The sequence below is a fragment of the Microcoleus sp. B7-D4 genome (assembly GCF_036705125.1).
In the GTDB taxonomy this organism is placed as follows: Bacteria; Cyanobacteriota; Cyanobacteriia; order Cyanobacteriales; family Microcoleaceae; genus Microcoleus.
The window spans coordinates 1-48,344 of sequence record NZ_JAUBTT010000070.1; the positions used below are offsets into that span (position 1 = coordinate 1).

A 48,344-nucleotide genomic window follows, 5' to 3' on the forward strand; every position below is an offset into this window, starting at 1 on the left:
AAAAGGACGGGCGGGACGCCCATCCCACAATAACAATTAAAATTGTAAGTTATTTAATTCGCGATCCTAACTTTGGGCGTTTTGATTTTGAAACCAAGGTCCCCCAAGCAGTTTTTATTGCTTTAAGTTTGAAAATCCGAACGTGAAATAGCCGTTTTCGGCTTTTTATCGGGCTCAGATTTAACACACCTTGACAGCGCTAGCGCTCAGCACCCTATGGTTAGACTTTTTGGATGACATTGTGTAAGCTGTTACGCACTTAATTTTTTTGCCCAAATGCTCGCTACAAGGACTCTAGGCTGCAAAATATTAATTAAATTTAGAGGGGTGTCAGCTTATCTTTAATAGGGCAGTGCTGGGTAATATATACTTGGATGCGGACCTGCTAACCTGAAATTTTTAATTTTAGATATCAAAGAACTGACTGATGGATTTAGACCAACAGATTCAAGCATTGATCGAAAAAGCTCCGCCCGACGGTTCGACGCCACAAATCTTAAAGGCGATCGCCCCGGCCCTGGTGTTAATTGCCCAACAGCTACAGCACCTCGAATACTCGATCCTGCAAGCGGTAGACCAAAGTTGGGCGATCGTGGTTTTGAGCAATCTCAAGCAACCGGGACGGGAGAAGAGGGTGATTTATGCTTGGAGCAGTATTAAAGATGCGTCGCAGGCTGCGGCTGCTGGGGGCGATCGCCTCAGACCGGTGGTTTTGCCTGTCACTCACCTTTTATTTCAGATGATAGCTCTTGAAGGTCTTGACAGCATTGTTTTTTTTGAAAGTCCCGGAAATCAGGAAGTCGGGACGGAAATCCCTCGCGAGCAAGTACAGAGTTTAATTAACGTTTACTTGCAACAGTATCGATCGGCTCCCCCGTCGGATATTGCCTAAAAACTCAATTTTCTATTATTAATTGGTAACAGGGCATTAGGCATTGGGAATTTCCCATTACCAATTCCCCATTACCAATAAAGTGTAACTTTTTCACCTCTAATAAAGTCTACTCAAAACGTATTCAGCCAAATCAATCAAAGCTTGACGGGACTCTGAATGGGGCAGCGCAGCTAAGTATTCGACGGCTTTCTGTGCGTGATTTGTGGCTAGTTCTCGCGATCGCTCTATGCCTCTAGAATCTTCTACCAGTGCCAGGGCCTGCTCTATATCTCCTTCTTGGGCAAATTCGCGTTCTATGAGAACTTCCAAGTAAGGTTTTTCTTCTAGGGCGAATAGTGCGGGTGCTGTCAGATTACCGCTTCTGAGATCCGAGCCTGCAGGTTTCCCCAAAGTTTCCGTGGAAGCGGTGAAATCTAATATATCATCTACTATTTGGAATGCCAAACCAATGTGCCGACCGTAGTTGTACAAATCGTCTGCTATTTCCGCTGAAACCTCGCTCAAACAGCCCGCTGCTTTGGAACTGTTGGCAATTAAAGACGCTGTTTTGTAATAACTTTTTTCGAGGTACGCTTCGATCGATAAACTGGTGTCAAATCCATTTAGTCCCTGTTGAATTTCCCCCTCAGCTAAATCCATAATCACTTCTGAAAGCAGTTTGACTACTGGCAGGTTGTCGAGATTTGCCAAATGCCAGGAGGATTGAGCAAACAGAAAGTCTCCCGCCAATACTGCCACTCGGTTGTTAAACCGACTGTGAACCGTCGGCACTCCCCGCCGCAGATCCGACTCGTCCACCACGTCGTCGTGCACGAGACTAGCTGTGTGGATCATTTCCGTGATTTCAGCGAGGCGGCGGTGTTTTTCCGTGATTTCGCGATCGGGCATAGTCGCCTTGGCCATCAACAGAACGATTGCGGGTCTCACTCGTTTTCCCTTTGTGCCGAATAAGTATTCTGCAGCCGCGTACAAGATGGGATGACGGGCACCCACTAACTGTTTTAAGTTTTCTGTCAACAGTCGCAGGTCTTCTTCAACCGAGGAAAATAGGAGAGTGCTAGAGATCATGGATACGCCGACTCAAGCCGTAAAGTAACAAAATTTTACAAATCATATCTTTATTTTAAGGTAATTCTCTGCAATAGAAAAGAAAAATCTAGGCGATCGGCAGTTATTTGTCATCTGCCACCCGATGGGAGTCACCCGCCTGCCAGAGGCGAGTAGCCGGCTGCCAGAGGGGTTGCCCCTATTGTATCGAATTGTTAAGGACACTGCCAAAAAATCTCTAAATCCCAGAAACCCTGTGTTATTATGGGTATTAAGGATTTAAACAATTCTATACATTAAGTACAGCCAGACTGGCAGGTAGCTTTTAGGTGCCTGTAAAAGTTTCGTAGAGCCAGCCTTGTTAGTCGATCGCAGCCAAAATTTCTGGGACAGATTTTTAGTTCCTCGCGACTAAAAGTTTTCAGAAGTTAAGAGTAGCGCATCTTATGTGCACGGTAGCTCAAAGCAGCTAAAGTGGATGGTTTTAGGCTGTTTAAGCATCTGTAAAGCAGTAAATCATTATTGATGACCGGGAACGGCTAAATGTTCCCGCAGGCTTGATATGGAAAAACAGCCTTCAGAACCAAGGCATGGTCTTGCGTGCTGACTTAATGTAGTAGGTCTTGAACTTGTCCTGCTCCTCCTCGTCCTTGACTTTTGGTTCTAATTATGATTTATCGCGATATTCCTCTAATTATTCCCATTCTGGCCGCCGGCTATGTAATGACTATTTATGTAGTGCTGATGTTGGCCGAACGCAGCACTAAAATAACTCGATTAGGCGAGTAGTGCACTGCTGGGCAGCCGAAGTCGGCAGCAGCGCCCTCGCTTCACCGTTGAGAATTCGGAATCCTCAATAATAACCCTGCCTTGAATGCTTGCGCGCAAAGGCAGGGTTATTTATTTACAATTGCGGGCACCGTGATTTTCTGGGCAGCTAGTTACTGCAACACGTAGCTACAGTTATCGATGTTCAATGCCAACAGCCTCTGAGGCAGAATATTATATTTAGTAGCAGCTTGTATCGCTCACAGCAAGTTTCATGTCAGGAAAACCCTGCCAATGTTCCGATAAAGCTATTAAATTACTCTCAAAAACGCTGAGTTTGAAGGTGTCGGTTATTGTGCCAAAAATCTCAATATTCCTATTTGGTAGGTCAAGAAATTACAGAAATAAAACGCGAAATTTCTGAATCTAGCAACCTGCTTGAGCAACTGAAGGAATCCATAAACTTGCACTGCAATCAAATATTTCATCAAAGGGTGCTTAGGAATGAGAATTAAATAACTTGCATTTTTTGTAGGTTGGGTTGAGGAACGAAACCCAACGCCACGCTTGATTGTTGGGTTTCGTTCCTCAACCCAACCTACGGAAGTTATTTCATCAAAGGGTGCTTAACTTGCTGAGTCAATCGATTTTAGATTTTAGATTTTAGATTAAAGAATTGAAGCCTTGACCCCACGGATAAATTCGGGGGGCAAGTTTCATGGGATACAGGTTTTTTATTTCACCGGTCCTGAGTCTGCTTTCGGAATGAATCCGGGGGCTTGTATCCTGGATGCTTTCGGTCAGGCAGATAGTCTCTGCCATTTATTCACAGCTTGCCAAAAAGAGCATCTGCTACACATAGAGCCGCAAAAGTTATTTTTGATGAAAAATAAATATTTTCGCTCTAACTGTAGGGAAGAAAAGTAATTGCCAATATTACTGACAGCCTTAAAACTATATTAAGTTTTGATTAAAAAAACTAAAACACAGAGTAGAAATTGTCAGAAATTATCAAGCTCCACTGCCTAAATTGTTGTCTGAGGCAGACGAACTCAAACAAGTTTCGATAAATCTGATGCACAATGCTTTACAAGCGATAGAGAATTGCCGAGTTTTAAAAGTAGAGGTGAGAGCAGAAAATCAGAGCCTGCTCGTCAGTGGCAACTGAATTACCCGGAAATTTGGCCCCGAATATTCGATCCGTTCTTTACCAGAAAACCCGCCGACGAAGGCAGCGGATTGGGACGGGAGATTGTTAAAAAAAGTGTGGAAAAACATTCGGGTAAAATAGAAGTAACATCAGTTATCGGTCAAAGGACGTGTATTGTGTCAATTTCGATCGCCATCAAGGGCGATCGCACTAAAAATCATACCAATGCGCGACTAAATAAAAATGCAACTCTAGACCGATGTCAAATCTCGATTGCGGTTAGCGTGTCGCGACTGTAAAATCGGAAATCTAAAATGGTATTAAGTCCCGGTTCCGCCTGCATCTATCCCCCTTGATTGGCCCATGTCAACAACAGTTTCTGATACCCAAAGCTTGCTAGAACAGGCGATCGACCCCAAACTACCTGTGCTGCCTCCAGACACACCCTTGAAAGTCGCAATTGCTGCCATGACTGAGGCGAGTGCCAGTTGCATTTTAATCGCGTTTGAGCAGCAATTGCTCGGAATTTTTACAGAAGGCGATGTTGTGAAAATAACTGCTAGCGGTATTTCGCTAGCAGGGGTGGCAATTTCTGAGGTGATGACTGAAAACCCGATCGCCCTGAACCTCGATCAAGCGGGGAATATCTTGAAGGTATTGAGCATATTGCGATCGAAAAGAATCCGTCATTTACCCCTCCTAGACGAAGGTGGCAACTTGCTAGGCGCTATCACCTGCGAAAGCATCCGTCAAATCCTCAAACCGGCAGATGTGCTGAAAATGTGGCGCGTCCAAGAAATTATGACTACACAATTAATAGTTACCTCAAGCAGCGCCTCAGTTTTAGAAGTCGCAAAACAGATGAGAACCCACCGGAAAAGCTGCATAGTCATTTGCACGGACAGCGACAACCAAAATCAGAAACCTGTGGGCATAATTACAGAACGCGACATTGTTAAATTCCAAGCTTTGGGACTAGATTTCGCAGATACTCCCGTCACCGCCGCGATGAGTTTTCCGCTGATACCGTTGCAGGTAAAAGCCACCTTGTGGCAGGCTCACCAGTTAATGCAGCAGCACGGCATCCGGCGCTTGGTGGTGGTGGACGAGGAAGGATATTTAGCCGGAATTGTGACTGAAAGTAGCCTGCAGCAGGTCTTAGATCCGGTAGAAATGCACGCAAATGTCGAGCTTTTGCAGGAAACACTTGCCGACAAAATTCAGGAGTTGAACAAAATGAACGAACAATTGCAAAAAGAAGCGTTGCGGAGAAGAGAAGTAGAGGAAAGATTGCTGATTTTAAATGATAACTTGGAAGAACAAATTAAACAGCGAACTTTAGAATTAATTAATGCCAACAGTCAGTTAAAAAAGGAAATACAAGACCGCACCACCGCTGAAGATGAAGTTCGCCGCCTCAACACCGAACTCGAACAGCGAGTTCTAGATCGCACGGTTCAACTAGCAGCCAGTAACGAAGAATTGCAGCAACAAATTAGCAGTCGCAAATTGCTCGAAGAAAAATTGCATTTTTCTGAGAAGAAAGTCCGCGCCGTTTTTGAAGCGATGACCGACATCGTTCTAGTGCTAGATATTCAGCAGAATATAGAAGTTTTACCAACCAATGTTGCAGCGGTTTCTGAACCTGATTGCGATATAGTCAGCTTGACCATCGAACATTTTTTTGACGACGACAACCAGGATAATTGGTGGGTGTTAGTTCAGCAAGTGTTAGAAACACAACAAACTCTGAATTTTGACTACAGCTTAACAGTTGGTGGTCGCGAAATTTGGTTTTCCGCCTGCATTTCTCTGTTTTCAAAAGATGCAGTCATTTGGGTTGCCCGCAACATCAACTCCCGCAAAATAGCCGAGTCAGCGCTGTGCAAAAAAAATGCAGAATTATCTCATACCTTAGAAGAACTGAAGCGGACTCAAAAAGAACTCATTCAATCAGAAAAAATGGCAGCCCTCGGACAGTTAATTGCCGGAGTTGCTCATGAAATCAATTCTCCTTTAGGGGCGATTCGCTCTTCTGTGCAGAACATCGCCGACTTCTGGACCGAGCAATTGCAGCAGTTGCCGATATTTTTTCAACAACTATCCCCGGAGCAGCGGCAGGATTTCTTTGCTTTGCTACACCAGTCCAGCCAAGAAACAGATACCTTATCTAGTAAAGAAAAACGTCAGTTAAAAAAACTTTTGCAGGGGCAATTAGAATCAGAAGAAATTGACGACGCCGCCAGTCTTGCCTGTACTTTATTAGATATCGGCATCGGTAATAATGTAGAACCTTTTTTACCTTTGTTGAAAGATAGCCAAAGTAGAAATATTGTAGAAACAGCCTACCAATTTGCTACGGTACAAAAAAGCACTAAAAATATTGCTACTGCCACAGATAGGGCAGCCAAAATCGTTTTTGCTTTGAAAAGCTACTCTCGTTACGACCAGTGGGGTTCCAAAGTAATCGCTAATATTACCGACGGTATTGATACTGTTTTAACGCTTTACAACTACCAAATCAAACACGGTGTGGAAGTCGTCAGAAACTATGGTACTAATTTGCCACCGGTGCTATGCTATCCTGATGAACTCAATCAAGTTTGGACAAATTTGGTTCACAATGCTTTACAAGCGATGGGCAACAAAGGAGTGTTACAAATTGATGTCAAATGCCAAGCGAACGCAATATCAGTCAGTATTACCGACAGTGGCCCCGGCATTCCTCCAGAGATTATGCCGAGAATTTTTGATCCCTTTTTCACAACTAAACCTCCAGGGGAAGGCAGCGGTTTGGGATTAGATATAGTTCAAAAAATTCTGGACAAACACCAAGGTGAGATGCAAGTAGAAAGCGTGCCTGGTCAAACAACATTTACTATATCCTTGCCCATCGAAATTCCTTGATAGCAATAAAAAAAATAGGTAAATGCACCCATTTTTAAAATTTAATAGAAGTAAAATTTTATGCCGAAACCAGTAATTTTGTGCGTTGACGATGAAGTTGTGGTCTTAAATAGTTTAAAAATTCAGCTTAAAAAAGAATTTGGGGATGCTTACCTCTATGAAGTAGCAGAAAACGCAGATGAAGCTATGGAAATTCTGGAGGAAATTCAAAAAGAAGATGAAAGTGATATTTTGGTCATAGTATCTGACTGGTTAATGCCAGGGATTAAAGGAGATGAATTTTTGATTATGGTTCACCAAAAATATCCTAAAATTGTGAAAGTCATGCTGAGCGGGCAAGCAGACGAGGTAGCAATAGCACGGGTGAAAGAGCAAGCAAACTTGCACTGTTGTTTGTACAAGCCGTGGGAGCGCAAAGAATTAGTAGAAACGATAAAATCTGGGTTAAAAAAAATATGAACCATAAACCTGTGATTATTTGCGTGGATGACGAACCGATAATTCTTGAAAGTTTGAAAATTGAGTTAAAAAAAACCCTGGGGGAAGAACATTTATTAGAAACCGCTGAAGGCGGCGAAGATGCTTTAGAGTTAATCGAGGAATTACTGGCTGATGGCTGCGAAATCGTAGCAGTAATTTGCGACTATCTGATGCCGAATATCAAAGGGGACGAATTGCTGAAGCAAATTCACAGAATTTCCCCAAAAACTATCAAAATTATGCTGACGGGGCAAGCAGACCTCGAAGCAGTGGCGAATACGATTAAATATGCTAAATTGTACCGATATATATCGAAGCCTTGGCAGTCAGAAGACTTGAAGTTGACGGTACAAGAAGCCATAAATAGCTATTTTATGGAGAAGCAATTAGCGGAACAAAATGCTCAACTCCAAAAGCTAAATCAAGAATTGGAAACTTTAGTCGAGGAGCGGACTGCACAACTGCGCTTGTCTGAGGAAAAGTTTGCTAAAGCTTTTCGTTCGTCTCCCAACCCGATTAGTATTACCAGATTTAATGACGGTCGTTATTTAGAAATTAATGAGGCTTTTTGCGAGACAATCGGTTATTCTGCCGCAGAAATTCTCGATCGCACGGCGATTGATTTGAATCTTTGGGAAAATATACAAGCCCGCGCTGAGTTGTGTAAAAGGTTAGATGAAAAACAAATTATTCTCAACTACGAATTTGATTTTCGCACTAAAATAGGGGAACTCAGAACCGGGCTACTGTCAGCAGAAATCATTGACATTCATGGCGAAACCTGCGTGATTTCTGTGATTCAAGATATTAGCGATCGCAAATTAGCCGAAGAAAAACTCCGATCTGTAGCGGCTTCTTTAGCAGCAGCGCAAAGAATCGCCCATGTCGGTAATTGGGAATGCGATTTATCGACCAACACAACTACTTGGTCGGAAGAGTTATCTCGGATTTTTGGGCTCGATCCAACCCAGCCTGCGCCAACACTAACTGAGTTTTCGCAATACGTGCATCCCGACGATCGACAAAAGTGGCAAACAACGATCGACGCTGCTATTGCTAGCGGGCAATCTTACACTTTGGAATATCGAATTCTGCGGCCGGAACCGAAAATTGCTGCCGATAATTCCCCGTCACAAATAAGTGAAGGCGGCTTCATCCGCTACATCGAAGCCAGAGGAGAAGTAGTTGTCAACCAACAAGGGCAAGTGACAAAACTATTCACAACTTTGATGGACATTACCCCACGCAAGCTGGCAGAACTAGCCCTAGCAGAGAGCGAAGAAAAATACCGTCATTTAGTTGAAACTTCCCAAGATATTATTTGGTCTTGCAATGATCAAGGCCACATTACTTTTGTGAACCAAGCAGTTAAACAAATATACGGTTACGAGCCTGAAGAAATGCTTGGCTGTTCTTTTAGCGATTTTTTAGCTCCAGGAGAGATAGACTGGAAATGGGAACTTCAGCAGCGCTTACTGACAGGAAAAACTGTGTTTCAGTACGAAAATATAGTATTAGGAAAAGACGGCAGAAAGATTGATGTAACTACCAAGGCGATCGCGCGCATGGACGCTGAAGGAAATATCATCGGCACAACAGGCACTGCTAGCGATATTACCGAACGCAAACAAGCTGAAATAGTCCTGCAAAAAGCCAAAGAAGAAGCCGACAGAGCGAACAGGGCAAAAAGCGAATTTCTCTCGAATATGAGCCACGAATTGCGAACTCCCCTCAACGCAATTCTCGGTTTCAGCCAACTGCTAGCCCGCGACCCAGACCTCGGTGCCGACCAACAGCAATACTTAGGAATTATTACCCAGAGCGGGGAACATTTGCTCGTTCTGATCAACAATATTTTGCAAATGTCAAAAATTGAAGTCGGGCTGGTGACACTTAATAACAGCACCTTCGACTTGCACAAACTGCTAAAAAATACTGAAAATATGCTGAAGCTGCAAGCCGAAAAAAAAGGGTTGCAGTTAATTTTTGATTGCCCAGCCGACCTACCTCAATATATAGAAAGTGACGAAAGCAAGTTGCGACAAGTATTGATCAATGTAGTGGGAAATGCTATTAAGTTTACGACCGAAGGTGGTGTTAATTTGAGAATCAAACATGAGTTGTTGAAAACTAAAACTCATGGAGAGATGCCGCCAATTGACTGTTGCTGTTTGCTATTTGAAGTGGAAGACACTGGTTCAGGAATTTCTGCGGCAGAAATGGACAATTTATTTAAACCTTTCGCGCAAACTGAAAGCGGAAAAAAAGCTCAAGAAGGAACAGGTTTGGGCTTGCCAATCAGCAAGCAGTTCGTTAAGTTAATGGGAGGGAAGATGACGGTAACAAGCACCCCCGGTCGCGGCAGCATTTTTAGATTTGATGTTAAAGTTTCGCTCCCTAATGAAATGGAAATTCAGGTGGCTCAAACAGCTAGCCGAGTGGTCGGTCTCGAACCAGGACAGCCAGAATACCGGATTTTAGTTGTTGACGATCGCCTGGAAAGCCGCTTGCTGTTGGTCAGAATGCTGACATCGCTAGGCTTTGCGGTGCAGGAAGCTGAAAATGGCGTTCAAGCTGTGGAAATGTGGTCGAGTTGGGAACCTCATTTGATTTGGATGGATATGCGGATGCCGGTGATGGACGGTTACGAAGCTACTAAACAGATTAAAGCGCATTTGAAAGGTCAAGTAACGGTGATTATTGCTCTGACTGCAAGTGCTTTTGATGAAGAGCGATCGGTGATTTTGTCTGCTGGTTGCGATGATTTTGTAGCGAAGCCTTTTCGGGAGCAAGTGATTCTGGAAAAGATGGCTAAGTATCTGGGAGTCCGCTATGTTTACGATCGAGAAGCTTCGCTAAGTTATGATGCTGCGGTGTCCGCCGAGGTTTCCACGGCAACTGAAACGGCTGATTTGCCTTTTACGCTCAATACTTCATTTTTGGAAGCGATGCCTGCTGAATGGGTTGATCAATTGTATTCTGCGGCCGATGCGGTTGATAACGAGGAGATTTTTCGGCTGTTGTTGTCGATCCCTCCTATTAATGCTAGTTTCGGCAGCGCGATCGCTGATTTGGCGAATAACTTCCGGTGCGATCGGATTATCGATTTGATTGAGGAGTTTAGAAATTGTTGAAGGATGAAAGAAGAAGGGATAATAGGGGCAGGTTCAGGATTATTGATGATGTAGGGCGATCGTCTAGGGAGCATCTCATATTTGTAAAAATACTTCTTCTGGCTCCTTCCTTCTGCCTCTTTCCTCCTGCCTCCTGCCCCGCAGCTTCGGGCCTCAAAACTCCAATTTCTAGCTTAGCTGCCAAAATGAGATGAGCCCCTTTAATCTCCCATCTCAAATCTTAACTAGGATAAGTTGTGTAAATATAAAATGAGTTGATTGAGGATGGAGTGCTATAATGACTTTTTAACCAGTTTTCAGCATTTCAACACTTCTTAAATTAACAAAAAATAACCAGCGATGACCAACAATCACAGAGAAGAAAATAAAGGCAACATATTAATTGTTGACGATACTCCCGAAAATTTGCAAGTTTTATCAGCAACGCTGTGCGATCGGGGCTACAAAGTCCGCGGCGTAATTAGCGGCAAAATGGCAATCAGAGCCGCGCGATCTGGTTCTCCAGATTTGATTTTGCTGGACATCAAAATGCCGGAAATGGACGGCTACGAAGTCTGCACGCAGCTCCAGGCAGATCCGAAGACATCAGAAATTCCCGTGATTTTTATCAGCGCTTTAGATGAGGTATTGGACAAATTAACCGCATTTCAAGTGGGAGCGGTAGATTATGTCACAAAACCGTTTCATGTAGCCGAAGTTTTAGCGCGAATCGAACACCAACTGACTATCCAAAGACTGAAAAAACAATTAATCGATCGCAATAAAGAACTGCAAGAAGAAATAATAGAACGCAAAAAAGCCGAAGAAGCAGCGGCCGCTGCATCCCTCGCAAAAAGTCAATTCGTTGCCAACATGAGCCACGAATTGCGGACTCCCCTGAACGCCATCCTGGGTTTTACCCAAGTCATGAGCCGCGACTCTTTGCTCAGCCACGAAAATCTCGAAAATCTCCGAATTATTAACCGCAGCGGTCAACATTTGCTGGAACTAATTAACGATGTTTTAGACTTATCGAAAATAGAAGCAGGGATAATTGCCTTAGATGAACGCAGCTTTGACCTTTATCTACTCCTCGACACTCTAGAAGAAATGTTTCAAATCAAAGCTGAAACAAAAAAAATGCAACTGAGATTTTCCGTCGAGGCTAATGTTCCCCAATATATAAAAACTGACGAAAAAAAGCTGCGCGTCTGCTTAATTAACCTGCTGGGAAATGCCATGAAATTCACTCCCGAGGGGGGCAGTATTTGGCTGCGCGTGAGCGTGGAAAGCAACCAGCCGCAGTCGGTAGAATCGGGAAGTTATCCTAACTATACGTCGCTCGAACCATTGTTAATTTTGTTTGAAGTTGAAGACACGGGAATTGGCATTGCAACAGCAGAATTTGATACTTTATTTGAGGCTTTCGTGCAAACACAAGCCGGGAGAAAAGCGGCTGATGGTACGGGATTGGGTTTGACAATTACTAAAAAATACGTGCAGATAATGGGCGGGGATATTAGGGCCAAAAGTGTTGTAGGTGAGGGAAGCAGTTTTAAATTTAATATCCGAGTATTTGCCGCTATTTCGTCTGAAATAACAGTGGCGACATTGCAGCGGGTGATCGGACTAGAAGCAGATCAACCAATTTATCGGATTTTAGCAGTAGACGACAATCCAGACAATCGGCTGCTGCTGCTTAAAATGTTACAACCAATTGGTTTTGAAGTCCGAGAAGCGGAAAATGGCTACCAAGCTGTTGAACTTTGGGAAAGTTGGCAGCCTCATTTAATTTGGCTGGATACGCGAATGCCAGTAATGGACGGTTTTGAAGCTGTCCAACGAATTAGATATAAAGAGAAACAAACTCAGTGGAAAACTGTAATTATTGCTCTGACTGCTAGCACTTTTGAGGAAAGAAAAGACGAAATTATCGCCGCAGGTTGCGACGATTTTGTGCGAAAACCTTTTCAAGAACAAATCCTCTTTGATAAGATGGCTTGCTATTTGGGAGTGCGCTATCTTTATCAAGAGTTGCCCCAGCTCCCAGTCGGGGCTTTACGGCGTTATTGTGTGAAGGAAAAACCCGATTCATTTTTCGGAGGGCTGCTGGCTCAGATGCCTCAAAGCTGGGTGCAGGAACTCTACGACGCCGCTAATGATGTTAATGAAGAGCTAGCGATTCAACTTGTCGATCGCATCTGGGAAAGTCATCCAATTTTAGCTGAGGCTTTAAAAGATTTGCTTGCCGATTACCGACTCGACAAGATAATGGATTTAACTCAATCGAGTTTAAAATAAATGGATAATAGCGAAATTAAAGTATTGGTGGTTGATGACCAACCAAGCAATCTGCGGTTCTTATCCAAACTGCTAACATCCCAGGGGTATCAAGTTTACCGAGCTATTTGCGGGCCACTGGCGTTGCATGTTGCGATCGCCCATTGCCCGGATTTAATTTTGCTCGACATTAGAATGCCGGAAATGAACGGTTATGAAGTTTGTCGGAGACTGAAAGCGACACCAGAAACCGAACAAATTCCGGTAATTTTTTTAAGCGTCTTAGATGAAATGAATGATAAATTACAAGCTTTTCGAGTAGGAGGCGCCGACTATATTACTAAACCATTTCAAGTAGAAGAAGTTTTAGCGCGCATCGACAAGCAAGTCCGCTTGCAAAAACTGCAACAGCAATTAAAAGAGCAAAATTATCAACTGCAACAGTCACAGTCGCTGCTTGCTAGCATATTAAATAGTTCCTTAGACTGTGTGGTGGCTTATTCGGCTGTCCGCGACAGTGAGGGAAATATTGTAGATTTCCAGTGGCTCTTGATCAACCCTGCCGCCGAAAAATTTTATGGGCTGCTATTCAATGACATAGTTGGCAAGAATTTGTTATCCCAAGTTTCCCAAGTTAGCAATAACGGGTTATTTGATTTGTATGTTTCTGTAGTAGAAACAGGAGAAACTGTAGACCAAGAAATTTATTACGAACAGGAGCGAGATACAATTGTTTGGCTGCACATTGTGGCGGTAAAATTAAACGATGGTCTGGCAGTAACATTTCGTAACATCACCGAGCGCAAACGAGCAGAAATTGCCCTACGAGACAGCGAAGAACGCTTCCGCGCGATATTCGAGCAAGCAGCAGTCGGCATAGCTAAAACCGCACTTTGTGGTAAATTTATACGGGTAAATCCCGGCTTTTGTCAAATAGTCCGCTATGCAGAATCGGAATTGTTACAGCAAAATTGGCAGGCAATTACTCACCCGGATGACAGAGAAGCGGACAGAGAATACCTGCGCTCGCTGTTATCCGGGAAGATTCAAACTTTTTCTGTGGAAAAGCGTTTGGTATGCAAAGATGACGCAGTGCGCTGGGCAAATGTTACTGTTTCGGCAATGCGCGATGTCAAGGGGACGCTGCAGTATTTGATTTGTGCGATCGAGGATATTTCCGAACGCAAGCTGGCACAAGAATTGCTGCAAGAGAGTTTAGACACTCAAACCCGCTACGCTCAAGAATTAACTCGTTCTAATGCCGAACTAGAACAGTTTGCTTACGTGGCTTCTCACGATTTGCAAGCGCCTTTGAGTACGATTGTCGGCTACGCTCAACTATTAGAAAAGCGCTGTCACAACCAACTTGATGCCCAAGGGAATAAATTTATCCGCAATATTGTTAACTCTTGCGGGCGGATGCAGGGGCTGATTGATGACTTGCTGGAGTATTCGCGGGTAGGTCGCAGTGAGAAACCTTTTGATGTGATAGATTGCAATCGGGTTTTTGAGGATGCTTGCGCTAATTTGCAGTTGGCCATCCGCGAGAATCAAGCTTCTGTTACTAGGGGGGATTTGCCCAGGGTAAAAGGTGACAGTTTTCAACTGCTGCAACTGTTTCAAAATTTAATTGGTAACGCCATTAAGTACCGCAGCAGTGAGGCGCCGGTGGTGCAGGTGGACGCTTCGTGTCAGGAGGATAGCTGGGTGTTTTCAGTGCAGGATAATGGTATTGGGATTGCCTCACAGTACCATCCGCGAATTTTTCAGATTTTTCAGCGCTTGCACACCCAAAAACAGTATTCGGGAACTGGTATCGGTTTAGCGATTTGTCAAAGAATTATCGATCGGCACGGCGGCAGCCTTTGGGTAGAATCAGAACCCAATCGAGGCTCGACTTTTTATTTTTCTATTCCTATATCAAAGTAAAGTCAATCGATTTTAGATTTTAGATTTTAGATTTTAGAATTGAAGAAAGCGACCCCACTGATAAATCCGGGGGCTGGTGATATCGATTTGAGATTTGAGATTTGAGATTTGAGATTTGAGATTTGAAGAAAGCGACCCCACTGATAAATCCGGGGGCTTGCGATCAGGATTCGGAGCTTGTTTCTCGCTCCACGGATGAATCCGGGGGCTTGTCAGCAAATTGCTTGATTGTCACCCGTCCTTTACTTAAGCTTTAAATATCTTTATCTGTTCTTTACAAAAATGCTTATAAAGTGTAGCATATTCACTGATGACATCGAGCTAAAAATCTATCAACATAAATCTATTAGCTCTATCCTTATACAACTTATAAATCAGCGGTGCGCGCAAGACTTGTTAATTTTTTTCAACTGTATCCAGAGCATCTTGCTTTGGGATGCAATAGTTTCCCTAGTAGTTCGCGGAGAAGGATTTGTGATGTGTTTGCAGTTTGCCGGTTCTGGGACAGACTGCCAAGTGAAACAAGCATGATTCGCAAACCTTTGCAAATGGAGAAAAACGGTAAATGGCTGCAACACAATTTCAGTGTCCTCAGCCCAATTTACCGGATGATGGCAAGAGATTCTTTGCAGGTAATCAGACACGGCTCAAAGTCCCGCAACCTCATAAAAGACGTTCCTAGTGAGGCAAAGCCGTGAATTATCAAAAGAAAAAATTTACTCTTTTAATAGCAAACGATGACGAGGACACGCGCTTTTTGGTGGAGGAAGCACTGCGAGAAGTTCGATTAGCAATTACGAGCGAATTTGTGGAAAATGGAGAACAAGTCCTAGACTACTTATACCGTCGCGGTCAATATCTTGGTAGCAGCAATTGGCATCAGCCAGACTTGATCCTTTTGGATCTGAATATGCCGAGGCTGGACGGGCGAGAAACACTAACTTCGATCAGATCTGACCCCCATTTGCAACAAATTCCGGTTGTAATGCTCACAACTTCCCACTGCAGAGGAGATATCTTGCTTTGCTACCGCTTGGGAGCCAATTCTTTCATATCCAAACCAGTAACTTTTGAAGGCTTGCTTGAAGTAATGAAGACTTTATGTGAATATTGGTTTGAGATCGTTTCACTCCCGCCGGATATGTAAGCATTAATGGAGCGCTAAATGCCTAGTTTGAGTGTATAGTGAATTTGATCGGCCGAAATATTGGCCGATCGCAAGTATCGCTATCAAAACAAAAAAGTTGCTTTCGACGCGCTCCGAAGGCTATAGTTGTGTTAACACGTCACCAATGTCTGAAAATTTTGTTGGTTGAGGATGACCTCGGAGCTCCGACAATGATCGAAGACCTTCTAGGGTCATTCAGCGAGTCTCTATTTCTGCTCCAAACTGTTAAGTCTCTGGAGATAGGAGTTGGGCGTCTGGAAGTAGACAAGTTTGACGCCGTACTATTAGATTTGTCAGTGTCAGACAGCTTGAGGGGAAGCGAGGATCTCGCAGTTTTGAAAGGGCGATGGCCCACATTGCCAATTGTGGTGCTGACAGATATCAGCGATGAAAATATGGCCCGGTCAGTATTGCGCTGGGGCGCTCAAGATTGTTTGGTAAAGGGAAGATTTCACAGAACTCTGCTGGTGCGGGCAATCCATTACGCGATCGAACGCCAGCAAATCGAAGAACAATTGCGGCAGCAGGCTCTCCGACAGCGCCTGTTGGGGAAAATGATCGAACATATTCGATCGTCAATAGATCCGGCAAGCATTCTCCAAAATACCGTTGCAGATGTGCGACAATTTCTCCAAACAGACCGCGTTTTAATTTATCGCTGTCAGGATTGGGTGTCTCAATTGGACGGGGAAGAGCACAAAGGTGCGATCGTCGCAGGTGACGGTTTGCCAGAAGGTGATATTGAAAACCAAAATATTAGTGCTGCTTTGGCGGTATCCTGCTTTATTTTAGTCGAATCCCAGTCGGTACAAGCAATAGCAGATGTCAGCACTGCCCCCTTGGCTGGCAGTTGCAAAGAATTGTTGACAGATTGTGAAATTGCAGCAGTTATAAGCGTACCAATTTGGCAATCAGGCGACTGGGAAACGGCAAAAGAAACACAAGAAGCCACGGTTTGGGAAGTCGAGAACAATCAAGATGCAGCGGAAAATTATATCGGGAACCAGGCGAGTGGCAAACCGCAGGCGCACAGTAAAAATTTGCCGGATTCGATCGCAGAAAATGGCCATAGTTTGTGGGGAATGCTGACAGCATACAATTGCTACGGTGTCAGGGAATGGCAGCAGTGGGAAATAGATTTTTTAGAGCACTTGGCAAATCAAGTGGCGATCGCGATCGAACAATCTCAACTTTACCGCAAGCTAGCAATAGCCAATCAAAAATTGCAGCAACTGGCAACTACTGACGGACTGACTGGCATTGCCAATCGCCGCCAGTTCGATCGCATTTTGAGCTTAGAGTGGCGCAGATTGGCAAGAGAGGAACTGCCACTGTCTTTAATTATGTTTGACATCGACTTTTTTAAACTTTACAACGAGTTTTATGGGCATCTCGGCGGGGACGATTGTTTGCGCCAAGTTGCCGGGGCGATCGCCAGCGCCACCAACCGGGCTGGGGATTTGACTGCCCGCTACGGTGGCGAAGAATTTGCCCTAGTGCTGCCCAACACCAGCGCCCAAGGGGCAAACGCTGTCGCCCGGAAAATTTGCGACGGCATCGCCTGCTTGAAACTGCCCCACGCGCGATCGTCGATCGGCCCCTACGTTACCCTCAGTTGTGGCATTGCGACAGCGATTCCTTCTGCCCAGGAATCTCCCACCACCCTAATTCACAGCGCTGACAGCGCCCTTTTTCAAGCCAAAAGCGAAGGCAAAAATCGCATTTGTCACGCCAGGAGTAACTCGGAATCTGCCCCGATTTTTATGTAAAAGTTGAAGGTAATATCATTTCCGGTAACACCAGAATGATGTTGACTGTTGACTGTTGACTGTTGACTGTTGACTGTTGACTGTTGACTGTTGACTGTCAACAGTGAAATCGAATTTACTATTCCGATGCTAACGGATTTGATATAATTGGTAATTTGTAATATCGTGTTTGATTTTTCACTCACAACGGTATTTGATATTACTGAGATGTTGCACCCTTCTCAATTACTTGTTGAGGAACAGGCTTTTCGGCCTGTTCCACGAGAAAATTCACTCTTTGTGGAACAGGCATCTTGCCTGTTATTTTGAAGGGTGCAAGAGCTGAGATATTACCCATTTCCGCATTTGATATTACTGAGATGTTGCACCCTTCTCAATTACTTGTTGAGGAACAGGCTTTTCGGCCTGTTCCACAAGAAAATTCACTCTTTGTGGAACAGGCCGAAAAGCCTGTTCTTGAGAATCGTGCAAGATGTGAGATAGTAACCATTTCCGCTTCCTAATTTCCAATTACCAATTGCTAATTATTGCCCCAAATTTGAATTCCTACCAGTTAAATTCGGCCGCACTGGAATTTCAATCAAAAACTCCGCGCCCTCTCCCGGTGTCGAAATACAACTCAATCTGCCACCGTGGCGATCGACTATAATCGAGTGAGAAATCGACAATCCCAAACCCGTACCCTTGCCCACAGGTTTAGTCGTGAAAAACGGGTCAAACAGCCTCGATCGCACTGACTCCGGTATCCCCTGCCCGTTGTCGGCAATCGATACCGCTACGAAGTCGGCAGCCGCCTGATAACTGCGAATAGCGATCGTGCTGGGATGTCGATCGCACTCCTCGATCGAACGCTGCTTGTCCCGTTCTTCCAAAGCATCGATCGCATTAATTAAAATATTCATAAATACCTGATTCAACTCGCCCGGAAAACATTCAATTTGTGGCAAGATTTGGTAATCTTTAACTATCAGAATTTCTCCTGGACTGCTGTGAGATTTTAAGCGATTTTGCAAAATCATCAAAGTGCTATCAATTCCTTCGTGAATGTTAACCGCCTTCCCTGCGGACTCGTCCAATCGGGAAAAATTACGCAACGATTTCACGATTTCGACAATTCGCTCGGTTCCTACTTGCATCGAATTAAACAATTTCGGGAAATCCTCAGCAATATAAGCCAAGTCTATTTCCTCAATTTTCTGCAAGACTTGGGCGGGAGGATGAGGACAGTAATGCTGGTAAACTTTAATCAATTCCAGCAAATCTAAAGTGTAATTGCGAGCCGGATTGAGATTGCCGTGAATAAAGCTAACAGGATTATTAATTTCGTGAGCAACACCAGCAACTAACTGACCCAAGCTCACCATTTTTTCATTTTGAACGAGCTGAGCTTGAGTCGTTCGCAGTTTGTTAATAGCTGCTTCTAACTCTAGCGCTTTTGAACGTTCTCGCGCTTCCGATTCCTGCAAAGCTGACTCGGCTTGTTTGCGATCGGCAATTTCACTTTGTGCTTGCTCAAACAGCATTGATTGCTGGATCGCGATCGCCAACTGCACGCTAATTTGTTTGAGACACTCGACCTCAATTTCCAGCCACTGGCGAGGGCCCGCGCACTCGTGGGCAATCAATAGCCCCCACAACTTCTCGCCTTGCAAAATCGGCACTACCAAATTAGCTCGCACCTGAAATTGACTTAATAAATTAAGGTAGCACTGGGAAAGACCAGCTTTGTAAATATCATCTACAGGTACAGCGCGACCGTGTTCGTAAGCAGAAGCATAGCTGTATTCAAAGCAGGGATCGTTAATAGTTAGTCCCTGAATCGATCGCCACTTTTGGCCCACCGACTCGACAGTTACAAAACCGCTCCTATCGGGATTAAAGCGATAAATTATTGTCCTGTCTGTTTGCAAAAATTGCCGTACTTCAGCCACAGCTTTTGTCAAAATTTCTTTTAAATTGAGAGAAGAGCGAATGCGTTCCAGCATCTCTACCACCAAGCGTTCTCGCTTTAATTGCTGGCGCAAGATAGCCTCGGCAAGTTTGCGAGAGCTAATATCTTCAATCACAGCAATTACATAGCTAGGTTCCCCAAACCCATCCCGCACTAAAGATACAGTCATATTAGTCCAAACAAATGAACCGTTTTTGCGAATAAAGCGTTTTTCAAGGGAATAATTAAAAATTTCCCCAGCTAACAGTCTGTCGCGCGACTCGGCATCTGCTGCTACATCTTCGGGGTGAGAAATCTCCCCAACATTTCGCGATTTCAGCTCCAATTCTGAGTATCCCACAATATTGCAAAACCCTTGATTTGCATTCAAAAATTGACCGTCGCGCCACACTTTAACAATGCCAATCGCCGCTTGTTCAAATACAGCGCGAAATCGCTGTTCGCTTTCTTGTAAAGCAATTTCTGCTTTTTTGCGATGGCTAATGTCCATTGCCGTGCCAAACAGCCGCACCACCTGACCCAACTCATTTTTAATAGCTTGTCCTTTAGCGTTAACGTGCCTAATTTCTCCTGATGGGAAATAGATGCGGTGGTCGATATCGTAAGCTGTTCCTTCAGTCACTGCTTTTTGTACAACTTCTGCGAACCTTTCTTTGTCATCGGGATGAATTTGCTCTAAAAGTTCTTCCATTGTCGGTGGCAGATTCAATTCTCGACCATAAACTCGAAACAGTTCTTCCGACCAAGTAATAAGTCCTGCCTCCCTATCGAATTCCCAATTGCCGATGCGGGCTATTTTTTGCGCTGCTTGCAACTGTTCGGCAAGTAGTTGCAGAGATGCGATCAACTGCGTTTTTTCGGCTTCTGCTGCCACGCGGGCGCTGATATCTTTGTGAGTGCCCGTTATCCGCAACGGCGCACCCCATTCGTCGTACTCGACTACCTTGCCCATTGCCAGAATCCACTGCCAATTGCCCGCTTTGTTGAGCATCCGAAATTCAAATTCATAAATCTCAGTCTCACCTTCCAAATAGGAATTTAAACATTCCATTACCTTCCCTCGGTCTTCTGGATGCAGCAAACTTTCCCAACCTTTGAGGTTGTTTTCAATTTCGGTTTCTGCGTAGCCAAGCATTGATTTCCAATGAAAATCGAAATAAGTTTCGCCAGTAGCTATATTCCAATCCCACAGCCCCAAAGAGCTGCCTGAAACCGCCAACTGCAATCGCTCTTGACTGAGTTTTAATGCCGATGCGGTGCGTTTTAGTTCTGTGAGGTCGGCAATTATGGCTATCATTCCTATCGGTTGACTAGCGCTATCTTTAATGCAGTTAGCTCGCAAGAAAGTTTCTATGATATCGCCATTTTTACTCTTGATTTCAATTTCACTGTCCCAGGAAAAACCTTTCCGCAGCCCCCTAAATAACTTTCTCAAATCTTGAGATTTGGGGTACATTACTGCTGGGCCGCCGGCATTATTTAGTTCCTCAACTGTATAGCCGTAGCGCTGAATAAATGCTTGATTGTGATAAATGGAATAACCGTCCAAATCGGCGATCGCGATCGCATCACTAGCACTGTCTACAGCTTGAGTTACCAGGCACAGAGTTAGTTCGGCTTGTTTGCGATCGGTAATGTCAAAAATCGCTCTGTCGAGCCACAAAACTAGCCCTTCTATATTGTAAGTTGGCCTACCTCTTTCCGACATCCACCGCACCGCCCCGTCAGCGCGAACAATCCGGTATTCTAGATTGTACGGCTGTTTCGACTCTACGGCTGCGCTGATTTGTCGATCGACCATTTCCTTGTCTGCCTCGTGGACAATTGTCGCAAAACTCAAGCCGTTGTTGCCAATAAAATCCCCAGCAGGATACCCACTAATTACCTCAATTTCATCGCTAATAAATACCATCGTCCCCTCAGCATCGTACAAGCTGCGGCAGATAGCGCCGGGGATATTCTCAACGAGCGATCGAAATCTGGCTTCGCTCTCCCGCAAAGCTGCTTCTGCCTGTTTTAAATCAGTAATATCCAGCACCATGCCTTCCCAAACTATATCCCCTTCCTGCCCTATTTCAGTCGGACAATCAACTCGTTCCGGTTTCGACGAAACCCCTTGCATCCACTTAAGTTTTCCCGACGGTACAATCGCGCGCCATTCCTGCTGCCAGGGCTGCATATTTGCCGCAGAAACAGCAAGAGATTCTTCAAATTTTTGACGGTCATCTGGATGAAGAAAACTAAAAAGGAGTTGAGGATTCTGCTGAATCTTTTCTGGTGCCAATTCAAATAAATCGCGACTGCCAGAAGAAATGTAAGGAAAACTTTTTTTGCCGTCGGTTGAGAGGCGAAATTGATAAATTATTCCCGGCAAATTGGCAGCAAGCTGCCGCAGTCTAGCCTCGCTTTCTTGCTGCGCTAATTGTTGGCGCCTCTCCTGAGTGATATCTCGAATTATCCCGACGAGAATTTTACTGCCATCGGTATTTTCAAAGACAGTTTTTTTAGTAGACAAAATGTGCTTTGCACCGCTGCCGTCCGTAAATATTTCCTCGCTCTCGTTTTCTTCCCCCGTCCTAAAAACTTGTTCGTCATTCTGCCAAAAAATCTCAGCTTCTTGTTTTGGGAAAAAGTCGTAATCCGACTTGCCCAGCAGTTCCTCGCGCTGCTTGCCGAGCAGCTTGCAAAAAGCATTATTTAACAGTATCCAGCGGTGATATTCGTCCTTGACAAAAATGGGATCAGCCAGTGCATCTATCGTATAATTCAAAAACTTTTTACTAGCTTCCAGTTCGGAGAGTGCTAAAATTTTATCCGTAATATCGTGGATAGTTCCTGTCGTCCCCTGTGGCGCGCCGTCCCAGCCCAACATAAAAAATTCTTGCACTTCCACCCACCGAATTTCGCCATTTTTGGTAATATATCGACTTTGATAACAACAGGATGTTTCTTGATTTGGTTTCTGACCTCTAAACGAATTTAAATATTGGTATTGATCCTCAGAATGAATGTAACTCAAACAGGAAGTTCCTAAGCTTTCATCAACGGTAAATCCGGTAATTTCCGTCCAAGCTGGATTTAGAAAAGTCCAATGGCCCGCAGTATTTGTTTCAAAAACTACTTCTTTGATATTGCCAACAACCTGCTGGTATTTTTGTTGACTTTTTTGCCATTCTGCTTGCCGTTTCTGGCGGGCGATCGCGCACCTAAGCGTCCGTACCAGCAGCCGGCTGTCTACCTGTCTTTTCACCAAATAATCTTGGGCGCCGGCGGCAATTAACTCGACAGCCAGTTCTTCGTCATCTGCGGCTGTCAGAATGACGATCGGAATATTTATACCGCAATCTTGCAGTCGGAAAAAAGTATTAAATTTTAGGCTGTCAGGAAGTGAAAGATCTAATAAAATTACATCAAAAATTTTGTCGCTTAAAATTTCAATCGCTTCCCGGAGGCGAACTACATTGGTGACATCAATTGATAGTCCTAGTTGGCCCTCAGACAGCAGTTCTTGAATGAGTTCTGCATCTTCTGCACAGTCTTCTACTAAAAGAATTTTTAAACCAGGCGTTAAAGTTGACTCAAACACAGAGGTCATACCATTTTATATTTTAGATTTGAGATTGGAGATTGGGAATGACTGATGAGTATCGCAGTTTGGTTCTTGCGTACAGTGGCATTTTTTTTTACTGCTATCCTTTTGCTATTTTTTAGTAATTATAAAATCTCAGCAGCGGATGCAGCTACCTAGCTGATGATTGGGGAACTTGAACCGCACCAGGGCTGTTTCATTCTCTTGTAGGGGCAATCCCACGCCCGGTTGCCCCGATATCTAAAACCCCTACCCGCTCGTCTATCGGCTGGGCGGGCACGGGGAGTAGGGGTCGCACCGCCCCTACAAAACCCTGGTTTTTCTGAGAATGAAACAGCCCTGTGAACCGCACGCACGAGAGTGGGCTGTGTGCTTGCAGACCCCGCAGATTTGTAGAATTGAGTTGTTCGCTGCAAGTTTTCCGCCTCGCCCCAAACCTAGCGATCCAAAACTATAATACTCTTACCAATATTGCAACTCAACTCTCTTTTAATTTACAACCTTTGGCAGGGGAATAGCAAGAGGCCACTCAAAAGAGTGCGGAGTAATCAGGATTTGCCTTGCTGATAGCCTTGGAAACTTTAGATTATAAATTGCCGTTTAAAGCTTGCCTAAAGTTGCCTTATTTTTTTAAAATGGTATAGCAATCCTCAATCATTTGTGAATTTCTTACTCCCTCCCTGCGGCTTCGGGGAGGGTTGGGGTGAGGTAAAAAGTTTACGACTCCTGCAAGGATTGCTATATTACTACTAAGCTACGAGAATTACCGTTGATTTACAAAATACGCTCTGAGATTGTCTTCGGTTAATTGCCCGCAATTAGCGCCTATTTGTATTGAGCAATGCAAGTCCTCTCTCGATCGAGTAACCAAGACTTGCATTCCTTGCTACAAATTTAATTACCAACTTAATTAGGGTTGTCTAACTGGACACAATTTAACTCTGTTGAGTCGCTCAATTTTTCTGAGGTTTTGGCAGCACAACTGTAAACACGCTGCCTTGACCCACATTGCTGCTAATAGCAATTTCACCGTTAAAAGGTTTTAAAAGTTCAATACAAGTATAAAGTCCTAGGCCCGTTCCTGTCGGTTCTCCTTCGGTCTTTTCCTCCCCTTTAGGTGGCTTTGATGTGTAAAAAGGGTCAAAAAGTTTTGACACATCTTCAGATGCTATGCCGCATCCCGTATCTGCAATATCCATGTATATGTTGGAGTCGTCTTGCCGAGTCACGATAGTTATTTCTCTGCTTTTCTTGGCCCACATAGCATCCATTGCATTATTGATTAAATTATAAAATACTTGAGAAAGATAGGAATAAATTAATGGAATGCTGGCAATTTCTTCGTCATAAAAGTATTTTTTTCTAATCTTATTTTTAAAATACAGGTTGCCTTCCAATAGCTGAATTTCTCTCTGGACTAAATCGTTGATATTCACCGGGTGCAAATCTTGCTTTTGCTCGTTTCGGCTTTTCATCATCAGAGTATCCATGATCAGATTGATTTTTGTGACAGCTTGGAAAATATACTTAGTATAATTAAACAGAGAGTCGTCTTGAATTTGTGTGGCTTTTGTTTCAATCAAATCGACGCTTGTCTGGATCACTTGCAGGGGACTTTTGAGGTTGTGAACCATGCCCTGAGTCAAACGTCCGATGATGGCTGTTTTTTCCTGGTTTATTAATTGCTTGGTTTTTTGTTCAACAAGTTTTTCCAGGTTTTGGTTGAGGTGGGCCAGTTCGAGGTTTTTTTCTTCGAGTTTTTTTTGCAAGCTGCGGATTGTCAAGTGGGTTTGAATCCGGCTCAAAACTTCTTCGTGCTGGAAAGGCTTAGTGATGTAGTCAACGGCTCCTGTCTGAAAGCCTTTTACTTTATCAGGCGTATCGGAAAGGGCGCTCATGAAGATGATGGGAATATCTTGCGTTGACGGGTCTGCTTTCAAACGTCGGCAAGTTTCAAAACCGTCAATTCCTGGCATCATGATATCCAAAAGAATCAAGTCTGGATGGATGTAGTCAATTTGCTCGATCGCACTTTCGCCGTCTAGAGCCACTAATACTTTAAACCCGTAATTCCTTAACAACTCGAAAAGTACGTCAAGATTTGTTTGGTTGTCATCGACAATTAGTATGATGCTTCTTTCGGAATTCTTATCGTTCATATTCAAGGGAAATCTTCAAATTTTTGAGTGTTGAGTTGTGGTTTGTGACGTAAAACGTGATTCAATGAATTTTTTGCGGATCTAGAAACCCGGTGGGAGCATCTCATATTTGTAAAAACACTTCTTCTGGCTCCTTCCTTCTTCCTCTTCCCTCCTGCCTCCTGCCTCCTGCCTCCTGCCTCAAAACTCCAATTTTTAGCTTGGCTGCTGTCATTGAGATGCTCCAAACCCGGTTGCTTCCTAGATGCTTCTATTTGCAATAACCGTTTGAGGAGCAGGCTGCGAGTCCGGGCCGCCCAAGCAGATTAAGTTGTCGCTTCGCGGGAGGCCCGAACCCCTGATTGAGAATGGTACTCAGGGCGCGAGATTTAACTGATTTTGAGTGGTCTGTTAGCTACCGTCAATTTTAGGACAAATGTTGCTTCAAAAAATCTCGAATTTGCTTGAGCTGAAATCCTTTAGCAAGTTGGCGCAGGTGATGAACGAAAGGCACTAATGTCGGGTCAGAATGTTCTAGTTTAGCAGTTTCTTCCAGAATAGCTTCAATATCGCCCATTGCAGCCAATCTTAACAACGCCAAGACTGACTCTGAGGCAGGAGACACCATCGTTGAGTCAGCAGCAGCAATCTCAGAAGATGCTTTTGCCGTTTGATCTGTCCGCTTTTTGGTTTGCACTCGTTCTTCGTAAACCCATTCTAGTCTCAAGTGCAGGCGCAATAATTCTAAAAGCTCATTAGTTTGAATCGGCTTGGTGAGAAAATTATCGCAACCTGCAAGTATGCTCTGTTGCCTGCTAGTCTCGTAAACGTTAGCGGACAAAGCAAGGATAACCGTATCTTTTAATTCCGGCAACTGTCGCAGCCGCCTGGTAGCTTCCCAACCGTCCATTACGGGCATCAGCAAATCCATTAAAATTAGATCGGGTAGAAATTCCTGTGCTTTGTGCAAGCAGTCTTCGCCGTCTGTGGCCTGTGCAATTTCAAAGCCTAAATGAACAAGTAGCCTGTGCAACATGGCGCGATTTACTTCGTGATCGTCCACGATTAGCACTTTCCGCTGGGGGCCGATAAAACCTACAAGCCGCCTTTTTTCTTGCCGGGAGGGGAGTTCCGAACACTGGGCGACTGCTGGCAAGTCTAGATCCAACCAAAATATGCTGCCTTTGCCGGAGGTACTTTGGACGCGAATTTGGCTGCCCATCATTTTGACTAATTTTTGGCTGATCGAAAGTCCCAGGCCGGTACCTTCGACGAAATTTTTATGATCGCCCACTTGATGAAAAGGCAAAAATATTTCTTCTAATTTATTCTGAGAAATGCCAATGCCGGTATCTTCGATTTGAAAGCGAATTTTAGGGGTAGGGGTACGATCGCCGGTATTGTCTGTTGTCACCTCGCGCGCCTCTGTTGTTCCTAGCGGCGGGTTCGACATTTGCTGCGCGTCTATATTCCCGGCCAAATTGATTGTTTGAGTGGCAATTTCCGCTGTCAAACTAGAATTTTCGCAGTTGGTTTGAGGATAATTATCGGGGAAATTTTCTGCATAACCGACTTTGAAGGTAACGCTGCCGCTGTTCGTAAACTTAACGGCATTACTGAGCAAATTAATCAAAACTTGACGTAACCTTTTTTCGTCGGCCCAAATGCCGTCTGGCAGGGCTGAAACCTGCTCGTAATTAAAAGCAATTCCTTTTTGAGCAGAGCGCATCTGGAACAAATCAATAATACTTTTAACAAAACTGGAAAAATGCACATTTGTCAGTGACAGCTCCATTTTACTCGCTTCGATTTTTGAGAGGTCTAAAACATCATTAATCAGCGTCAGCAGGTGGTTGCCGCACTGGTGAATGTTGTTAAGACTTTCCTGCTGATCTGCGGTCAAATTTTTATCGACTTTGAGCAGTTGAATGTATCCCAAAATCCCGTTCAAAGGCGTCCGCAATTCGTGGCTCATGTTGGCGAGAAAGTCGCTTTTAGCGCGGTTGGCGGATTCGGCGGCTTCTTTAGCTAATTGCAGGGCGGCTTCTGCCTGTTTGCGATCGGCAATTTCGGTTTGTGCTTGTTCAAATAGCGTCGATTGCTGAATGGCGATCGCCAACTGCACCCCCAATTGTTTTAGGCACTCTCCCTCCAATTGTTGCCAGGGACGCGGGCCCGTGCAGTGGTGGGCAATTAACAGCCCCCACAAGTTTTCGCCTTGCAAAATCGGCACTACCAGATTCGCTCTCACCTCGAACCGAGTCAACAAAGCCAAGTGGCAGTCGGCCAGACCGGCATTGTAAACATCTTCTGTTGCTCTAATTCTGCCGTCTCGGTAAAGAGTAACGTAGGCTTCCCCAAAACATGGGTCATAAATATCCATTCCTACAATGGGTAGGGTATTTTCGGCAACCGACTCTACAGCGATAAACCCGCTCCAATCGGGATTAAATTGGTAAATAACTGTGCGATCTACTTGCAAAAACTGTCGCACTTCTTCGACAGTTTTGGTAAGAATTTCTTCTAAATTTAGAGAAGACCTAATGCGTTCCAGCATAGCTACTGCCAACTGTTCGCGCTTTAACTTTTGGCGCAAAATTACTTCAGATTCTTTGCGTTTTGTGATGTCTGTAATTACTGCAATTAAGCCGATGTAATTCCCATTAATATCTTGAATACTGTCAGCTCGCACCAGAGCAGTTACTGCTTCGCAGCTCTTAGTTTGCAGTGAAAGTTCGCCACACCAAGAGCGACCTTGGCGAAGGCTTTTATAGATTTGTTTGTAATTTTTAGGTCGGACATAAAGCGCGGCCATATCGCCAATATCATTGAGTTCTTCCACCGTGTAGCCGTAGCGCTGAATGAAGGCTTGATTGTGGTAAATAGACCGCCCATTCAAGTCGGCGATCGCGATCGCGTCGCTGGTACTTTCGACGGCTTGAGTGACCCGCAGTAAAGCTAATTCTGCTGCTTTGCGATCGCTGATATCCGTCATCGAACCCACCATCCGCAGAGGGTTTCCGGCTTCATCCCACACTGCTTGAGCGCGAGCGAGCACCCACTTATAGCTACCGTCTTTGCACTGCAAGCGGTATTCGGCGGCGTAATTGGGGGTTTGCCGATCGAGATAACCTTGGATCGCTGCTTGCACTCGTGAGCGATCTTCTGGATGGATGCGATCGATCCATGCGGTGTTGCGGCTGTCGATTTCGCCGTCTGTGTAACCGATAATTTCTTGCCAGCGGGCCGATCGAAAAGCTTCATTTGTTTGAAGATTCAGATCCCAAATTCCGTCTTGATTGCCTTTGAGAACTAACTGCCAGCGTTCTTCACTTTTACGCAATTCTTCTTCGGCTTGTTTGCGCTGAATATGATCGCCCAACTGAGTCGCTACAGCCTTGACCAACTCTACTATACGCGGTTCCATAATCGAGCGATCGCGCTTGCAGAATACTAAAACTGCCAGCACCTTTGAGCTAGCGTGAATTGGCACTCCGAAACAAGCTTTCAATCCGACTGATTTCGCCATTTGCGATCGGGCAAAAAGATGATTTTTGGCTAGAGAAATATCTTCAATCCATTCTACATTTCTGGTTGACCAAATCCGTCCAGGTACTGCCACTCCGGCGGCGAATCTAATTTTTTTACTTTCGCAGCCGAACCTATCTAAATCGCGATCGCTAGCGTACCAAGTTTCGCTGTGTTCCAAAAAAGTACCGTTAGCACTCGGTATCCAAGCTTCTGCAAAATTCCAGCCGATCGCATTGCACAGCAACCGCAAAATATCTGGGAGGGCGCTCTGAAAATCTGCCGACTGACTAATGGCTTGAGTTGCTGCCAGCAACAGCTTTATTTCATCTTCTGCTTGCTTGCTTTCTGTAATATCAGTGGCCGTGCCGAGAATTTGTTGTAACTTACCGTCTGCTGTTTTCGCAAATACAGTATCTCGGCTGACCATCCAGCGCCAAGAACCATCCTTGTGCCTAATTCTGTATTCAATTTCAAAGATATCCCCTTCGCTGCCTGTTTCGACTTGCTGTAAATAATCAGGCATTTTGATTAAATTTTCGGGGTGGATTAAAGTTGACATCATCCACGGCCCCATTGCCTGAATCTCCTCTACTGTATAGCCAAGAATGTGGTAGATAGAAGCGTTCCCATAGATATTTTTTTTTTCAATTAAGTCACAAACATACAAAATATTAGGACTGGCCCCAGCAATTTGCTGAATGAACCGCTGGCTTTCCCGCAGTGCTGCTTCTGTTTTTTTTCTTTGGGAAATATCGCGAACAATGCAAATGATTTCCCCGTCGGGCAGCATTGTCAGCGATACATCTAGAGGAACTTCCGAGCGGTCGCGACGGCATCCTACTGCTTCGGTGCTGTAAGAACCTTTCTTCACTAAAGTCGGCAGGACTTCTTGCTCGAACCTTTGCAGTTCTGCACCTTGGTAGAACATTTTCCAACTTTTATCTAAGATTTCTTCTAGAGAGTCGTAACCGTAGATTTTTAGTCGTGCTGCGTTGCAATAAATCACCTCATGGTCGGCACTGAATATGGCGATACCTTCGGAAGCTTGGGCCATTGCTGCTGCTTGCCTGTGGAGGACTGACTCGGATCGTTTGCGTTGAGTGATGTCGCGGACGATCGCGATAATTTCGTCCTCCGTGCAGAAGACAATTCTCGCTTCAAAATCGTACAGTTCACCATTAACTGGCATTTGATATTCTACGACTTGAATCTCGCCAGTGTCGATCGCTTGTTGATTGCCCGACAAGATTTTCTCAGCAAAAGCAGCCGGCAATATGTCTTGTGCTTTTTTGCCAATTAGTGATTTTTGTGATAGGATATTATCGAAATCTTTGGCAGGCTTGAAATCTACAAAAGTGCCGTCTGCCCGACAGCGAAATATCATGTCTGGTATCGCATTTAAAAGAGCGCGGTTTGTGGCTGCGCTCTTACCCAATTCAGCTTCAGCTTGCTTGCTAAATGTAACGTCGCGAGCCACTGCATAAATCAAACCTTCTTCTGCAAATGGCGATGCTGTCCACGAGAGCCATTTATAAGTACCATCTTGGCAAAGATAGCGGTTTTCTAAGCTAATAACGGGGTGGCTTTTTTTAAGTTTTTCTAATTCCGCTACAGTAATTTCTCGGTCTTGTGGATGCACGAATTCTATCAAAGGTTTGGCTAAGATTTCATCACTGCTATAACCCAATACATTTGACCAAGCGGGGTTTAAGCGTTTGAAATAGCCATCAAAACCTGCAATGCAAAGTAAATCCAGCGAGAGATTAAAAAATCGATCGCGGTCTTGCTGGGTTTGTTTCAATTCGGTAACATCCATCACCAAACCATCCCAAACTATATCGCCGTTGGCTTGCTTTTCTGGCTTCGACGCGCCTTGCAGCCATTTCACTCGATCTCCCATAACTTGTCGCCACTGGTGTTGCCAAGCTTGCTGAGTCGCCGCTGAAGTTGCCATCGATAGCTGCAAGTCTGAGATGTCGTCTGGGTGAACTGTTGCAAAAGCCAAAGCGGCATTTTCTTCTATTTGTTCTGGCTTTAAATTGTATATCTGCCAACTGCCGGAAGAAACGTAAGTAAAAGATGTTTTACCATCTACATAAAGCCGATATTGATAGATCATTCCCGGCACGTTGTCGGTCATTATTTGAAATCGAGCTTCGCTTTCCTGCAACGCTATCTGCTGGCGTTTGTATTCGGTCACATCTCGCATTGTGCCGACCAACATTTGACGACCATCGGCGTTCTTAAAAACTGTTCTTTTTGTAGATATAATGCGTTCTTTGCCGCAGGCCTCGGTAAAATTTTCTTCTGTTTCCTGAGAAAGACTTCTTTGCAATACTTCCTCGTCTTGTTGCCAAAAAAAAGCCGCTTGTGCTGGGGGTAAAAAATCGTATCCTGACTTGCCAATCAGTTCCGAGCGCCTTTTTCCTATCAAATTGCAAAAAGCATCGTTTAATACGATCCATTTGTGCTGCTCATCTTTGACAAAAATCGGGTCAGGAATAGAATTGATCGTGTGATTTAAAAACTCTTCTGAGGCTTTTAATTGAGCTTCGTAACGGTAGCGATCGCTCACGTCTAAGACTACTTTAATCATGTGGTCGATCGAGCCGTCTAGGGCGCGAATACAGCGCAGGGAAACTCTAGTATAAACTGTTTTTCCGTCTTTTCTGCGCCACCTTTTGTCTAGAACATAGCCTTCGCTCTCCCCGGCAAAAATTTTTTTTAACTGCTCTAAACTGGCCTGCAAGTCATCAGGAAAACCCCACTGATCCCATTTTATGTGCAAAAAATCTTGGCGATTGTATCCCAGCAAATCGCACAAAGCATTGTTCACTTCCAACCACTCGCATTTTTCGGGTTCTGAGGGAGAAATTGGAGGAGCAATAATGGCAATTCCGACCAGAGAATTCTCGACTACTGACCGATATTTTTCTTCGCTTTTTCGTAAAGCTTCTTGGTTCTGCTGTCGCTCGACTGCGTAGCGAAGCGATCTAATTAACACTTCGCTGTCGATTTTTCGCTTGACTAGATAATCTTGAGCGCCGGCTTGGATTGACTGCACGGCAAGCTCTTCATCGTTGCGGGCAGTCAGGACGACAATCGGAGTATTCAGGCTATATTCTTGTATTTTGACAATTGTATTTAAGTCTTGGCTGTCGGGCAGCGAAAGATCTAGTAAAATCACATCAAAATTTTCGCCTACCAAAAGTTCCTGCGCTTTGCTGAGACAGTCTGTACAACTTACTGATAGCCTTTGGGGTTCGGCTCTACTGACATTTGTTTCTAATAATAATTCTTCGATCAGATCGGCTTCTGCTTGATTGTCTTCGATCAGAAGAACTTTAAAGCCATTTCGCTTTGCGGGTGGGCTCAAAACTGATATCATATACCTTGTTTTTTGTAATAAGGCAGTTTAGCTAACTATTATAGCATATAAAGAATTGTATAGCCACAAATCCCGCCCTTCCCAGTTAAAAACTCTTTGGTTCAATAATTACAATGCACTTTATCTCAAAGGTTGAACGGTTCTCAAGAACGGGCTTTCCGACCCATTTCACAAAGAGTAAATTTTCTTGGGAGGGGTTCTTCTAACCAGCCCTTAAAAGGCTTATTGAAAATGGTGCAATATATAGCCTTTCGAGCTCTCATATGAGGTACTCATGGGCATAGGGCATAGGCCTCCGTGGGCATAGGGCATAGGCCTCCGTGGGCATACGTCACTTTTTTGAGAACCGCTATATAATATCTATCCGGCTGTGTTTTTCTTCTAAGTAGGCTAACGCAATCAGAGGGAAAATTTTTAAGGTTTTTAGAAGCTGGGTTTCAGGAGGAAACTAAGCTGCTTAGTATTTTTTTGGGCGATCGCCCCTGTGACCAGATTTTAAATTTTAGATTTAGTCCACAGATGAATCGGGGATGTGGAACTAGAATCTCCAATTTTGGGCGACTCACGACTTCTGTCGGAAAGTAAGTATCCGTTTTTGGGCGGGTTCAGCCGATCGCGCGATCGAACCCCACCCTTTGTTGCCCTTCGATTCCGCTACCAACACAATCCGAGCCATATCCCCGCACAAATAAGCGCTCAACGCAAAAAAAGCGGTGAGAACTATCTTCGCTATTCATATTTTTACCACTTTTTTTATAATACCTTAAATAAACTCATTACTGCGATTTCTTTACTTTTTGCAATCAAATAAAATATCTCCACAGGCCTTGCTATTTAGCCAAAAAGTGATAATGTTGAAATAGAGGCAATCGAAAACTCGGTTGATACAGCCTAGGAAAAAATCAGAGAATTTTGGTAACAAAATTACAATTCCCAATAAACTGTCTTTTGTTTACTGTCCTTTGACCGAAATGAGCAGAAGTTGAGAGGAAAAAAGCAATGCTCGACAATTTAGCAATTGAAGAAAAACCCGGTTTTATTCCCAAAGAAAAAGCCTTAGTATTGTTGTTTGATGAAGTCGGCATCGCCGACATCCCATTAGTAGGCGGTAAAAATGCTTCTTTGGGCGAAATGATTCAACAGTTAACCGCCCAAGGAGTCAGAGTTCCCAACGGATTTGCAACTACAGCATACGCTTACCGCTACTTCATCCAGTCAGCGGGCTTAGAAGCTAAATTGCGCGAAATTTTTGCCGATTTAGACGTAGAAGATATGCAGAACCTGCGACAAAAAGGGAAGCAAGCGCGGGCACTGATTCTCGACACACCATTTCCGCGAGAGCTCCAAGCGGCGATCGCGGATGCTTACGAAAAATTGTGCGATCGCTACGGCGACAGTACAGACGTAGCAGTGCGTTCCTCCGCCACCGCCGAAGACTTACCCGACGCCAGCTTCGCGGGACAGCAAGAAACCTACCTCAACGTCCAAGCTTGCGCTGGCGTCCTCGAATGCTGTCACAAATGCTTTGCTTCCATATTCACAGATCGCGCGATTTCCTACCGCCAACAGCGGGGTTTCGACCACTTTGAAGTCGCCCTATCAGTCGGCGTCCAAAAAATGGTGCGATCGGACTTAGCATCCTCCGGCGTCATGTTCAGCATCGACACCGAAACCGGATTCAAAAACGCCGTATTAGTCACCGCCGCCTACGGATTAGGCGAAAACATCGTCCAAGGAACCGTCAACCCCGACGAATACTTCGTCTTTAAACCAACCTTAAAACAAGGTTTTCGCCCAATTTTAGAGAAACGACTCGGCAGCAAAACCCTCAAAATGGTGTACGATATCGGCGGTTCTAAATACACCAAAAACGTCTCCGTCATCGCCGCCGAAAAAAATAAATTTGCCATCCAAGATGATGAAATTCTGCAACTAGCAAAATGGGCCGTAGTCATCGAAGAACACTACTCTAAAGTGCGCGGGACATACACCCCGATGGACATTGAGTGGGCAAAAGACGGCAATACGGGCGAATTATTTATTGTCCAAGCGCGACCCGAAACAGTACAATCTCAAAAGTCGGCTAAAGTTTTGCGAAACTACAAATTGCAAGGCAGCAGTGCAGTTTTAGCAAAAGGACGCGCCGTTGGCGAATCAATCGGACAAGGCAAAGCCCGCGTGATTTTAGACGTTCACAGAATCGCTGAATTTCAATCAGGAGAAGTTTTAGTTACCAACAAAACCGACCCGGATTGGGAACCGATTATGAAAAAAGCAAGTGCGATCGTCACCAATTCCGGCGGCCGCACTTGTCACGCCGCCATCATCGCCAGAGAAATGGGAATTCCCGCCATTGTCGGCACCGGCGATGCCACCCAAATCTTGAAAAACGGGCAAGAAATCACTGTTTCTTGTTCCGAAGGAGAGGAAGGCAAAGTTTATTCCGGTTTGCTTCCTTTTGAAATTCAAGAAACTGCGATCGAGAATTTGCCCCGCACCCGCACTAAAATTTTAATGAATGTCGGGAACCCAGAAGAAGCCTTTGGTTTATCAGCCATTCCTTGCGACGGCGTAGGCTTAGCGCGGTTGGAATTCATCATTGCCAATCACATTAAAGCACACCCCCTGGCACTGATTCACTTTGACGAATTGGTAGATGAATCAGTCAAAGAAGAAATTGCCAACCTGACAGCACTTTACCAACACAAACCCGATTTCTTCACCGACAAACTAGCCCACGGAATTGCCACAATTGCCGCCGCATTTTATCCAAATCCAGTTATCGTGCGGATGAGCGATTTCAAGAGCAACGAATATGCTAATCTTTTGGGAGGGCGGCAGTTTGAACCCAAGGAAGAAAACCCGATGATCGGGTGGCGCGGCGCCTCTCGCTATTACGACCCAAATTACCGCGAAGCTTACGCTTTGGAATGCAAAGCATTAAAGCGAGTTCGCGACGAAATGGGCTTGACAAATGTGATTCCGATGATTCCATTTTGCCGCACCCCAGAGGAAGGCAGAAAAGTGTTAGCCGAGATGGCAAAACACGGTTTAGTTAAGGGCGAGAACGGCTTGCAAGTGTATGTGATGTGCGAATTGCCGAGCAATGTCATATTTGCTGACGAATTTGCCCAAGTTTTTGACGGATTCTCGATCGGCTCTAACGATTTAACTCAGCTAACATTAGGATTAGACCGGGATTCGGCTTTAGTCGCACACATTTTTGACGAACGGAATGAAGCTGTCAAGCGAATGGTAGCAATTGCCATTAAAGCCGCTAAGAAGTACGATCGCAAGATTGGGATTTGCGGTCAAGCACCCAGCGATTATCCTGAGTTTGCTCGTTTCTTGGTTGAGTTGGGAATTGATTCGATTAGTTTGAATCCCGATTCGGTTTTGAAGACTTTGTTAGATGTTGCTAAGGTGGAAGGTGCGGGTTCGTTGATGGATTTAGCGGGAGATATTGCTAAGGTTTAACCGTTTTGGTTTGGGAGAGCAACCGGTTTCTCAAACAAGCCTATTCCAGGTTTATGAAGTACACCCCATAAACCTGGTTTCTTTACAGTTCTTGCCTCTAAACTAATTCTGTTCAAGAAACCCGGTTTCTCGCGCTCTACATCTACATGGAATATGCTGTATTTGATGGCTGGTAATTGACCGAAAGCATCCAGGATACAAGCCCCCGGATTCATTCCGAAAGCAGACTCAGGACCCAGAAATAAAAAACCTGTATCCCATAAACAAGTCCCCGAATTTATCCGTGGGGTCAATGCTTCAATTCTTTAATCTAAAATCTAAAATCTAAAATCTAAAATCTAAAATCTAAAATCGATTGACCTGACATAATATCACATCATATCTGCGTTTCTGGCTTTGTTTAACCCTGGCGCGGCGCGCGATCATCGCCCTCCTCACCCGCCAGCTAACGCTTAACACAGGGGCGGCCTAGTTTGAGACTCGATCGGGAACTTTTCTTATTTAAAACCGTCTTCTTGGGGAGGATTTTTTGTTGCCGATGGCCTAAATCAAAAAACATATTCTCCACATAATCTCTGAAAATGTGCTAACTGCTCTCCTGATTATTTTCATAGGTTTAGCTCCCTCGCTGCTGTCTTTGTGGGTGATGCGCTCTGCCCAGAGCCAAGCCCGCGACAGAATTGCAGCGGCCAGACTTGCGGTAGCCAATAGATCCCTGCGAACTCAACTAGCAACTGCCGATCGCACTTACATACAAAGCCTCGGTTATTCGATCGGCGATATCACTTGCGAGTATAACGCCCGCTCTAATTACATTCGCTGCGCTGTCAATCCTTCTGGGCCCTGTCAAGGTTGTCGGTACTACCAAGCCAGAACTCTTGACGCTCGCGGTGAAAAGATATAGCTTGTATTGGTGCTTGTATCTACGTCTATTTGCGGATGTAGTAATCCATGAGTTAGTATGTACTTACGTGTAATGATTATTGGTGAAGCTTGTTTGGGACGACCCACGCCCCAACTCAGCAATTAAAACCTAATCGAGCATTATTGCTTGGTTACAGTTGCCATAACACGCGGATTGCGATCGGTGTTTTTCTAGTTGAGGACTTACGATCATAAACGAAGTTTAGATCATGAATTTTGGTTGGGTGGCGAAAAATCTAGGCATAAATTGGGTTTCTAGTCTCCTGGGCGTAACTCCCGCAGTTAAGAAAATTAGCCAACAAAAATCGTAAGTAGCACAGGAGCAAATCTCCAAATCAGTTTCTCCAAAACATCATGAAAAATTCTGCACGAAACATTGTCCAGAGCATTTATCTCAAACTGTCAACCAGCTCGAAGACTCGCTCGTTGACAGTTTGAGAAGTTGCTTGTGGGGGGCACTAATCTGTTTTTGCGATCGTAGCGAAACAGTCTCAAACCTAGATTGCTATCTCCCGACTCCAAGTCATGAATTTTTAAGACGCTTCGTCGATACAGGGTATGCCGATTTCAATTGAATCTCATATGTTGCACCATTTTCAAGAATAGGCTTTCTGGCCTTTTCCACAACAAGTGAATTTTCTTATGGACTGGGCAGGAGAACCCTCCATAGAATGGTTATTGAGAATGGTAAAAGATATCAGTTGAATGACACTTCGGGCACGGCCGACATAATTATGTGACGGCTATCACTCCCTAATTAATGTCTAGTTGCTATTGTGAATAGGGCTTGCACACCCAAACCAAAGAAACCGAGTTTTTTACCGGGAGCAAAGGCGGCAACCAAGTCTTTTCGTCCATCCAACCCGTTTATCCGTCCATAAATAGTGAAAATTCTCTGCAAATTAAAGTGCATTAGACGATCTACAGAAAACCTCATCAAGTAAATTTTTGAGAAGTCCTGTTATTATCTACTGCGCGATGTAAGAGACAGGCGTATAACAGATACACTCGCTAACAGAAAAGAAAAAAGCCCAAGGCAAAATATCACCCGATAGAGAGATTATTGGCATTTAAACACCAAATCGTCAGCGTTTCTGCCGGCGATACTTGCAATGCTATCAAATAGCAATATAGCACTGCTTTGTGCTGAGTAAAATTCGCTTTTTGCTCTTGATTCAAGTCAAGCAGCAGAGCCTATTACTCTGCAATTAAACCTTGTCAATAGGTGATAATTATCATCTGGAAATGGGTACATCATCTACAATCCGTGAGCCAATTTGACCATGCAAAGCATCTGCAACAAACCAATTTTTATTACCCCAAAAATATGTGACTCCACCGCAAGGATTGCTGGCACAAAGTCCCGAACAACAGCTACTTATCATCAGAAAAAACAAATAAAACAAGTAAAAACAGTAGGGGCAATCCCCCCGTGGTTGCCCCTGTCCCCGAAACTCCGTGGCGGCACGAGAATTGGGCATCCCCACAGAGAATTTTTGCGATCGACTGTAGGGGCAAACCCCCCGTGGTTGCCTTCTCGGACTATAAAAAATGTGCTGTTCCTCGATGCCAGAGTAGAGAACTGGGACAGCTTGGCAAGAGGAGCAACAGCCGATACAGAGGTATTTGTACTGGACTCGACACGGGATGGAGTCGAGCAAATTACTAGAATTCTGGCGGTTTGCAGCGATTTAGATAGCCTTCAGATAGTTTCTCACGGTCGAGAAGGGGGCGTGCAGCTAGGATCGATCGAACTCTGCAACGACAACTTAGAAACCTACAGCCATTTGTTACAGCAGTGGGGAAAAGCCCTCAGCGAGAGAGGAGATATCTTGTTATTCGGGTGCAGCGTCGCAGCAGGGGAAAGCGGCGCGGCCTTCGTGCGGCGGCTGAGCTTGATGGTGGGTGCAGATATTGCAGCTTCCGACAACTTGACGGGGAGTGCGGCACTCGGCGGCGACTGGGAATTAAAATTTGCGACTGGGGAAATAAAGGCGAGAATCGCCATTGAAAAAGAAGTGCTCGAAGCCTACCCTTACGCCCTCGGCATATTAGTTAACGAAACTTTCAAAAACTCCACAGTTAGGGGGCCGTGGATTTACGGGGGAAACGACGGGGCACTGTTCAATCCGAGCAGCAACGCTCCAGCAGCCGATCAACTTATCCCCGGCATTACGGGAGGCACAGTATCTGGGGTGCTTCCGGGTTTGGGCGGTTCGAGTCCCGGCGATGGTGCTCTGCGATTAACTCCTGCAGTAAACCTTCGGGAAGCCTTTGTCATCTACAACAACCCTATTCCTTCCACGGACGGTCTCAGAGTTCAGTTTGATTTTTATTCTTACGGTTCAAGCGGGCAATTTGAGGCTCCGCAACCCAATATTGGCCCTCAGCCAGGGGACGGGCTGGGTTTCTTCTTGATTGACGGCACTGTTAGCCCAACAAGGACTGGGGGTTATGGCGGTTCTGTGGCTTACGCTCCACGAACGGGTATACCCGGTATTGAGGGAGGTTATTTAGGCATTGGGTTTGATGAGTTTGGCAATTTTTCAACGTCTACAGAAGGGCGCTCCGGCCCTGAGCCGCCTGCGATTCCGGGTTCTTCTATTGGTTCTTTCAGGCCTGATTCAGTAACGGTTAGAGGAAATCAAGCAGAAGGTTATAAGTTTTTAACAAATGCGATCGTTCCTTTCGGCATCGATAACATTCCTACGAGTATTAACTTTATCGGCCCTCCCGGCACCAGTTTTAATTTCAGCAATACGTTCACGAGCGATCGCAATTTAGCCAAAAGATCCGTTCAAATTACGCTGAATCCATCTAACGATCCGGTGAATCCCTCTCGCCTAACGGTTGCCTTCGATAAAAACTTCGACGACATCTACGAAACTACATTCATCGACATCCCCAACTTGGCAACCGCAAACGGCCGAGTACCGCCAATTTTCAAATTTGGTTTTGGCAGTTCCACAGGAGCCGCCAACAACATTCACGAACTTCAAAACCTGGTAGTTGAAACTATCAATCCTCCCAGTATCACCGCTGAGGTTGCCACTATCAAGACTGGCCCGCAGTTCGTCAAGCCTGGAGGCAGCATTACCTACACGATTACTACTGTAAACAAGGGGCCAGCGCCGGCTACAAATGTTCTGATTCAAGATGAAATACCTTTTGAACTGCTGGGTCCGGGGGGAATGCGGCCGGAGCTGATTGCCTCGAACAATGGCACTTATGTGAACGAAACGAAGGCTGTCACCTGGCCGTTAATTCCGGTTCTCAATGCGGGTGAGACTCTGACTTACACTCTGACAATTAATTTGCCGTCAGGTTTAACCAGCGGTAGCAGTTTTGCCAACGTTGCATTCAGCACTAGCTCGACTTTCGACCCCGACCTCAGCAACAACAGCGGTATACTCGCGCCCGGTCAAATCGAGGGGCCGGGTGTAGTCTCTACTACTGTTGTCGGTACGGTGGCGGATTTAGTTACTACCAAAAGTGGCCCTGTGACTACTTCGGCCGGGTCAAGCGTCGCCTACACATTGACTACGACTAACATGGGGCCAGACCCCGCTGCCGATGTGACTATCACCGACAGCATTATTCCGGGTTTAACAGGAGTCAGCCTATCGGATGGGGGGAGTTACGACTCTGTTTCGGGCATTGTCACCTTCCCAGCACTGACGGTGCTGGCCAATGCGGCTACTGCGACCCACACCGTCAGTTTCATCGCCCCAGCCACCCGTACCGACATCAGCAACACGGCCCGGAGCAGCTCGGCGACTTTCGATCCGATCGCCACTAACAACAACGGCTCGACAACCAACAAAGACGGCACTCCCACTAACTCTACGGTTACGACAAGTATTGCGCCCAACGCGGATCTTGTTACCACAAAAACGGGATCTACGAGTGCTACGGCCGGTAGCTCGGTCAGCTATACAATCGCCACCGTCAACTTAGGCCCAAGTCCTGCAGAAGCTGTAACCATCACTGACAGCATAGTTCCGGGGTTAACCGGAGTCACGGCATCTAACGGCGGCGTTTACGATCCAGTGACCGGCATTGTCACCTTCGCGCCCGTGGCAATAGCCAACGCGGAGACAGTCACGCGGACGATCGGCTTCACAGTACCGCCCACCCTAACTTCCATCAGCAACACGGCAAGAAGTACCTCCATCACTCCCGACTCCACTCCGGCCAACAACAACGGTACAAATGCTAATGCTACTGTTGTTACCTCGATCGAGGCTGTGGCCGATGTTGTCACCCAAAAAACGGCGCCGGCCAGCATTCAGGTGGGTGACACGCTACTTTATACAATCACTACTACCAACAACGGGCCGAGTCCCGCGACCAACGTAGTCATCACCGACAGCCTGATTCCTGGCTTAACTGATGTCAGCGTGTCCGATGACGGAACCTACAATCCAGACACAGGGGCGATCGAGTTCCCAGCGATCGAGACTTTAGCCAGCGGCAGCAGCGTCACCCGCACCCTGATTTTTGTACCGCCGCCTACTCTGACGAGTATCACGAATATTGTATTGAGTCGATCGTCCACTTTTGACCCGGACTTAACCAACAACGACGGCTCGACAGTGGCAGTGCCCGGTGAGGCGGGGGGACGAGTTGTTACTTCGATCAATGGTGTGGCCGATGTTGTCACCCAAAAAACGGCTCCGGCCACCATCGAGGTGGGCGACACGCTACTTTATACAATTACTACTACCAACAACGGCCCCAGTCCCGCGACCAACGTAGTCATCACCGACAGCCTGATTCCCGGCTTAACTAATGTCAGCGTGTCCGATGGCGGAACATACAATGCTGCCACAGGGGCGATCGAGTTCCCAGCGATCGCGACTTTAGCCAGCGGCAGCAGCGTCACCCGCACCCTGATTTTTGTACCGCCGCCGACTCTGACGAGTATCACCAATATTGTGTTGAGTCGATCGGACACTTTTGACCCGGACTTGACGAATAACGACGGCTCGACAGTGGCAGTGCCCGGTCAGCCTGGGGGTCGAGTTGTTACTTCGATCGATGCTGTGGCCGATGTTGTCACCCAAAAAACGGCTCCGGCCACCATCAAGGTGGGTGACACGCTACTTTATACAATCACTACTACCAACTTCGGCCCGAGTCCCGCGACCAACGTAGTCATCACCGACAGCCTGATTCCCGGCTTAACTAATGTCAGCGTGTCCGATGGCGGAACATACAATGCTGCCACAGGGGCGATCGAGTTCCCAGCGATCGCGACTTTAGCCAGCGGCAGCAGCGTCACCCGCACCCTGATTTTTGTACCGCCGCCTAGCCTGACGAGCATCACCAATATTGTGTTGAGTCGATCGTCCACGAGTGATCCGGACTTGACGAATAACGACGGCTCGACAGTGGCAGTGCCCGGTCAGCCTGGGGGTCGAGTCGTTACTTCGATCGATGCAGCCCGCGCCGACCTGGTTACGTCCAAGAGCGGTCTCACATCTGCTCCTGCTGGTAGTTCCGTGACTTATACTATATCTACCGCCAACAATGGGCCGAATGCTGCTGAAAACGTAGTGATTACAGACAGCATCATTCCCGGTTTAACGGGAGTCAGCGCATCGGACGGCGGCACTTACGACCCCGTGACAGGGGTTGTCACCTTCCCAACAATTCGCAGTTTAACTAGCGGCAGCAACATCAACCGCGAGGTAACAGTAGTCGTTCCAGCGACGGACAGCATTAGCAATACTTCCCAGAGTCGATCGACCACTTTTGACCCCGACCCCAGCAATAACAACGGTTCCGAGTCCAGAGCCACTGTCACTACTGCCATTAGCGCGCAGCCAACACCCAACAAGCTCCCATCAGCCGACAGCAGCAATGTGGCGATCGCGCCCAACAGCGTTGTCCGACTCGGCGGGCTCGGAGGCAGAGACTCAGACGGCACAGTGGTTACATTCACCATCAGCACCCTGCCGTCGGCAAATCAAGGCATCCTGTTCTTGGGCGACCCCGCAACCGGGGGAGTCGCCGTCACGGCAGGTCAAACCCTGACGGCCGAGCAAATGACGCAGTTATTCTTCCAGTCTGTCGGCAATTTCACAGGGGCTAACTTTACCTACAGCAGCAGCGACAATCTCGGTGGCAGCAGTCCTGCCGCCACCGTTTCTCTGGTGTCGCTGGCGTTCAACTACCTGCCGGTACCCACAAACTTCAGCAAGACACTGGCGCCAAACAGCACCGTCAATCTCACAGGACTCACGGCAAAAGACCCCGACGACTCGATCGAATTCTTCACTATCAACACCCTGCCGGCGGCAAATCAAGGCGTCCTGTTCTTGGGGGACCCAAGCCTGGGAATCCGGGTGACGGCAGGCCAAAGACTTAGCACAACTCAAATCAGCCAGTTATTTTTCCAAGCGTCTGGCAATTTCACAGAAACCAATTTTACCTACAGCGCGACAGACAGCCGAGGCGCGATTAGTGGAGCCCCGGCTACGGCTTCTCTGCTAGCACTATTACCTCCTAATGACGAGCCACCCGTGGCTAACAACTCTCTTCTGGCTGTGTTGCTGGGAAGAACTGCGAAGATTCCCGGACTGGGAGGAACTGACGCCGACGGGACGGTGGTTTCCTTTACTATCAACACTTTGCCACCAGCCAATGAAGGCACGCTGTTCTTGGGCGATCCCAGCCAGGGGGTGCGGGTCACGGCAGGTCAAACCCTGACGGCGGAGCAAATGACGCAGTTGTTCTTCCAGGCGTCTGACAATTTCATAGGGGCAAATTTCACCTACAGCGCTACAGATAACCTCGGTGTCAGCAGTGCGGCAGTCGCCACTGTCTCTCTCATTCCCCTTAAGGAACTGATACCGGCGCCCACACCCGCGCCGATACCAACACCACCAACACCAGCGCCGATACCAACACCGACGCCGATACCAACACCGACGCCGATACCAACACCGGCGCCGATACCAACACCGGCACCAATTCCAACACCCACACCGGCGCCGATACCAACACCGGCACCAATTCCAACACCCACACCCACACCGGCGCCGATACCAACACCGGCACCAATTCCAACACCCGCGCCCGCAGCGGAACCAGCCCCCACGCCCATACCCGCGCCGACGCCCATACCCGCGCCAGCGCCCGAACCAACACCCACACCCGCAGCGGAACCAGCCCCCACGCCCATACCCGCGCCCGAACCAACACCACCAACAGCACCAACACCAACACCACCAGCCCCGCAACCAACCCCAGCCCCGCAACCAACACCAACACCAACACCAACACCCGCGCCAGAACCAACCCCTATATTCAACCCAGTACCCGAACCCGATACCGGTTGCGGTTGTGACCCCTTGCCCTTGCTGCCCCCGATAACATTTATCCAACCCCAGCCTTCGCCAATACTCAACTTTGACTCCAACGCCGCACAACTCATCGACATCCAAAACACCAGCATCGGAACCCAGGGAAACGATTCCTTAACAGGAAACGAAACTAACCAACAGTTTCTCTCCCTCCGCGGCGACGACACAGTGTTAGGTGAAGGCGGCAGCGATACTATTTTCGGCGAACAACAGCGAGACTTCATCGCAGCAGGTAAAGGCAACGACATCGTTTACGCCGGCAAACAAACCGATGCCGTATTTGGTGGCAAAGACAACGATCGCATTTTTGGCGATCGCAATGGAGACACATTGTACGGCGATCGCGGTATAGACACCATAATCGGCGACAACGGCAACAACATCGACTTGACAGGTAACGACGGCGACCTAATTTTTGGCGGTTCTTCAGGCGATGCCATTGCTAGCAACCAAGGTTCAGACACCGTTTACTCCGGCAAAGCTGGCGACATCGCCTTTGGTGGCAAAGAAGACGACCTGATTTGGGGTGACAAAGGTCCAGATACCCTTTCCGGCGACAACGGAGACGACTCTGTGTTTGGTGGCGTGCTCAACTCCCTCGATAGCGACCCCGACGGCTTCGATTTACTGACAGGAGGCGATGGCAACGACTTACTTAACGGCGAAGAACAAGACGATACCTTGCTGGGTGGCAACGGACGGGATTTGCTGTTTGGAGGCAAAGGGGGCGATCGCATTTTTGGCGAAACTGACTCGGATACTCTTTACGGCAATCTAGGTTCCGACACCATAATCGGCGACTACGGCACTCAACAAGCCAGTACAATTGCCACGGATGAAGCGGACTTAATTTTCGGTAACGACATCGGCGATCTCATCGGCGGTGGCAGCGGTAACGATAGTATTTTTGGCGGCAAAGGTAACGACTTAGTTTATGGTGGCAAAGACAACGACCGGATTTGGGGCGAACTCGGTTCCGACACCATTGTCGGGGATGAGGGGGACGATTCGCTTTATGGCGGCTTGCAAAATCAGTTAGTGTCCGATGTGGATGGCCGCGACTTGCTATTTGGAGGAGATGGCAATGATTTTCAGGGTGGGGGTGAGAGTTCCGATTCTTTGAGTGGGGGTTTTGGTAACGATACCCTTCGTGGAGGCAAGGATGACGATGTAGTACAGGGAGATGCTGGCAACGACTTGATGTACGGCGACTCGGGCAGCGATATTTTGTGCGGCGATGAAGGTAACGATACTATTTTTGGCGATCGCGGGGAAAATCTGCGAGGCGCTGTGGGCTCTAACGGCCAGCAAGACTGCATCAACGGTGGCAGTGGGGATGACCTGTTATACGGCAATGAAGGTCAAGATACTCTCAATGGTGATGATGGTAATGACACTATTTACGGAGGGAAAGATAGCGATATTCTCAATGGGGGTGCAGGGGATGACTGGCTGTTTGGCGATGGGGGAGATGATACTTTGATAGGAGGTATTGGGAACGATCGCTTTGTGTTAAGCGCTAATAGCGGTATGGATACTGTGCTCAATTTTTCCGTAGGAACTGATAAGTTTTTCCTGGCTGGTGGCTTGAGTTTTGAGGCTTTGCAACTTAACTCGATGGCCAATGGCACACTGCTACAAGTTGCGGCGACTGGTCAGGTTTTGGCTCAGGTTTTTGGGGCTGATAATACTATTACCTCTCTGGATTTTCTGACTCTTTCTCCTTAAGATAAAAGCGCTTTAAATTCGCTGAACTTTTCCGATATTTTACCAACTCGGTTTGTTTGACAAACCGGGTATTTTAATATTTAAAAAATTACAAAAATCAAGCTCGTGAATTATTGGATTGTTCGCATTAACGACGAGCATAAAATTGGTTATTAGTAAGTTATTAACTCCTGATGAAAGCCAGAGGACGGAGTTTATGAATACAAAATTTATAACCATTTTTTGATGGAAATAGAGATAAGCTGAGATTCGGCTGATTGAATACCATTAAATTGGTTTTTTATCAGGAATCACGTCCTACTAAAAGTCAGAATAACTACACCATATGTACTCCAAAAGCGAACAATTGTCAACTACTTTTAGGCAGTAAATCTGGCTGCCGTCGGCGTATTTTCGTACATCTTATCTGTTTCTTCTTATAGGTAAATAATTTAGCGCCACGTCTGACTTGGCTAAAAAACGCCTAATTTATAAGGTAAATACAGCGAACTGATACTTGGGGAAGATGTCGATTTAAAAAAAATCGAAGTAAATAGAACTTGTTAGGTATGCGAAGTCGAGAAATTAGCAGTGAGAAATTTCCTATGAGCCCTTAACAATAATATCTACCACTGAAGACTGATAATTAACAAATCAAGGAGCTATGTAACTCATGAAAAATTTATGGTGCAACTACTCTTCACCGATTCACAAATCAAGTTGCGATAGCCGCGACACCGACTGCATAAAAGCTTCTTTGATGGGGGGGCAGTTAGTCAGCGATCGGGTGAGGGATATTTCCTGTTTAACAAAAGCGAGTCTGGCAGTCAATACTCAACATAAAAAACATTTAGTTTGCATCGATCCGAGGGTAGAGAATTATCAGCATCTTGCCAGCGGAGTCAAACCGGGGACAGAGATAATTGTCCTCGATCAAACTCTGGACGGAGTAGAACAAATTACCGAGATTCTAGCTAAACGCAGCTTAATTGCCAGCCTTCAGATTGTTGCTCACGGCAATGAAGCTTCCGTGCAACTGGGGTCAACTGTACTGAAGGATGAAAACTTACCAAAGTACGATCGGCATTTGCAGCAGTGGGGAAATGCTTTCACGGAAAAAGCCGATATTTTATTATTAGCCTGTAGGGTTGGGGCTGGAAAATCAGGGATGGCTTTCGTGCGGAAGCTGAGAGAACTAACAGGTGCAAATATAGCCGCTTCCAACAATTTAATTGGCAGTGCAAAGTTAGGAGGAAACTGGAAATTAAATGTTACAGCAGGACGAGTAAAAACCGCAATAGCATTTGAAACAAAAACGCAGGAAACTTACAGCGCTGTCCTCATTACTTTAGTTGACGAAACTTTTCAAGATGCAAGTCTAATAGGGCCTTGGATATCTGGGGTCAGCGGCACGGCAGACCTTCCAGCTTTAACAGCAGGAACCGGAACGGAGAGTTTTCCGGGTTTGAACATCGACCCGCCCGGCAGCGGGGCTTTGAGATTAACTTCAAGAAGTTTTGACCAATCTACTTTTGCCATCTATAACAGTGCGGTACCAGCCAGCAGTGGCCTTAAAATTGTCTTCGATATATTTGCCTACAACGGCACTGCACGTCCGAATTTATCCAATAATTTGACAGGGGACGGCATAAGTTTCTTTTTAATTGACGGTAGTGTGACGCCAACAAAAGCTGGAGGCTATGGAGGTTCTCTCGGCTACGCCCAAAATATAAACGAAAATCAGGCCGGTTTACTCGGAGGTTATTTAGGAATTGGATTTGATGAATTCGGAAATTTTTCAACTCAGAATGAAGGGCGTATAGGCGGAACTGCGGACGGGTCTAGACCAGATTCGGTAACGCTTCGAGGTAGCCAAGCTACGCAATATCGGTTTTTAACTTCTAACTTTGTGCCGGGGGGAGTAGATAATATTCCCAATCCCGTAAGTCCGCCAATCAACAGCATTACTAGCACTCGCGAACCAGCCAGAAGAAGAGTTCAAGTTATTTTGCAACCTCCCACTTCTTCTGCAACGCCCAACCGTCAACTTACTGTTAGCTTTGATCTCAACAATAATGGTTCGTTTACAGATCCGGGCGAGACTATTATCGACATTGGCAATTTAGAGGGAATAAACGGGCAAATCCCGGCAACATTCAAATTTGGTTTTGCTGGTTCAACGGGAGACGCAACAAATATTCACGACATTCGCACTTTGTCGATCCAAACTATAAACGTGCCGACTACTACAGCAGATGTTGCGACAACGAAAAAAGGCCCGGCTGCAGCGGCACCGGGTAGCAGCATTACTTACACAATTACGACAGTAAATAATGGCCCGAACCCAGCCGAAAACGTGCTGGTTGAAGACCAACTGCCCCGAGGGGCAGTATTTGGCAGTGCCGACGGCAGTGGCACTTTCAACCCGACAACGAGACTGGTCTCCTGGCGTATTCCGAATTTACCTGTTGGGGCCAGCACCACCCGCACCGTAACCGTTACGGCCCCAACTACACTCGGCCCTATTACAAACAGTGTATTCAGCAGCAGCAACACGATCGATCCCGTACCCGCCAACAACAGCGGCAGCAGCCCGGATGCGAGAGTCACCACCACTATCACGAACAATATTGCCGATGTAGTTACGCGCAAAACCGGGCCCGCTACTGCGGCTGCGGGTTCGACAGTCACCTACACAATTACGGCCACTAACAGTGGGCCGAGTGCGGCAACCAATGTGGCGATCGCCGACACCATTGTTCC

20 protein-coding genes are annotated in these 48,344 nt (G+C 46.0%); 15 read left to right on the forward strand and 5 right to left on the reverse strand.

What is annotated here, in order from left to right; translation table 11 throughout:
• Window positions 1–427: 427 nt before the first annotated feature.
• Window positions 428–892, forward strand: a complete 465-nt coding sequence (locus tag QUB12_RS25205; protein ID WP_333148343.1) for a hypothetical protein — start codon at window positions 428–430, stop codon at window positions 890–892.
• A 99-nt stretch (window positions 893–991) separates the two neighbouring features.
• On the opposite strand, the gene sds is transcribed toward QUB12_RS25205, so the two are convergent.
• Window positions 992–1,963 (reverse strand): solanesyl diphosphate synthase, encoded by a 972-nt coding sequence (gene sds / locus QUB12_RS25210; RefSeq protein ID WP_333104787.1) that lies wholly within the window; start codon window positions 1,961–1,963, stop codon window positions 992–994.
• Window positions 1,964–3,814: 1,851 nt separating this feature from the next.
• Here sds and QUB12_RS25215 point away from each other — a divergent pair.
• From QUB12_RS25215 to QUB12_RS25260, 10 genes are all read left to right on the forward strand, one after another.
• On the forward strand, window positions 3,815–4,159 hold the full coding sequence (locus QUB12_RS25215; protein WP_333144068.1) for an ATP-binding protein: 345 nt from the start codon (window positions 3,815–3,817) through the stop codon (window positions 4,157–4,159).
• A gap of 64 nt (window positions 4,160–4,223) precedes the next feature.
• The gene (locus QUB12_RS25220) at window positions 4,224–6,767 is read left to right on the forward strand and encodes a CBS domain-containing protein (protein ID WP_333308936.1); all 2,544 of its coding nucleotides are present in this window, start codon (window positions 4,224–4,226) and stop codon (window positions 6,765–6,767) included.
• 60 nt (window positions 6,768–6,827) lie between these two features.
• Window positions 6,828–7,226, forward strand: coding sequence for a response regulator (locus QUB12_RS25225; RefSeq protein ID WP_333308938.1), 399 nt, complete (start codon window positions 6,828–6,830; stop codon window positions 7,224–7,226).
• Window positions 7,223–10,381: a PAS domain S-box protein gene (locus QUB12_RS25230; RefSeq protein ID WP_333308940.1), complete on the forward strand. Its 3,159-nt coding sequence runs from the start codon at window positions 7,223–7,225 to the stop codon at window positions 10,379–10,381. Before QUB12_RS25225 ends, QUB12_RS25230 begins: the two co-directional genes overlap by 4 nt.
• 339 nt (window positions 10,382–10,720) lie before the next feature.
• Complete coding sequence (locus QUB12_RS25235; protein WP_333144072.1) at window positions 10,721–12,661, forward strand: response regulator; 1,941 nt, start codon at window positions 10,721–10,723, stop codon at window positions 12,659–12,661.
• Entirely contained in the window at window positions 12,662–14,569 is a 1,908-nt protein-coding gene (locus tag QUB12_RS25240) for a PAS domain S-box protein (protein ID WP_333144073.1), read from the forward strand. It begins immediately after the preceding gene.
• A 527-nt stretch (window positions 14,570–15,096) separates the two neighbouring features.
• Complete coding sequence (locus tag QUB12_RS25245; RefSeq protein ID WP_333144074.1) at window positions 15,097–15,267, forward strand: hypothetical protein; 171 nt, start codon at window positions 15,097–15,099, stop codon at window positions 15,265–15,267.
• Window positions 15,264–15,716, forward strand: coding sequence for a response regulator (locus QUB12_RS25250; protein WP_333144075.1), 453 nt, complete (start codon window positions 15,264–15,266; stop codon window positions 15,714–15,716). Before QUB12_RS25245 ends, QUB12_RS25250 begins: the two co-directional genes overlap by 4 nt.
• A 128-nt stretch (window positions 15,717–15,844) precedes the next feature.
• On the forward strand, window positions 15,845–17,506 hold the full coding sequence (locus tag QUB12_RS25255) for a diguanylate cyclase domain-containing protein (RefSeq protein WP_333144076.1): 1,662 nt from the start codon (window positions 15,845–15,847) through the stop codon (window positions 17,504–17,506).
• 293 nt (window positions 17,507–17,799) lie between these two features.
• Entirely contained in the window at window positions 17,800–18,009 is a 210-nt protein-coding gene (locus QUB12_RS25260) for a hypothetical protein (RefSeq protein WP_333144077.1), read from the forward strand.
• A 21-nt stretch (window positions 18,010–18,030) separates the two neighbouring features.
• Here the strand turns inward: QUB12_RS25260 and QUB12_RS25265 are convergent, their stop codons facing one another.
• The 4 genes from QUB12_RS25265 to QUB12_RS25280 all read right to left on the reverse strand — a co-directional run bounded on the left by QUB12_RS25265 (window position 18,031) and on the right by QUB12_RS25280 (window position 32,840).
• Window positions 18,031–23,052: a PAS domain S-box protein gene (locus QUB12_RS25265; protein WP_333308942.1), complete on the reverse strand. Its 5,022-nt coding sequence runs from the start codon at window positions 23,050–23,052 to the stop codon at window positions 18,031–18,033.
• Window positions 23,053–23,999: 947 nt separating this feature from the next.
• A complete protein-coding gene (locus QUB12_RS25270; RefSeq protein ID WP_333308944.1) occupies window positions 24,000–25,205 on the reverse strand; it encodes a hybrid sensor histidine kinase/response regulator in 1,206 nt (401 codons plus the stop codon).
• A gap of 406 nt (window positions 25,206–25,611) precedes the next feature.
• Window positions 25,612–32,103, reverse strand: coding sequence for a PAS domain S-box protein (locus tag QUB12_RS25275; protein WP_333308946.1), 6,492 nt, complete (start codon window positions 32,101–32,103; stop codon window positions 25,612–25,614).
• Between the two features lie 605 nt (window positions 32,104–32,708).
• Window positions 32,709–32,840 (reverse strand): hypothetical protein, encoded by a 132-nt coding sequence (locus QUB12_RS25280; RefSeq protein ID WP_333308948.1) that lies wholly within the window; start codon window positions 32,838–32,840, stop codon window positions 32,709–32,711.
• A 262-nt stretch (window positions 32,841–33,102) separates the two neighbouring features.
• Here QUB12_RS25280 and ppsA point away from each other — a divergent pair, with 262 nt between their 5' ends.
• The 4 genes from ppsA to QUB12_RS25300 form a co-directional block, all read left to right on the forward strand.
• Window positions 33,103–35,580, forward strand: a complete 2,478-nt coding sequence (ppsA, locus tag QUB12_RS25285) for a phosphoenolpyruvate synthase (RefSeq protein ID WP_333308950.1) — start codon at window positions 33,103–33,105, stop codon at window positions 35,578–35,580.
• Between the two features lie 583 nt (window positions 35,581–36,163).
• Window positions 36,164–36,484, forward strand: a complete 321-nt coding sequence (locus tag QUB12_RS25290; protein WP_333144083.1) for a DUF6464 family protein — start codon at window positions 36,164–36,166, stop codon at window positions 36,482–36,484.
• Window positions 36,485–37,787: 1,303 nt separating this feature from the next.
• Entirely contained in the window at window positions 37,788–45,602 is a 7,815-nt protein-coding gene (locus QUB12_RS25295; protein ID WP_333308952.1) for a DUF4347 domain-containing protein, read from the forward strand.
• A 652-nt stretch (window positions 45,603–46,254) separates the two neighbouring features.
• The coding region (locus QUB12_RS25300) for a DUF4347 domain-containing protein (protein ID WP_333308954.1) at window positions 46,255–48,344 on the forward strand (2,090 nt) is incomplete at its 3' end.

Excerpts from the sequence above, each read along its gene's own strand:
- QUB12_RS25205 (WP_333148343.1), top strand. The coding sequence starts at position 428 with ATGGATTTAGACCAACAGATTCAAGCATTGATCGAAAAAGCTCCGCCC.
- sds (WP_333104787.1), bottom strand. The coding sequence starts at position 1,963 with ATGATCTCTAGCACTCTCCTATTTTCCTCGGTTGAAGAAGACCTGCGA.
- QUB12_RS25220 (WP_333308936.1), top strand. The coding sequence starts at position 4,224 with ATGTCAACAACAGTTTCTGATACCCAAAGCTTGCTAGAACAGGCGATC.
- QUB12_RS25225 (WP_333308938.1), top strand. The coding sequence starts at position 6,828 with ATGCCGAAACCAGTAATTTTGTGCGTTGACGATGAAGTTGTGGTCTTA.
- QUB12_RS25230 (WP_333308940.1), top strand. The coding sequence starts at position 7,223 with ATGAACCATAAACCTGTGATTATTTGCGTGGATGACGAACCGATAATT.
- QUB12_RS25235 (WP_333144072.1), top strand. The coding sequence starts at position 10,721 with ATGACCAACAATCACAGAGAAGAAAATAAAGGCAACATATTAATTGTT.
- QUB12_RS25240 (WP_333144073.1), top strand. The coding sequence starts at position 12,662 with ATGGATAATAGCGAAATTAAAGTATTGGTGGTTGATGACCAACCAAGC.
- QUB12_RS25245 (WP_333144074.1), top strand. The coding sequence starts at position 15,097 with ATGATTCGCAAACCTTTGCAAATGGAGAAAAACGGTAAATGGCTGCAA.
- QUB12_RS25265 (WP_333308942.1), bottom strand. The coding sequence starts at position 23,052 with ATGACCTCTGTGTTTGAGTCAACTTTAACGCCTGGTTTAAAAATTCTT.
- QUB12_RS25270 (WP_333308944.1), bottom strand. The coding sequence starts at position 25,205 with ATGAACGATAAGAATTCCGAAAGAAGCATCATACTAATTGTCGATGAC.
- QUB12_RS25275 (WP_333308946.1), bottom strand. The coding sequence starts at position 32,103 with ATGATATCAGTTTTGAGCCCACCCGCAAAGCGAAATGGCTTTAAAGTT.
- QUB12_RS25280 (WP_333308948.1), bottom strand. The coding sequence starts at position 32,840 with ATGAATAGCGAAGATAGTTCTCACCGCTTTTTTTGCGTTGAGCGCTTA.
- ppsA (WP_333308950.1), top strand. The coding sequence starts at position 33,103 with ATGCTCGACAATTTAGCAATTGAAGAAAAACCCGGTTTTATTCCCAAA.
- QUB12_RS25295 (WP_333308952.1), top strand. The coding sequence starts at position 37,788 with ATGCAAAGCATCTGCAACAAACCAATTTTTATTACCCCAAAAATATGT.